This is a genomic window from Clostridium gelidum, assembly GCF_019977655.1.
GTDB classification, from domain to species: Bacteria; Bacillota; Clostridia; order Clostridiales; family Clostridiaceae; genus Clostridium; species Clostridium gelidum.
This window is the reverse complement of record NZ_AP024849.1, coordinates 3987891-4045561: the sequence shown is the minus strand read 5'-3', so window position 1 is coordinate 4045561 and position 57671 is coordinate 3987891. Positions and strand designations below refer to the sequence as shown.

Here is a 57671-nt window from a genome sequence, read left to right as displayed (position 1 = left end):
GTTGGTGGATATGTTCTTGATAATTATGATGGTGAAATAAATGTTGATGTTAACAATCCAGACCTTATAATAAATATTGAAATAAGAAATAATTATACATATATTTGGTCTAATAAAGATGTAACAAAAGGCTCAGCAGGTCTTCCTTATGGAATGAATGGTAGCGCAATGCTAATGCTATCTGGAGGAATAGATTCTCCCGTCGCAGGATATCTTATGGCTAAAAGAGGTGTTGAGGTGAACTGTGTTTATTACCATAGTCACCCATATACATCAGAAAGAGCTAAAGATAAGGTTAAGGATTTAGCTAAAATACTAGCACAATATACAGAAAAAATAAATTTATATATTGTTCCATTTACAGAGATACAAATGGAAATCATAGATAAATGTAGAGAAGATGAACTTACTATAATAATGAGAAGATTTATGATGAGGATAGCCTGCAAGCTTGCAGATATTTATGGAATTGATTCAGTATGTACAGGAGAAAGCATAGGCCAAGTTGCAAGTCAAACTATGGATGGTCTTATTGTGAGCGATGATTGTGCTGATAGACCAGCATTTAGACCGCTAATTGCTATGGATAAGACAGATATAATAGACATAGCAAGAAAAATAGGAACATTTGAAACGTCAATTCTTCCTTATGAAGATTGTTGTACAATATTTGTTCCAAAGCATCCAAAGACTAATCCAAAGCTTGATAAAATCAGAAAAGAAGAAGAAAAATTAAATATAGATGAATTAGTAGAAAAATCAATTAATAATATTGAAATTGTAAACTTTTAGTTACTTTATAAAAAACTTTTAATAGTGCATTTATATAAATCTCCAAGTTGTATTTTGAGTCGTAACTTAATTATAACGAGGATTTTGTATAAATTGATTGTTAACAGAAAAAATTGAAATATATAAAAAAGTATGTTATAAATATATATATGATATGTTTAATTAATATAAGCATGCAGTAAAATAGTAATTGCTATATAATTAAATAAAAATAGCTTTATTATTTTGAAAAAATTAATAGGAATGGGGTATAAATAATGATAATAGTAAATTGTGCATTAAGACAAGACGATATAATAGCAATAGTAGAAAATCTTGAGGTTGAAAACGAAAAAGTTTTTAAGTTTGTAAAAAAGCAAGGACTTCAAATACATTTTGATTGTAGCCTTAGTGATCAAAACAGTGTAGTTGCAATAGTAAAAAAAGAAATAAAAGCTACTGAACTTGGAAAAGCATTATTTTTCAGTGTTGCTGCAAAATAAGGTTTGTTAATATAATAAATTTCAAATTATAGCTTAAAAGATTGAAAAAATAGACTATTATTTTAAATAATTCATAGGATTATTAAAAAAATAGTCTATTTTCTATATATTAGCCTTTTAAATTAACCTACTATTTCAAAAGGTTTCTTTTCTGATTTTTCTGTTCCTTTTTCATGTGACTTAAATCTATATTCATCTATGCTAAATAAACTCAAAGATAAAATTAATATTATTACAGCAAACCATATTGATTTAACTCCAACTTGTGAAGTTAAGATTCCAGAAAAACAACATCCAATTATAAAAGAAAATATTACTATTGCATAGCGAGCAGTTATAATAGATGAATTACTATCCTTTTTTACAAAAGTTTTATAAGCTGCTTGTGATGCAGATCTCAAATTACCTGTACACATAGTTGTGCTATAAGGTGAATCAACCAGCTTTGCAAATGAAGCAATTTGAACCGAAGAAACAAATGAAATTGGAATGGTTACAAATGCATCAGGTACAGTAGATGGTATAAATCCTATAATAAAAAGAACTATGATTTCAATGAGTAAAATAATACGATCCGAATATGTAACAGAAATAGATGATGGAAATCTAAAGTCTTTTATTTTTTCAGTTACTAATATCCCAATTATAAAAGCTAAAATGGGCAAAAAAGCCATAAAAGCTTGTCTAAAGTTTCCCTTTGTAATGTCTACACCAAATAGCACAATATTTCCAGTTTGGGCATTAGCAAAAACACCACCTCTACATATAAAAGTATATCCATCCAAAAAGCCTCCAACTATCGCAAGGAGAACTCCAAGTCGAACAGATTCAGAAGTTTTAGTAGGTACTTGAATTTTTTTTTCTTTAGTTATGTGCATATCTTTAATAATCAATATTAAAAAATCTCCTTTCAATTTAATATTCACATATGACCTATGAAAAATTTTAAAGAAATAAACTATTTTATATTATAACATTAATTTTTACATATGATAAATATAGATATAAAAATGGACAACTAAAACGATATTTAAACCTGAAGATTTAAGTATTAATGTTCAATGATTAGCAATTTAAAAATGAATATTAAGAATGGAGAATTTAGTAGTTTTAAATTATTGACATGGTAAAAAAAATAAGATATTATTAATTAAAGGACGATTTAGCACGCTAAATTGATAAAACGATAAAACGATAGAACAATCAAGCAATAAATGATAGGTGGGGATTAAAATGAATAAAAAAAATATGCTTCCTGAAGGGACAAGAGATTTAATATTAGATGAATGTGTTATAAAGAGATCTTTAGAAAGAGATATAGACGAAATTTTTGAAAAATGGGGATACAAAGAGGTTATAACTCCAACGTTAGAGTTTTATGAAACATTTAACTATAATTCTCAAACTTTAAGAGAAGAAGATATGTATAAGTTCTTTGATAATAGAGGACGTATATTAGTCTTAAGACCAGATATGACAATTCCAATAGCTAGAGTGGTAGAAACAAAGCTTAAGGATGCAGAATTACCTATAAAGCTAAGATATACTTCTAATGTATTTAGAGTTCATGAAAGTCTTGGTGGAAAAAGAAATGAGTATACAGATTGCGGTGTTGAACTTATAGGGATTGAAGATAAAAAGTCTGACTTAGAAGTTTTAGTTCTAGCTTTAGAAGCTTTAAAGAAGCTTGGATTAAATGATTTTAAACTTGAAATAGGTAATATTGGGTTTTTTAATGGGGCATTTAAAAATTTAGAAATAGATCAAAAACATATAGAAGTTATTGCTCAATTTATAGAAGATAAAAATTTAAAGAACTTAGAAGATTATATAGATGCCTTAGATATTAAAGAAGAATATAAGAAATTCTTTAACAAATTACCTTGGATGTTTGGGGATAAGAATATTTTAGAAGAAGCTAAGAAATTAGCATTTAATAATGAGGTAAAAGAAAACTTAGAGTATTTAGAAGTTTTATATTCACAATTAGAAGCGCTTGGATATGGAGAAAATGTAACTTTTGATTTAGGAATGGTTCCAAGGCTTAACTATTATACAGGAATGATTTTCAGAGGGTATGGTGAGGGTGTAGGAAATACACTTTTAAGAGGCGGAAGATATGACAGATTAATTAAATCTTCTAATAATTATGTTCCTGCTATAGGATTTTCAATAGATATTAATTCTGTAATTGAAAATGGGAAGCTTAATAAAAACTTAAATGAAGATGAAAATATATATAAGATATATTATAGTGAAAAAAATAGAATTGAAGCTATAAAAAAGAGTGAAGAACTTAGAAAACAAGGATATATAGTTGATTTATTGCCAAAAGAAGATATTGAAGAAATGAAAATTGTTAAAGGAGGAGAACTGTAAAATGAGTATAAGTATAGCATTGACAAAAGGAAGATTAGAACAAGAAACAATTAAAATTTTAGATAAAGCGGGCTATGATCCTTCAGAATTAAAAGATAAAGGAAGAAAGCTTGTATTTAAAGATAAAACGCAAGATATAAAGTATTTTTTAGTAAAGGCTGCTGATTCAATAACTTATGTAGAACATGGAGTAGCTGATCTTGGAGTTGTTGGAAAAGATACAATTTTAGAAAGTGATAATAACTGCTATGAAGTGCTAGATTTAGGTTTTGGAAAGTGCGGTTTTATAGTGGCATCATTGCCTGAAACTGATATTTTTAAGAAGGTTGGTCACGTAAAGATAGGAACTAAATATCCAAAGGTAGCAAAAGATTACTTTAAAAAGAAAGGTATGGATGTTGAAGTTATAAAAATAGAAGGTTCAGTAGAGCTTGCGCCAATACTAGGGTTATGTGATGGTATTGTAGATATAATGGAAACTGGTACAACACTGAAAGAAAATGGCTTAGTTGTATTAGATAGGATTTGTGAAATAAGTGCAAGGTTAATCGTAAATAAAGCAAGTTTCAAAATGAAGCAAAATGAGATTTGGGAATTCATAGATAGAATTAAAGATGTGATAAATAATTGACAAAATTCGTGAAATGTTGATAATTATAATTAACATATTTTAAATAATTATTAAAAAATAATAAAGTAATTTAACAAATTATTTTTTCTGTAATTATTGATTTGTTATGAATTTAAAGGGGGCTATTTTAAATATGTTAAAATTCATGGAAATTACTGAAAGCAATAAGAAAAGCTTGATTAATGAACTTAAAGGAAGATCTACGGAAACAGAACAAGAAATATTGTTAAGTGTAAATAACATTTTAGCAAAAGTCAAAAAAGAAGGAGATAAGGCTTTATTTGAACTTACTAAGGAATTTGATAAAGTTGAACTTAAAACTTTGGAAGTTACTGCTAGTGAAATAGATGAATGTTTTAATAGCGTAGAAGAAGATTTTATTGAAGCACTAAAAGAAGCTAAGGTGAATATAGAGGATTATCATGAAAGACAAAAAGCAAATGGATTTTTAATGACCAAAGATAAAGGGGTTTATTTAGGTCAAAGAGTTCTTCCGCTAGAAAGAGTTGGCGTTTATGTTCCAGGGGGAACTGCTGCGTATCCTTCATCAGTACTAATGAATGTTATACCTGCAAAGGTTGCTGGCGTAGATGAAATTATAATGGTAACGCCACCAGATAAAGATGGGGGAATTAATCCATATATAGGAGTAGCTGCAAGAATTGCTGGAATAGACAAGATATACAAAGTTGGAGGAGCACAAGCTGTTGGGGCTTTAGCTTATGGAACAGAAACCATTGGAAAAGTTGATAAAATTGTAGGGCCGGGAAATATATTTGTTGCGACAGCTAAGAAATTAGTATTTGGAGACGTTGATATAGATATGATTGCAGGCCCTAGTGAAATATTGGTTATTGCAGATGAAAAATCTGATCCGAGTTTTGTTGCAGCAGATTTAATGTCACAAGCAGAACATGATAAATTAGCATCATCTGTATTAATTACAACATCTAAAGAATTATATGAAAAAGTTGAAGTTGAATTAGAAAGGCAAGTTAAAACTCTTGAAAGAGAAGAGATAATAAGAACTTCTCTTAGAGATTTTGGAAGTGCAATACTTTGCAAAACTATTGAAGAATGTATTGATATTTCTAATGCAATTGCACCTGAACATTTGGAAATTATGGTAGATGAGCCTATGCAATATTTAGGTATGGTTAGAAATGCTGGTTCTGTGTTCTTAGGTAGATATTGTCCAGAACCTATAGGAGATTATTTTGGTGGAACAAACCATGTATTACCTACAAGTGGTACAGCAAGATTTTTCTCACCTTTATCAGTTGATAGTTTTATAAAAAAATCATCTTTCATTTATTACTCAAAAGAAGCAATTATGGAAAATGGAGAAAAAATTATAACATTAGCTAATAAAGAAGGGTTAACAGCTCATGCGAATTCCGTGAAAGTGAGATTAAATAATGGCAATTTATAAGGAATATATTAATTCTTATGATGAATACACCATAAAATTAGATAGTAATGAAATATATCTAGAAATGGATGAAAATATACTAATGAATATGAAGTCTTGTTTAACTAGCATAGGGTTACATAGGTATCCAACTAATGAAATGAAGACTATTAAAGAATTGTATGCAAATTATGCAAGTACAGAAAGCAAAAATATTATTGTGGGAAATGGATCCGATGAAGTGATAGAACTTGCAATAAGCAAGGTGATTAAACAAGGTAAAAAAGCATTAAGCTTAGGACCTGATTTTATAATGTATGATTTTTATGTATCAAGATTCGGTGGAGAACTTAAAACATATGATATAGGTACATCTATGGAGTTTAATTTACAAGAATTCATAGAACTTGGAAAACAAGAAAATGTGGATTTAATTATTTTCTCAAATCCTAATAATCCTACTGGAATTGGAATGGAGTTAGAAAGTATAATTACTATATTAGAGGCATTTAAAGATAAAATAGTTCTTGTAGATGAAGCTTATTATGAGTTTTATGGAAAATCCATGATTCCATATATAAATAAGTATAAAAATTTAATTGTAACAAGAACTCTTTCAAAAGCATGGGGACTTGCATCCTTAAGAGTTGGATTTTTAATATCTCATGAAGATAATATATGTGAATTATTAAACTATAAGGTGCCTTATACCATAAGTTCTTTTTCACAAAATTTAGCTTCTATTGCTTTAAGATATCCACAAAAGGTTCTAAATAATGCAAAGCAAATAACTGAACAAAGAGAAAAGTTATATAATAATCTTAAAGAAATTGAAAAAAGTGCGGCAATGAATATACAATTCTATCCATCGAAGGGGAACTATATATATGGAAGAACTGCTCATAAAGAAGCTCTTATAAAGGGTCTTGAAAATAATAGGATTGTAATTAGAAATTTTAATGATGATACTTTTAGAATTACTGTTGGATCACCTATGCAAAATAGAAAAGTAGTCGATAGCATAAAGAATATTTTTTGTATATAATTTTTATATAAATATATGAAAATTATTAATGTTCAATTAGCAATATCAATTTAGGAGAAAATCTCTTTTAGATTTATTAAGGTAATAGACATAGTTAATAAATCTGAAATGAGATATTTTTACAAGAATTTTATTTAAATAAGTTAGAAAATATATATTTAAGGGGGCTAATATGTTAGATAGGTGCTCAAAAAAAGAAAGAATAACAAAAGAAACTAGTATTAAATTAGATATAAATTTAGATGGAAGTGGAAAGAGTGAAATAAATACAGGTGTTGGATTTTTTGATCACATGCTAACTTTATTTGCATTTCACGGTAAAATTGATTTAAAAGTGTTAGCTAAAGGAGATCTAGAGGTATGCGATCATCATACTATAGAAGATATTGGAATAACACTTGGAGAAGCCTTTAAAGAAGCATTAGGAGATAAAGTAGGCATAAATAGATATGGAACATTTTATGTGCCAATGGATGAAACGTTGGCTTTAGTGTCATTAGATATAAGTAATAGACCTTTTTTAGTTTTTGATTGTGATTTTAAAAGAGAAAAGGTTGGAGAAATGGCTACTGAAATGGTAGTTGAGTTTTTTAGAGCTTTTACTTTTAATGCTGGAATAACACTTCATTTAAAAGTTTTATATGGAGAAAATGATCATCACAAAATAGAAGCATTATTTAAGGCGTTTGGAAGAGCTATTAAAGAAGCTAAATTTAGAAGCGATGAAAATGGAGTGCCATCAACTAAAGGAAGACTGTAAAAATGAATGATGAAAAATGAATGATGAATAATTGAGAAAAAAATCCCAATGGATTTCTAAAATATTCAAGAAATACTTTAGCATCATTCATTATTCATTTTTAATTTTTCATCTGTTACAAAAAGGGGTGTTTAAATGATAGTTATAATAGATTATGGAATGGGAAATTTAAGTAGTGTTAAGAATGCTCTTGATTTTCTTGGACTTGAAAGTAAAATTTCATCTGATGAAGAAGATATAAGAAATTCTAAAGCATTAATATTGCCAGGGGTTGGAGCATTTCCTGATGCTATGGATACTATAGAAAGATTATCTTTAGATAAGATAATAAGAGAAGAAGTAGCTAAGAATAAGCCTCTTCTTGGAATATGTCTTGGGATGCAATTATTATTTGAAAATGGTTTTGAAGGATTTGAAAGAAAAGGTCTTGGATTATTAAAGGGTAGTATTGTTAAGATGAAAGCTGATAAAAAAAATAATATTAAGATTCCTCACATTGGGTGGAATAATTTAATATATAACAAAAATGATGAATTATTTAATTCTATAGAAGAGGGCAAATTTGTTTATTATGTACATTCATATTTTGTACAAAATTATAATGATGATGATTTAGTAGCTTATAGTGAGTATGGAGAAAATAAGATTCCAGGTGTTGTTAGATGTAAGAACGTTATGGGAGCTCAATTTCATCCTGAAAAGAGTGGAACTGTAGGTTTAGATATATTAAAAAAATTTGGGGAGTTGATTAAATGATAATTTTACCAGCAATTGATATAATCGATGGAAAACCAGTAAGGTTGTATCAAGGAGATTATAATAAAAAAGAAATAGTTGCAGAGGATGTACTTGAAACAGCAAAATCTTTTGAAGATATGGGTGCGGAATATGTACATTTAGTTGATTTAGATGGAGCAAAAAGTGGAAGTAACCAAAATCATGAATTAGTAATCAAAATTGCGAAATTCCTTAAAATTCCTGTGGAACTTGGTGGAGGAATTCGTTCTTTTGAAACTATTAAATATCTATTAGATAATGGTGTAGCAAGAGTAATCCTTGGAACTATAGCTATGGAAGATGAGGAATTATTAAAAAAAGCAATATATACATATGGTGAAAAAATTGCAGTTGGAATAGACTGTAAAGATGGTAAGGTATACGGAAGAGGCTGGCTTGCAGGAAGTGACTTAGATTATATAGATTTTGCTAAAAAGATGGAAAACGTAGGAGTTAAGAACATAATAGTAACTGATATAAGTAAAGATGGAACTTTAGAAGGACCAAATGTTGAGATGCTTAAAGCTCTAAAAGAAACTGTTAATATTGATATTACAGCTTCAGGTGGAATTCGTGATATAGAAAATATAAAAGATCTAATGAACATAGACTTATATGGAGCAATAACTGGTAAGGCAATATATGCTAAAACATTGTCATTAGAGGAAGCAATACAAGTTTCTAAGAAATAATAGGGGGTTAGGGTTATGCATACAAAGAGAATTATTCCTTGTCTTGATGTAAAGGAAGGAAGAGTTGTTAAGGGCATTAATTTTGAAGGATTAGTGGATGTTGGTGACCCTGTTGCACTTGCAGAACATTATAATAAGCAAGGGGCAGACGAATTAGTTTTTCTAGATATAACTGCAACTCATGAAAAAAGAGGTATAATGGAAAAGGTTGTTCAAAGTGTTGCAGAAAAGATTTTTATTCCCTTCACTGTAGGTGGAGGATTAAAAACTTTAGAAGATATAAAGTCAATACTTAGAGCTGGTGCAGATAAGGTAAGCTTAAACTCAGCTGCTGTTAGGGATAAAAACCTTATAAAAGAAGGTGCTTTTTACTTTGGAAATCAATGTATAGTATTAGCTGCCGATGCAAAGAGAAGAGCTGATAATACTGGGTGGAACGTAGTTATTAATGGCGGAAGAATTGATACTGGCATGGATTTGTTAAAGTGGGTTGAAGAAGCGACATCACTTGGAGCTGGAGAAATTCTTTTGACTTCTATGGATGCAGATGGAACTAAAAAGGGCTTTGATTTAGAATTAACTAAAGCTGTAAGTGATATAACTAACGTTCCTGTAATTGCATCAGGAGGATGTGGATGCTTAGAAGATTTTTATGATGTATTTGAAAATAATATAGCAGATGCAGCTCTTGCAGCTTCACTTTTCCATTATGGAGAATTGACTGTTGATGAAGTTAAAAAATATCTAAATGATAGAAATATTCCTGTACGTATTTAAATATTGGATTATAATGCCCAGAATTTAAGAATTTAAGAATTTAAGAATTTAAGAATTTAAGAATTTAAGAATTTAAGAATTTAAAGTAATAATGAGGTTTAGAGAAATTAACGACTTGGGAAGAGGGATTATATATGGAAAATTGTGAAAGAGTAGAGCAAGTTGATTTTGAAAAGTGTAACGGGTTAGTACCAACTATAGTTCAAGATTATGTAACTAAAGATGTGTTGATGCTTGCATATATGTCAAAAGAAAGTTTAAAGAAGACGTTAGAAGGAGATACCACTTGGTTTTATAGCAGAAGCAGAAATGAGCTTTGGAATAAAGGTGCAACGTCTGGTCATTTTCAATATGTTAAAGAAATAAAGATAGATTGTGATAATGATACAATTTTAATACTTGTAGAGCAAACAGGAGCAGCATGCCATACAGGGAAAAATAGCTGTTTTTATAGAGATTTATAATCAATTAACAATTAACAATTGTTGAATAAATTTCTCTGAAATTTGAGAAAATATTATTATTTAGAAATGTTGAAGACATTTCAACCACAACGCTTAATTGCTAACTCTTAACTGAATAAAATTGGAGGATTAAAAAATGGATGAAAATATAAGTGCTTTATATGATGTTATTTTAAAAAGAAAGACTGAAGGAGAAGAAGGATCTTATACAAGGTATCTATTTGAAAAAGGAACAGATAAAATATTAAAAAAAGTTGGAGAAGAATGTACAGAAGTTATAATAAGTTGTAAGGAAGATAATAAAGAAGAACAAATTAATGAAATTTGTGATCTTGCGTATCATGTACTTGTTTTAATGGCTCAAATGGAGATTTCAATTGAAGAAGTTTCGGAAGAGCTTGGAAAGAGAAAAAATAAAATTAATAACTTCAAAGGTGAAAGAAAACCAGTAACAAATGTTTAATAAATATATATAAATTATTTAAAAGAAATTTTAAAATTTAAGTGAATAGCTTTCTTGATGTGATATAATAACTAATCAAGAAGGCTATTTTGAATTGTAATACTAAATTTTCACATTATAATAATTTAAGTATATTCAAAAAGCTTATAATTAATAGAAAAAATAGGATTTATGTATAGGAGAAAAATAATGATCAAAATTTATAAAGAAGAATTATTAAAAAATACTATAGATTATGAAGAATATTCAGAAAATATTTGTAAGCTAACATTAGGAGAATTGAAAGATGAAGGATTACTTAAGTGTGGTGGATGTTGCTTGAAAGAAGAAAAGGATAAAAATAAATGCACTGGCTGTAAGGATAGAAATAGTTGCAAAAAATAATATTATTGTAGTCAAAATTTAAATTGATTATAAAAAAATGTAGATTTAAGGAAAAGAATAATATATAATAAATATGTTTGTTATAAAAATAAATTAAAAAGATTTGGAGGGGGCCATATTTGGGAAAGCCAAGTATTTTTAGTAGAGAATATGAAAAGAAAATGAAGAGAAGAAGAAGAAATATTTTAATAATTTCTTTGGCTATAGTATTGGTAATATCTGTACTAATAATTAAAGTTGTATGTAACCCCATAGATTACAGGAACATTAAGGGGAATATACAAGCTTGGATTGATAGTGATACTACTAATATTTCAGAACAAACTGAAAAAACAAAAGAAAAAATAACAAATCAAGAAGAAACTGTAGATGAGAAATCAATAAAAGAAGAACCAAAAAAACCTCTAGAAGAATCAATTGATATTACTTTATTTAGTGGAAGTATTGCAAAAGCAATTTATGTAGATGATAATAATGGTGGAAAAGTATTTAAAACTTTGAATACTACGGATAGTGGTGTAAGCTTCAATGTTAGTCCATCAGGCAAACAAATGATTGTAACAGATACTAATTCAGTAATTACTTTATATAATGTTGATGGAACTACTAAAATAATATCCAAGGAACAATATATTTCTAGTAGTGGAGGGGTTTTTACAAAAGAAGCTACAATGAAAGAAACACCACAATATTTATGGAATGTAACTCCAAGATTTATTAGTGAAGAAAAAATAATTTTTGTGAGCAATAGACCATACTTTGGAAATGCAGTTCTTAAACAATATTTATGGTGGACTGATATTCAAACTGGTGAAGATAAGGTGCTTTGGAACTTGGCTGGAGCAAGCATAACTGTTGGAGAAAAGGAAGAAAAAGGATTAAAAATCACGATTGATGGCAAGGTTTATTATATGGATGTAAACGGGAATTGTATTCAATAAATATAATATTAATAAATTATTTGATAAGATTTAGAGGTTTATGGTATAATAACCTAGTTAAATTAAAGATGAACACTATTTTAGGAGGAAAGAATAAATGAAGGCTAAAGTGGAAAAGATAGAAACGAATGTAATAAAATTAGAAATAAGGGTTGAAGCTGAAAAATTTGATGCAGCATTAACTAAGGCTTATAATAAAAACAAGATCAGATATGACATACCAGGATTTAGAAAAGGTAAAGTTCCAATGGCAATGGTTAAGAAATTCTATGGAGTGGAAGCATTCTACGATGATGCTGTTAACTTTGCAATTGATGAATCATATCCAGCAGCATTAAATGATGAAAATATCAGACCGGTAGATTATCCACAAATCGATATAGTAGAACTTGGGGAAGGTAAAGAATTAGTTTATACTGCAATAGTTACTACTTATCCAGAAATAGAACTTGGAGAATATAAAGGATTAGATGTAAAGAAAGCTGTATATGAAGTTGAAGACGGCGAAGTAGAAAAGCAAATTGCAGAAATGCAAGAAAAGAATGCTAGAGTAGAAGTTAAAAAAGAAGGAAATGTAGCTAAAGGAGATATAGCTATTATAGACTTTAAAGGATACATAGACGGAGCTCTTTTTGATGGCGGAGAAGGAAGCGATTATTCTTTAGAAATAGGTTCAGGAACTTTCATTGATAACTTTGAAGATCAATTAATTGGTTTAGCAGTAGGTGAAAAGAAAGAAGTTAACGTTTCTTTCCCAGAAGGTTATGGAAAAGAAGACTTAAATGGTAAACCAGCAATGTTTGAAGTTGAAATCAAGTCAATTAAAGTTAAAGAATTACCAGAATTAGATGATGAATTTGCTAAAGATGTTTCAGCAGTTGATTCATTTGAAGAATTGAAAGAAAATCTTAAAAATACATTAGTAAAGAATAATGATGAAAAATCTGAAAGAGAATTTGAAGAAGCTGTTATTACTGCAGTAATTGAAAATTCAAAAATGGATATTCCAGAAGTTATGGTAAGCAAAGAAATTGATGATATGATGAAAGACCTTGAAGGAAGATTAAAATATCAAGGATTAAGCTTAGATCAATATATGGAGTTTACAGGAAATACAACTGAAAAAATGAGAGAGTTCATGAAAGAAAATGCAGAAAGAAAAGTTAAAGCTGATTTAGTTCTTGAAGCAGTTTCTAAGGCAGAAGAAATTAAAGCTACTGAAGACGAGTTAAATGCAAGAGCTTTAGAACTTGGAAAAATATATGGACCTAAAGATCCAGAAAAAATGGCTAAAATTTTAGCTAAGTCTCAAAAAGCTATGATTGAAAAAGACATAATAATGGAAAATACTCTTAAATTTATAAAAGAAAATTGCAAATAATTTATTTTGAGATATAATATAAAATAAGCATATGAATTAATAAATTGCCAGAAAAAATTTTTCTGGCAATTTATTCAAATAATAATTAACAAACTAACTAAAAGAATATATAATTAAAGTTAGATAAAAATATAATAGCAAAAGGGAGGATTGACATGAGTTTAGTACCAATGGTTGTAGAACAAACAAGTAGGGGAGAACGTTCCTATGATATATTTTCAAGACTGTTAAAAGATAGAATAATTATGTTAAGTGGAGAAATAAATGATGATACTGCTAATTTAATAGTAGCGCAGTTAATATTTTTAGAAAGTGAAGATCCAGATAAGGATATTTATTTATATATAAATAGTCCAGGTGGATCAATAACTTCAGGAATGGCAATTTATGATACTATGCAATATATTAAATGTGACGTATCAACAATATGTATTGGTATGGCAGCTTCTATGGCATCATTTTTATTAATGGCTGGCACTAAAGGAAAGAGATCTGCTCTTCCAAATGCTGAAGTGATGATACATCAGCCATTAGGTGGATTTCAAGGTCAAGCAACTGATATTCAAATCCATGCTAAAAGAATATTAAAGATGAAAGAAAAATTTAATAGAATATATAGTGAAGTTACTGGTAATCCTATAGAAATGATAAATGCTGATGTTGAAAGAGATAATTTCATGAGTGCAGATGAAGCTAAAGCTTATGGTTTAGTAGATGAAGTAATAGCAACACACAAAATAGAAAAGAAAAAATAAAATAAAATTTTAATCTATACGTTTTAAGTGAGGTGAGTATATGGCTAAATATGATGAAAAGAAACAGTTGAAGTGTTCATTCTGTGGTAAAACTCAAGAACAAGTGAAAAGATTAATTGCAGGCCCAGGAGTATATATTTGTGATGAGTGTATTGATTTATGTTCTGAAATTATAGCAGATGAATTCCAAGAAACTGTTGACTTTGATCCAAAAAGTATCCCAAAACCAAGTGAAATTAAAGAATATTTAGATTCTTATGTTATTGGGCAAGAAAGAGCAAAAAAATCTTTATCAGTAGCAGTATATAATCATTATAAAAGAATTAATACAAATAAGGAAGATATAGACGTTGAATTGTCTAAAAGTAATATTTTACTACTCGGACCAACTGGTTCAGGTAAGACATTACTTGCTCAAACTTTAGCAAAATTCTTAAATGTACCTTTTGCAATAGCTGATGCAACAACATTAACAGAAGCAGGGTATGTTGGTGAAGATGTTGAAAATATTCTTCTTAAATTAATTCAAAATGCAGATTATGATGTAGAAAAAGCTGAAAGAGGAATAATTTATATAGATGAAATAGATAAGATTGCAAGAAAATCTGAAAATCCATCTATTACTCGTGATGTATCAGGAGAAGGTGTACAACAAGCTCTACTAAAAATATTAGAGGGAACTGTTGCATCGGTTCCACCACAAGGTGGAAGAAAACATCCACATCAAGAATTTATCCAAATAAATACATCTAATATATTATTTATTTGTGGTGGAGCCTTTGATGGAGTTGATAAAATAATTGAAAATAGAACAACAAAGAGTTCTATGGGATTTGGAGCACAAATTAAGTCTAAACATGAAAAAGATATTGGAAGCTTGCTTAAGGAAATTATGCCAGCCGATTTATTAAAATTTGGTTTAATTCCAGAATTCGTTGGAAGACTTCCAATACTTGTTACATTAGAATCTTTAGATCAAGATGCTTTAATTAAAATTTTAACTGAACCAAAAAATGCTCTTGTAAAACAATATAAGAAGTTATTTGAGCTAGATGATGTTAAGTTAGACTTTAATGAAAAATCTTTAGTTGCAATAGCAGAAGAAGCTATTACTAGACAAACAGGAGCTAGAGGATTAAGAGCTATCATAGAAGATATAATGAATGAAGTAATGTATGAGATACCTTCTGATAAGACAATAACTAAGGTTATAATAACTGAAGAAGCTATTAAAGAGAAGAAAGAACCTACAATTGAAAGATTGGAAGATGGAAAGATTAGACCTACTTTAGTAAAAGCTAGAGTGAAAAAGGATATAGAAACTGCTTAGATTATTAGCAGATGAAAGAAAATAACAAGTCAAACATATGACTTGTTATTTTTTTTTATTTTTTTATGAATTGAGAATAAATTTGTAATCATAAGCAAATAATAGTAATACTAAAAGTAGAAGGAGGAAGAGTATATTTACAATAATAAAAATAAAATTTTGAATAAGTACTTAATATATTATTACTTGTAAATATATTTCAATAATATGACGAATGTATTAGTGATTTTGCAAATACTAGTTTTAATTCTCATGGTTTATGTAATGTTTAATTCAATGAATAAACCACAAAAAAGCAAGAATATTGTAATTGATAGAGAAAATACAAAAGAATTAAATAAGTTGAATAAACTCAGGGAAATAAGTTTAACAGAACCTTTAGCAGAAAAGAGTAGACCAAAAGCTTTTGAAGAAATAATAGGTCAAGAAAAAGGTATAAAAGCATTAAAAGCTGCATTATGTGGTCCAAATCCACAGCACGTTATTATTTATGGACCACCAGGAGTAGGTAAAACAGCAGCCGCGAGGTTAGTATTAGAAGAAGCTAGAAAATCAAAATTATCACCTTTTGCAGAAAAATCAAAATTTGTTGAATTAGATGCAACTACTTTAAGATTTGATGAAAGAGGAATTGCTGATCCACTTATAGGATCTGTGCATGATCCAATATATCAAGGAGCAGGTTCACTTGGGATAGCAGGAATTCCTCAGCCTAAAGCAGGTGCGGTTACTAAAGCTCACGGAGGTCTCTTATTTCTAGATGAAATTGGTGAACTCCATCCAATTGAATTAAATAAACTTTTAAAAGTATTAGAAGATAGAAAAGTATTTTTGGATAGCTCATATTATAGCTCTGAAGATAGTAATATGCCTAAATACATAAAGGAAATATTTGACAATGGACTTCCGGCAGATTTTAGGCTAATAGGAGCTACAACGAAATCTCCACAAGATATAATACCAGCCATAAGATCAAGGTGTGTTGAAATATTTTTTAGAGCTTTATTGCCTGAAGAAATAAAGATTATTGCTATAAATTCTGTTAGAAAGGTTGGATTAAAAATTATACAAGATGGTGTTGAAGAAGTAAGTAAGTATTGTACTAATGGTAGAGAAGTAATAAATTTAATACAACTAGCTTCTGGTATTGCAATTAATGAAGATAGAAAAGAAATAACATTGGAAGATATTAAGTGGGTATTAGAGAATGGTCAATATAATAAGATAATATCCAATAAAATTCCATCTAAATCAAAAATCGGAGTTGTTAATGGATTAGCAGTATATGGTGCCAATATAGGAATGTTAATGCCTCTTGAAGTTAGCTGCAAAAAAGTTAATGAAAGAAGAGGAGAACTTAAAATAACAGGAATAGTTGAAGCTGAAGAAATAACTAATAATAATAAGAAAATTAAAATGAAAAGTACAGCTTTCTCATCAGTACAAAACGTATTAACTGCTTTGGATAATGTATTTGACTTATGTACTGATAAATATGATATACATGTAAATATACCAGGGGGGATGCCTGTTGATGGACCGTCAGCAGGAATAAGCATTGCAACAGCTATATATAGTGCAATAACTAAACAAAAAGTAAATAGGCTTGTTGCTATGACTGGAGAAATAAGTATACTCGGATCTGTAAAAGCTATAGGTGGGGTGAAAGCAAAGATATCGGCAGCTTTTAAAGGTGGCTCACAAATAGTTATTATTCCAGAAGAAAATTATGATGAGTCACTAAATGATATATGTGAAATAAATATAGTTCCAGTAACAAACATCAGAGAAGTGATTAAAGTTGCTATAGAAGATAATAATGTTATTAGTGAAAATGATAGAGAGATATTATCAGCTGAAGGTAATAACATTTTAAAAAATTAAAGGGATTGTTTAAAAATTAGTAAATTAGATTAGACTTTGAAATGATTAGAAAACATATATTAAATGAACAATGCATAATTTGAAAGTAATTGTCTATTTGGATTTTTATTTCACACCTTTTCTTTTTAATATTAATATATATATGTTACAATAGATAAACTAAAAAACTTAGTTTATCTATTGTAATTGATTAATAAAAACCTATTCTAATAAGTTTTAAAGTAAAAATGGTTTTAATTTGCTTAAATTGTAAAAACTATGTTATAATAACAAGTTTTTTATATGAAGAATCATTGAAAAAATTATTTATTATGTGTATACTAGATAGGGCACATTCAAATAAGATAATGTGATTATGATATGGGGGGAAATAGTAAAATGAAAAAGTCATATATAATTCCACTAATTCCTTTAAGAGGATTAACTGTTTTTCCTAATGTAGTGGTACATTTTGATGTGGGAAGAGAAAAATCTACAGCAGCAATTGAACAAGCTATGTTAGATGGACAAGAAATTTTTCTTGTAGGTCAAAAAAATTCTGTGGTAGAAGAACCAAATCAAGATGAACTTTATTCAATTGGAACTATATGCAAAATAAAGCAAATATTGAAAATGTCAGATAATACTATTAGAGTTCTCGTAGAAGGTCAAGAACGAGGAGAAATAGTTAAGTATATAGAGGATGAAGCAGACTATATAAAGGTTTCAGTACAAAAATTAGGTAATAAAGTAGTTAAGAATGAAGAAATAGATGCTTATATTAACTATTTAGATAAAGAATTTATAAAATTATTGAAGCTTAGTGAGGAAAATTATGAAGAAATTATTAAACTAATAAATTTCTCAGAAGAACCAAGTAAATTTGTAGATATGGTGGCTTCGTTTTCGATTACTGAAGAAAAGTTAAAGCAAGAGATATTAGAAACTGTTGACCTGAAAAAAAGAATAGAGAAAGTTTTAGAAAGAATTAAAATAGAAATCTCTATAGCTAAGATACAAAAAAAGATTGCAAATAAAGTAAAGAACACTGTTGCAAAGGAACAAAATGACTATTATTTAAGAGAACAGATAAAGGCAATTCAAGAGGAATTAGGCGAGGATGATGAAGAAAAGAAAGAAATAGCAAAATATGAAGATAGAATTGAGAAAGCAAAGCTTATTAAGGAAGTTAAAGATAAGGTTAGTTATGAATTATCAAGACTGAAAAATATGAGTGCTACATCGTCTGAAGGGAATGTTATTAAAGCCTATTTAGATTGGGTATTAGACATTTCTTGGAGCAAGCATACCAAGGAAAGCATTGATGTTAATAAAGCGAGGAAAATTTTAGATGATGAGCATTATGGGCTAGAAGATGTTAAGGACAGAATTATAGAGTATTTAGCTGTAAAGCAATTTAGTAAATCTCAAAAGGGTCCAATTTTATGTTTAGTTGGTCCTCCTGGTGTCGGAAAAACATCTATAGCAAAATCTATAGCTCATGCCATTAATAGAAACTATACGAGAATATCTCTTGGTGGAATGAAAGATGAAGCTGAAATTAGAGGACATAGGAAGACTTATGTTGGTGCTATTCCAGGAAGAATTGTTTATGCAATGAAGGAAGCAAAATCTATGAATCCACTTATGCTTTTTGATGAAATAGATAAAGTTAACTCGAATTATAAGGGTGATCCATCTGATGCGCTATTAGAAATATTGGATAGTGAACAAAATAAGGATTTCAGAGATAGTTACTTGGAAGTACCAATGAACCTATCAAAGGTTTTATTTATAGCAACTGCAAATACGCTAGAAACTATACCAAGACCACTTTTAGATAGAATGGAAATTATTGAGGTATCTGGCTATACTTATGAAGAAAAGTTTAATATAGCTAAAAATCATTTGGTAACTAAGCTATTTAAAGAATTAGATATGCCAACTGATAAGATTAAAATAGAGGATTCTGCTATTAGAGAAGTTATAGAAGGATATACAAGAGAATCTGGAGTGCGTGGATTAGAAAGAAAGTTAAGTTCACTTATAAGAAAAGCATTAGCCGAAATGTTAAAGCAAGGAGAAAAGGAATTTAATATAACTAATGATAAAATTGAAGCCTTATTAGGTAAGAGAATTTTTGACTTTGATAAAATTGATAAGGTAGACAAGGTTGGCGTAGTAACGGGAATGGCATGGACAGCCTATGGTGGAGATACTCTTCCTATAGAAGCTATGGTTATGGCAGGTACGGGCAAATTAGAGCTTACAGGTAAGCTTGGGCAAGTTATGCAAGAATCTGCAAAGACGGCTTATAGTTATGTTAGAGCTAATGCTGCTAAATTTGGAATTGATGAAGCTTTTTATAAAGAAAAAGATATTCACATACATGCACCAGAAGGTGCAGTATCCAAAGATGGTCCATCAGCAGGTGTTACAATGGTAACGGCACTTGTATCTGCACTATCAGGTAAAAAGGTTAAACATAATGTAGCTATGACAGGAGAAGTTACATTGACAGGAAGAGTACTTCCTATCGGAGGATTGAAGGAAAAATCTTTAGCTGCATTTAGAGCTGGAGTAGATACTATAATAATTCCAAAGGATAATGAGAAAGATATAGAAAAGATACCAAATTCAATTAGGAATAGTTTGAATATTATTTCTGCTAAAGAAGTAAATGAGGTATTAAAAAATGCGTTAATTGGAGAGGATACAAATGAGAATTAAACAATCAGAATTTATTACCTCAGCAGTAAAAAGAGAACAATATCCCTTAGATAATAGAGTGGAAGTTGCTTTTGTTGGAAGATCTAATGTAGGAAAAAGTTCAATAATAAATTCATTAACAAACAGAAAAAAATTAGCAAAAGTTAGTCAAACTCCAGGAAAAACAAGATTAGTTAACTTTTTTCTTATAAATAATGATTTTTATTTAGTTGATTTACCTGGATATGGATATGCAAAGGTATCAAAATCAGAAAAAGGCAGTTGGGGAAAAACCGTTGAGACATATTTAACAGATAGAGAACAATTGAAGAGAGTTGTTTTACTTGTAGATTCAAGACATAAACCAACAGGCGACGATATAATTATGAATGAATGGTTTAAGCATTTTGGATATAATGTTGTTATTGTTGCAACTAAAAGTGATAAGCTTACAAAAAATGAGCTGAAAAAGAGTGAAAATGTAATAAAAGAAACATTAAAATTAAGTACAGAGGACAAGTTATACTTTTTTTCATCTTTAAATAGAAATGGAAGCGATGAGCTTATTAATAATCTTTTCTTAGAATTTGCAACTGATTTAGATTAAATCATATAAAAATATAATTTAATATTAATAATTCCTTATGATTTATTTTACTTAAACGTCAATATATTAAAAGTAATATAAGGTACCCCCTCAAATTTTGAAATTTGTAGGGGGTACTTTTATATTCCTAAAATTATATTTGTAATCTAGTTATAATAAATGTGTCAAAAATTCTGAATGCGAATAATATATAATATAAAAAAGAAAAAAATATTTCCAAGGAGGAATAAATATGGAGATGAATGATATCCTAAATGGTTTAAATTCATGCGATGATGATTGTTCTGATTCAATGTCTGACAGTTGTAGTTGTGGACCAAGCTTCGGAGGATCAGGAAGTGGATGTTTTCCAGGAGGTTTTGGACAAGGAGCTACTGGTGGATGCGGATTTGGAAGCTGGATTTGGATCTTATTAATTTTGTTTTATTGTGGTTGTGGAAAAGGTAATTATGGAAGAGGCGGTAATGAGTGTTGCTGTCATGAAAAGAAAGATAATTGCTGTTGTAACAAAGGAAGCTATGGTGGTGGAATGCTAAGCAACTGTTCATCATACTTGTTCTTGTTAGTAATATTATTCCTTTGCAATAGTGGTGGAAAATCTGGTTTAGGTGGATTCGGAGGCGGATCACCAATTGGCTGTGGAACTTGTTGTTAGTATCCAGAATTTTTAGGAAGGAGAGATAAATATGTCTAAGAAGAATAAATGTTGTTGCGAAAAGAAACATGATGATTGCTGTTGTCACGATTCAATGTCTAGTAGTTCTGGACTATTCGGAGGCGGTGGCTGTACACCAATCCTATTTCTACTAATAGCATGTGGATCAGGATTGTTAAATTGTAATAAATCATATTTAATTATTTTACTATTCCTATTATGTGGCGGAAGTTTTTCTAAATTTTTAGGTTCTGGAAATCAAGAATCTAATTGTTGCTGTTAGGATAGTTGATAGAGGGCTTTATAAGCCCTCTAAAAAAATGCTTAAAAATATAAACATTTTTACATATACAAACATATATTGAAATGAGGCAAATTATAAGTGAGAGGATTAAAAAATGGCTAAGCATAAACATAGGCAACAAGATTCAAAAATAAATGATAGCAATACTAATAATGCTAATAATACTAATAATAGTAATAACAAAAGTATTCCTTTTGGCATAGATCCTATGCAATTAATGGGACTATTAGGTGGAAACTTTGATATGGGAAATATGGGTAATATGTTATCTTCATTGAATACAAATGGATTTAATTTGGGGAATATAGGTTCGTTAGCTAAAATGATGGGATTGAATTTAGATAATAATTTTTTAAAAGGAAATATGAATAACACAAATAATGATATTAATAAAAATATGAATTCAAATACTAGTCGCAGTATGAAAGCACATACTAACAATAATACTAGTTCTAAAAATAATACAAGTTCAAATGTTGAGAAAAATTATAAAAAGAGTACAAATGATATAAATGTTAGTGATAATGATGAAAATTTAAATTTTCTAATGGCATTAAAGAGTTATGTTCATCCTGATAGAATACAGTTCATAGATAAAATTATAGAAGCATATAAAAGTGGAGAATTTAAAGATATTTAAAAAAGTATGTATACAAAAGGAAAACATGTCAATAATATTAATGTAATAGAGAAAATATTCTTTTACAAACTTAATGAATTACAAGTTTTAATTCATTGAGTAACCCCTCATCCCCCTTTAGGCCGCATTATGCGGCCTTTAAAATTGTAACCAATACAGTTTTGCAGGTAAGCAGATTTTATATTATATATTGCATCATTGATTTGTCAATTTCTTTAATGTGCCTTATTTAATTTTTTGTATAACATTAATTTTATAAGAAGAAGCATCTTTTTCTAAATCGAGCAATAATATTAATTCAGTTTTATCATTTTCTTCACCTTTAAGTTTATTTTTTTCAAAAGATAATCGCCATCTTATAGAGGATGGTTCTCCAGAGTCAGTCCATTTATAATCATAAAAAAAAGCATTTTGAAAAGAATAAGAATAATTGTCTTTATCTAAATTCCAAAGTAAAGATAAATTCTCTTTATCAATTGAAGAGGTAAAAATATCGGGAATATCATCAAGTACATAAGGAATTTGAATTAGGTCTATAAAGTGTATTACAGAATCTAATGATGGAAGAGCTAAATTATCTTTACTAGTATCTAAAGGAGCATCATTAATGAGCATAAAACTATTCAATGAAGTAAAGCCTTCAGAAGATGAGATTGAATAACACTTAGGAGTTCTTGAATTTTTGCAATCTAGTATACCAAAAATGTTATTAGTACTTGAAAAAATCAAATCGAAATTCTTTTTATTCCAATGAAATACATAAGAAATACTTTTATTATTTTTTGAACCTTGAATTATTATTTCAGGGATATTATCTCTAGAGATATCATTAAGAAAAATTTTTGGTTCTAAGTGGTTATTAGGAGTAAAAAGGATTTTATCATCAATTTGATTAGAAAGATAGAAATTGTCATGTGAGCAATTTACAATGAAATCAATTTTATCTTGGGAATGTAATATTTGTAATATATCCTTTTTACTATCACCAGTTAAGTCAAATTGATTATTTTGAGAAATATTTATTGGTGAAATGGTTTCAATGGATTTGAATTTATTGGAGAAGAAATAAATGAGAGTTATAATTGAAAAGAGTAATCCTATACTAAAGGTTATATTTACTAAAGTTTTTTTCTTTAATATTAACATTTTCATTATGTATCACCTCACTAAATTATATGTTAATAGTTAGGTGCATATTAATCATATAGTAGTGATGAAATAAAAAAACTATAACTTTAAATAACCATGCACTAAAAAATACACTTATTTAAAGTTATAGTTTTAATATATTATTTATTGACAATCAGGACAATAGCCATAAAAATAAACTTTATTGGAGATAATTTTATAATCAGTATGTTCATCTGCTGAGGAATTGAGATTATCTAGAGATAAATCTTTAAAATCATCAACTTTGCCACAGCCTAAACATTGCACATGAGGATGCGATAAAGAGTTTCCATCATATCTAAAATTACCTTCACCAACGTTTATCTCTTGAATCAAACCTACATCTACTAAGGTTTTTAATGCTTTGTAAACTGTAGCTAAGCTCATAGTTGGATATTGAATGTGAATGTCTGTATAAATAATATCTGCTGATGGATGGGAAGTTGTATTAAGCAGATAATTATATACTGCAAGTCTTTGAGGGGTTAATTTTAGTTTTTTTTCTTTGAAAATTGGAGCTATTATATCCATTTTGAAATACCTCACTTATAATGATTTATCTACAAATTATAACATAAATATAAATAAGTAGTCAATGAAATTAATTAATGTTATTTGATGATAATTATTATCTTTGATATTAAAAATTTTTCTACTTTTAATAAAAATATATTGTATAGTAAACAAAAGTCTGTTAAAATATAAACAAAAGCTAGTATGTTAATTAATTAACATACTAGCTGAAGTATAGTAGTATCTAAGTAATTACAATTTAAATGAAGAAATATTAATTTTTATTACAGACTTCAAATTAGATAGTAGCCTATGATAAAAATACATAAAAACTAAGGGGGCGTATTTTTGTGGGGAAGTATAAAGTTGGAGATGAACTTATAATAGTAAATGATCCAAATGAAGACATTACTAAGTTAAAAGAACTAACAAAATTAAGTGTTGAGGATGGTTTTGCTCAGATATCTTTGGGAATAAAGATATTAGATGTAGAATATAATGAGCCAAATATAACATTAACTAATAAAAACATTAAAGGTGAAAAAAATAAAGTCTTTTCAGAATGTAAGGATATAGAAAACTTTGACAAAGAAAAGGTTTTGGAAAAAGCATTACTTAGAGCTTTTCAAAATGAACTCATAAATATTTCTGTGTTAAAAAACAATTGAAAATGTTAAGTTGTAATAAGGATATTGTATTTTAATACAATATATGTTAAACTAAAGTTAAGACATGAATGTTAAATTATTAACATATTATATAAATAACATTAATATGTTAGCAATTTCATGAAAAAGATAATAATTTTTATTACAGACTTTAAAGTACATAGTGTATAATAAAAACACAAATAGAAACAATAAGGAGGCATATTTTTGTGGGAAAATATAAAGTTGGAGATGAATTAATACTAGTAAATGATCCAAATAAAGACAATGCTAAACTAAAGGAACTTACACAATTAACAGTTGAAGGTGATTTTGCTCAAATATCTTGGGGAATAAAGATATTAGAAGTGGAATATGATAAGCCTAATGTAACACTAACTTATAAAAATGCTAATGGTCAAAAAAATAAAGTCTTTTCAGAATGTAAGGATATAGAAAATTTTGATAAAGAGAAAGTTTTAGAAAAAGCATTACTTAGAGCTTTTCAAAATGAATTAATAAATATTTCTGTTTTTAAAAACAATTATTAAAGATAATTAGGACATGTTAAGAAAGAGTAACTTTAATTTAAGGAACTCTTTTATTTTTTTGAAATTTCACAATAATTATTATAAAATCTTTACTTTCTGTAATATATGTAATATAATGGGTTAATAAATTGAGATGCTTATCTTAAGGTTAGTATTAGTAATGCTACTACTCATTTGAGTAGTAGCTAACGGCTACACAACCTTGCAGATAAATTCTTCTAAACTTTAGGTACTATGAGAACTCTATCTGAAGCTAAGAATCATTTTATGAATTATGAGAGATATGAAAAGGATGGCGGGTTTTATGAGTAGGTGTCCATTTTGGTCAACAGTAAGAGAAAAGGTTCAATGTTATGAGGAATGTCCTATGCTAATTGTGGAATCATCAGAAGGAAAAAATGGTGAACATTGTATTTTTCAACAGTGCACAGATGCAAGTAGTATAAATTTTAGTGATATTATAAAAGAAGATTATAGTTTCCTTAATTTATCTATGTACGAAGATGAGAAAGTTTCAAATAGTAACTACTAAAAACAGTTAATAGAGATTAGAATACATGGTATATTCTAATCTCTATTAATTTCTTTATGTATAAAGGAAACTCGACTCACAGACCTTAGCTGAGCACGTGATTCACACCAAATATAGTTAACTAAGTTCGAATAACCAAATGTAAAATGCTCAAAGAGAAAGTTCTGCTACCCAAATATAAAAGCTCTAAAGAGAAAGGGGCTGTTGCAAAACTAACGTAGTTAGTTTTGTGGCAGCTCATTTTTTTATAAAAAAATAAAAAATGTGAATTCAAAAGAATTCACATTTTTAGTATAATTAAATTATGTTAAAAACCAAATTATACAATAAAAATTATAATCAATTTAATGATAATTATCAACTTATATTACCATTAAATTTAGAAAACTTAATACCAGAAGATGATTCAGTCCGCTTGCTAAGCCATATATTGGAGGGATTAAATTATACAAAGTTGTATCAGGCGTACTCTTCCGTTGGAAGAAAACCGGCAGTGGAACCAAAAATCATGTTCAAAATAGTATCGTATGCTTATTCTCAAAATGTTTATTCTAGTAGAAAAATAGAGAAAGCATGCAAAAGAGATATAAATTTCAAGTGGCTACTTCAAGGTTATAAAGCACCTGATCATGCTACCATTAGTAGATTCCGTAAAGAATATCTTTCAAATGAAGTAATTGAAGATTTATTTTATCAACAAGTTAAATATCTAGCAGCTCAAAAGGAAATATTATTTGAAAATGTATTTATTGATGGTACTAAAATCGAAGCGAATGCCAATCGTTATACTTTTGTTTGGAAGAAATCCATTTATAAAAATGAGGAAAAAATGTTTGATAAGATTCTTACTCTTGCTGAAAATATCAATCTTGAAGAATCGAGAGACTTTATTGTTAAAAAAGAAACATTGATATATGATATTGATAAAATTCTCGAATGGCTTTTATATGAAAAAGACAAAAGAAACATAGAGTTTGTTCACGGTATTGGTAAAAGAAAAACTGCAATTCAGAAATGGATAGAGCAACTATTTGAATATAAAGAAAGACAAGAAAAATATAATTTCAGTAAAAACATATTATCAAAAAGAAATAGTTATTCTAAAACTGATACAGATGCAACTTTTATGCGTATGAAAGATGACCATATGAGAAATGGTCAATTGAAACCTGCATATAATGCACAAATCGCAGTTGAAAGTGAATACGTAACCGGGGTCGGAATATTTGATGATAGAAATGATATAGCAACATTAATACCTATGCTTAATAATATGCAAGAAAAAATTGGGTATAAATATCTTAATGTAATTGCAGATTCTGGTTACGAAAGTGAGGAGAACTATTTATTTTTAGAATCTAACAATCAAACTCCGTATATAAAACCACAAACTTATGAAAAGTGGAAAAAAAGAAGTTTTAAAAATGATATTAGTAAACGTGAAAACATGAAATATGATGCAGAATCAGATTTATATATTTGCCATAATGGTAGAAAGTTGATTCCGACCTCTATTATTAATAGAAAATCCGCCAGTGGATACAAATCAGAGGCTACTATCTATGAGTGTGAAAGTTGTGATAACTGTGCTCATAAATCGAAGTGCACGAAAGCAAAAGGAAATAGAAAGATGCAAGTTTCAAAAACTTTTGTGGAAAAGCGTGAAATATCTTATAGAAATATCACAACTGAATTTGGAACTAAATTAAGAATGAACAGATCTATTCAGGTCGAAGGAGCATTTGGAGTTCTAAAAAGTGATTATGAATTCAATAGATTTTTAACACGTGGAAAAAATAGTGTTAAAACTGAATTTATTTTGCTTTGTTTTGGCTACAACATTAACAAATTGCATTCAAAAATACAAAATGAAAGAACCCAAAATCATCTTCATGAATTAAAATCTACTGCCTAATTATGGAATAAAATAAGTAGGCTTATTTGAGTGCGCTTGAAATTCAGAAATCTCCCCAAAATTGATTTGATATTTCAATTTTGGGGAGATTTCTTTCTTTAAATCGAAAAGGAGCATCGCTCTTGATCGAAAATCAATCATTTTGCGACACTCCCTTTTTGGAGCATCACTTTTCGATTCTTAGTTATAATTAATCTTGTGCGTCATATGAATCTGTAAATTTATGAAGTAAAGATTGCTTTAAAGACCATAAATTTTGTGATAAATCAACATAATAAGTATGAGGATTTTCAAACCTAAGGACTTCAGACCATAGTTTATCAACTTCAATTTTTGAAAATTCTTTGATATCTAAAACACTAGGAGATTCATATATACATTCACCACTTTTAAAGATTTGTACTTGAAGGTCTTTAGTATAATAATTTTTAATTTTTTTTCTCTTCCATGTATGAACTGGATTGAATAAGACTAAAGGTTCAGCTTCATTAATATTTTCATCTCTTAAAGCAATCAAATCAGCTAATGCCTTATGGGAAGTTTTATCAAAAATTCTTATTATCTTTTTAAACCCAGGGTTAGTTATTTTTTCTTCATTTTCACTTATTTTAATTTTTGGAACAATTTCATTATTATTTTCTAATGCAACTAATTTATAAACACCGCCAAAAACTGGTTCAGATCTTGCAGTTATAAGTCTTTCACCAACACCAAAAGAATCGATACTAGCACCTTGCTCTAAAACATCTTTTATAATATGTTCGTCAAGGGAGTTTGAAATAACTATTTTACAATCCTCATATCCAGCTTTATCTAACATTTCTCTACATTTAGTTGTTAAATAAGTAATATCACCAGAATCTATTCTGATACCCTTAGGTCTTTTGCCTAGTGGCTTTAAAACTTCATCAAATACTCTTATTGCATTTGGAATACCTGATTTCACAACGTTATAAGTATCGATGAGAAGTACACAGTCATTTGGATAGATTTCTGCCCAAGATTTAAAGGCATCATATTCAGTATCATATAATTGAACCCAACTATGAGCCATAGTACCTATAGCAGGAATATTAAACATTCTATCTGACATAGTACAAGCAGTTGAGCTACAGCCACCAATGATAGCTGCTCTAGCACCATAAATGGCACCGTCATATCCTTGAGCACGTCTTGAACCAAATTCCATTACAGGGCGTCCTTCAGCAGCTCTACATATTCTACTAGCTTTTGTTGCAATTAATGTTTGATGATTTATAGTTAAAAGAATCATTGTCTCAATAAATTGTGCTTGAATTACTGGACCACGAACAGTTACAAGTGGTTCATTTGGAAATACTGGATTTCCTTCTGGAACTGCCCAAACATCACAAGTGAATTCAAAGTTCTTTAGATATTCAAGAAATTCTTCAGAAAAGGTATTTTTACTTCTTAAATAAGTAATATCATTATCAGTGAATTTTAGAGCTTGTAGATATTCTATTAATTGCTCAACACCAGCCATTATACAATATCCACCTTCATCAGGAATTCTTCTGAAGAACATGTCAAAATAAGCTATTTTGTTTTGAAGTCCTTTATCAAAATAACCATTACCCATAGTTAATTCGTAAAAATCAACTAGCATTGTTAAGTTTCTTTCATTTTTTACATTGAAACTAGATTTATTATTCATAATAATCTCCTTTGAATAAAATAGAAAAATAATTTCTCTTTAATAATTGTTATATAATTTCATTATAAATAAAAACATATAAAACTATTGTACATCTATAATTCTTTGATTACAATATAGTTGCGTATAACTTAATTTTAGACATATATGAATTTAAAATAAATACCCATAGTGAAAACATACTTATGCATAAATCCACCCAAATAAGGGGGCATGCATTTGTTCTAAAAATTATTAATAATCCTTGGAATGCAAAGATAGTTCTAAAAATAGTGATTATGGTTATAATTTAAGGTGGATATAGATAATTTAAAGATAAATAAGAAAGAAGTTACATTCAATAAATGTAAAAACTAGTATAATAAAAATGAAGATAAGTCAAAAGAAAGAAGGATTCAGATAGTGGGATACAATCTTGACAAATACCAGATGAGTGCAGTTAAGGCAGAAGAAAAAAATGCGTTGATAGTAGCAGCACCGGGTTCTGGAAAAACAACGGTTATAATAAATAAAGTTAATCACTTAGTAGAAAATAAAAAAGTTCCAAATGGGAATATAATAGTAATCACTTTTACCAAAGCAGCAGCTCTAAATATGAAAAAGAGATATCAAGATGCTTTTAATAAAAATACGTCTCCATTCTTTGGGACATTCCATGGATTATTTTATAAGATACTTTTGAGATGTGGGGAGAGCATAGATATAATAGAAGGTGGTATTGCTCATAAAATAGTTAGCAATGTTTTAAGTAAATATTTTGATGAAGTTAATGAAGATAAAATAAAAGAGGCAATAAATAATATTTCTTTATATAAAACTTCTAGAGCTTCTTTAAGCGAATTCAAACCAACCCTTACAAAAGAAATATTTGAGGAAGCCTTAGAAAAATATGAGGGGTATAAAAAAGAACATAATAAAAGAGATTTTGATGATTTAGCTATAGATGTATTGGAATTACTTAAAAAAGATGAAAACATGCTTTTGTCATATAGGAAATTATTTAAATATGTATTAGTAGATGAATTTCAAGATTGTGATGAAATGCAAATTGACTTTTTGAAATTATTAAATGATGGAGAAGATAATAGTCTTTTTGCTGTAGGCGATGAAGATCAATGTATTTATTCATTTAGAGGTTCAAAGCCAGAGTATATGGTTGATTTTGATAAGATATATAAGGGCGGTAAAAAATATTACTTATCAATTAATTATAGAAGCAAAATGAATATAGTTGATAAATCAAAGGATGTAATAAGCTTTAATAAAAAAAGAAACAATAAGGAAATAAACTGGAACAAAGAGAATGAGGGCATCATTAAATGGTTTAGTCCATATAATGAAAAAATGCAGGCTGAAAGCTTAACTGATATAATATCGGAAAACAAAAAACTAGGGGTATCTTATGAAGACAATGCAGTATTATATAGAACAAATATGGAGTCTATGACGATGATAGACGTTTTAACAAAAAGAAAGATTCCATTTACATTATTAGATAGGGAATATAATTTCTTTGAACATTTTATATGTAGAGATTTAATTGCATATTTGAAATTATCAATTAATCAATTTGATTTTAATAGTTTTTTGCAAATAATAAATAAACCTTTTAGATATATAAGTAAGAGTAACATTGCATATATAAAAAATTATGTACAAGAAGAAAATCCATTTACTATATTAATGAATAAACAAGATACACCACCTTTCCAAAAGAAAAAACTTGATGACTTAAGGAAAGATATTAATTACTTAAATAAGATTTCATTGTCATCTGCAATTGCATATATAGTTATGGATTTGGGGTATATAGATCATTTAAAAGGATATGCTCAAAAGTTTAACCAAAGTATAGAGGATTTTGAAGATATAATAGAAGAATTTAAATTATCAGCAGAAGGCTTTAAAACTATTTTTGAATTTTTGCAACATATAGAAGAAATAAAACAAACTATAGCAGAGAGCAAGAAAAAAACAAACAGAGAAGGCGTTATATTAAGTACTATACATGGAGTGAAAGGCATGGAGTTTAAAAATGTATATGTTATTAATTGCGTAGAAGAAACAATACCTCATGCATCTAGTATAAAAGAAAACATAGAAGAGGAAAGAAGATTATTTTATGTTGGTATAACGCGAGCAATAGACGAGCTCTATTTATTTTCTCCAAGGAATAGGAAAGGTCAGTTTAAGGATGTTTCTAGGTTTATTGTTGAAGGAAAGTTAAATGATATGCCAGTGGAGACTTTTGGTTATGAAGAGGGAGATAGGGTAGCGCATAAGACTTATGGTATTGGGGAGATTGAAGAACTGAAGGATGATAAGATAACAATAAGTTTTGATAATACTATTAGGAGTTTCTCTTTGAAGGTTTTGCTTGATAATAGTCTAATTGAGAAGATATAGTAGGACGTTTCAAGAGGATTTGTAAGGGTAATTTAATTAAATGAAAGTGTGTTCGTTCCATACCTGTAAATAGTTAATTTTTGATATAGAGGATGGAATGATTAGTATGGCAAAATTACGATTGAAAACACTGAAAATTAACAATAATTCAAGTGAAATAATAGAGGAATGTTATAGTGAATACATGGATTATTGTAAGTCTATAGGGCTAAGACAGGCGACTTTAGTTAGTAAGCAAAGATTTTATAAGTATGAATTATTAAAGCATGTATCAGCAGAAGATGAAATTAATATTATCACTCAAAAAAAGGTAGAGGGATGGATTAATTCTATGATTGATTATGGGTATAAGGGAAATACCTATCAAACATTTGTAATTAAATTAAAAGCATTTCTTACTTATTGCTTTACAAGAGAGTATTTAAAAGAATATGAAATTAAGATTCCAACCGTTGTTTTAGAGAAAAAAGAAATATATACTGAGGATGAACTTAAAAAGCTTTTAAAAAAACCAGATTTAGATACTTGTGTTGTGGGGGACTATAGGTCATTTGCAACAGTATCATTCTTAGTCGGTGCAGGATGCAGAAGTGAAACATTATTAAATATAAAAGTAAAAGATATTAATTTTGAAGAAGAAATGATATTATTTGCACATATGAAAACAAAAAGACAGGCGAATATACCGTTGTCAAAATCTCTAAAACTAATACTGAAAGATTATATTGAGACAATGAATTTGAAAGACGGTGATATATTATTTCCTAAATTAGATGGGACTAAAATGAGTTATGATACTTTACATCAAAATTTTGTGAACTATTTCAAACACTGTAAGGTAAAAATGAGAGGAATAAATACATTCAGAAACACATTTGCGACTATGTTTATCAGAAATGGTGGGGATATTTATAGACTGAAATTGCTCCTCAACCACAGTAATATAAAAACCACTGAAAGGTATGTAAACTTATTGCCGATAGATTTTAAAGATGATTTATTACAATATAATCCATTGGATGTTTTAAATAAGAATAAAAAAGATGAAAAAATGAAAATTAGAAAGAAATAGTAAAATTAATATATATTATAAAGGGCATATACAGAGCAGTATGTGTCCTTTTTTGTTCTATATAGTTTTTGTATCACAACATTATAAATCTTAGTGAAATATTTGATTTTATGTTAAAATAAGTTGAACTAAACTTAAAGATTAGGAGTTAATAGATGGGGATATTTAATTTAATAACAGGTAAACAAAAACTAATTGATGAATTAAAGGACGGGGAATTAGTTGTAAAAGATTTAGAAAAACAAATTAGAAGTCTACACAATAAAAATGAAGATAAGAATAATGAAATTGTGAAGCTAAAAAAAATTTTGGAGAAAAATGATACAACTATTAAGGGAATTGAAAAACTGCTATATGAAAAGGACGCGAAACTTAATGAGATATTATTAAAAATAAAACTAAAGGAAGATGAAGAAAGGCGTAAAGAAGAGGAAAAGATAAAAAAAATTGAAGAAAAATCAAATAAATTTATCTTACCTAGTGATTCTGACCGTGAAGAATATGATGAGAATGATAAATATGAAGATATAATAATCAAAAGGTTAGAAAGAAAAAAGGGAAATCCTTTTAATGATGAACAGCGTTCCGCAATTAAGCATAAAGGTAATCATCTGAGAATTATTGCAGGTGCAGGAAGTGGCAAGACAGAAACAATTTGTAGTAAAGCTGTTTATTTAACTAAAGTAGAGAAAGTTTCTCCGGAAAGAATATGTATGATAACTTTTACTAGAAAAGCTGCTAATGAAATGAGAGATAGGATAGACGATATTTCAGATAGAAGTTGTAATAAGATGGTTATAGGTACGTTTAATAGTATTTTTCAAACTATTACTAAGGAAATGCTAGAGTTAGAGCAGTTTGATTTTTTAAAACCATATCTTATTTTGGGAAAATATGATGAAGAAAATAGTAATTCTAGATATAATACTTGTTTGAAGAATTTGATGATAAAGTATACTCTTTATAGCTTTCAGAATTTAGAAGGAAGTATAAAGAGTAAGTTAGAATATTGGTCAAGTATGGGATATTCCAATGAAAAGATTCGAGAGATTATTAAAAATCATTATGAAATAGATAAAAGCAAAAAATATAATACTGAAACAGAAGTAAGTTTAAGTGAAAGATTTTATAAAATGCTTTGTGAATTCGATGAAAATAGACGTAGCGGTAAAATATGTTTACTTACTGACCAAATATTAAACATGTATAAGATAACTAATTATATAGGAGAAAAAGAAGATTTAATTAGTAGCTATTTAGAGCATAAATTTGATTATATATTTATTGACGAATTTCAAGACACTAATGGAATGCAAATAGATATTATTAAAAAATTTATTCCTACACATAAATTTTCTAATACAAAGCTAATTATTGTAGGTGATGCTAATCAGGCGATTTATATGTTTAGGGGTTCTGACTCAAGCTATATTCAAAATTTTGATTCTATATATGAAGGGAAGTTAGATACAATCAATTTGCTTAAAAATTATAGATCAGTTCAAGATATAGTTGTAAAGGCAAATAATTTAATCACACATAATTATAGAAATAATAAGCCTACATATTCATTTGAAATGGATTCTTTTAATAAAAGCGAAGAGGTAAGTGTAGTTGTTAATCCAGTAGGGAGTAAGCGGGATGAAGTAAAGACTACTATTAGTAGAATAGTAAATGACATTGGAAAGAATAAACCATTTAAACCTAAAGGGTTAAGTGATGAAGAAAAAGAACTAGTTGAGGACAATGCTAATTTAAAAAGTCTAGATGATTATCCGAATTTTACGCAGAGCGTAATTTTATTTCGTTCAACTCATCAAGTTGTAGACTTAGTAAAAGAGTTTGAAGAAAGAAAAATTCCATATATTATTGAGAAAGATGTAGATACTTCTTTAGCAAATACTTATCCTTTTAAAACATATTTTCAAAATATATATGAATTAATTAAATCAAAACAATTTGAAGAAGATTGGAATAAATTTATGTTCTCTGTAGCTGAAAAAACTTTTATAAAGTCTGAAGCCTTAAAAAATGAAGATATAAAAAGGCAATATTATGAAAATAAAAATGGTAAATTATATGATATTGATCAATTAGTAACATTTATTAGTAGTAATCAATTGAAATTTAAACTTTCAGAAAAAGAAGAACAATGTATAAACAGTTATATAGAAATTGTAAGTGAAATATGCAAAGGTAAATTAGTAAAGACTATTGAACTTATTTCAATATTGATGAAATTTAGTAAAGAAAAACCCAATGCTGAGAAGTGGACAAATATAGAAACAGATGCTTTAGCTTACTTTAGTTTTAATGAAATAGTTAATGAGTATGAGCAGGTAAATAAAGATAATTCTAAGAAAAAGGAAAATGAAAATAAAAAGAAGTTATATGATAATGGAAATTTTAATGGAGTTTATTTCTTAACCATCCACAAAAGCAAGGGACTAGCTTTTGAAAATGTATTTATAGTAGGTTGTAGTGAAAATTCATTTCCTTCTCAAAGAGCTATACCAGAGGAAAGTATAAATATGACTTTATGTCAAGAAAAAGCTGAACCTCCAACAACAATAGAAGAAGAGCGTCGATTGATGTATGTAGCACTTACTAGGGCAAAGAAAAAAGCGTTTATAACGTGTCCACTAGATAATGGGAATATGCCATCTATATTCGTCGAAGAAATAAAAAAGAAGTTGATTTAGTAGGGAAGAGAAGAAATAGTAGTTCAAACTCAATTGAGCTACTTGAGTTAAATTAGTTTATAAAATTTTTGTATGTATTAGATTAAAACTACCTTAATGTGTCTATACTCAAAATAGCGAGGTGAGAACATGGTAGGATTAATATTAGGAAAATTAGTTGTAGAAAGCATAATATTAATATACATATTAATAATGTTATTTCAATTAATAAAAATATGGGCAAATAGTTAAAAGTTACGATTATTGAAAGAAAATCTGAAGATGCAATTGGTGTGTAGCCAATTTGCCATCATATTGCCTTTTAATGGCTTGCATTGTGAATGCTGATATTTGCTTTATATTTATTTAGTTGTAACTGTGAGGCAGTTAAGAGGGCTATATACACACTAAGCGAAGTTAACTTAATAAATATAATAATATCGGTTGAGGCGTTTTATAAATATTATATCAAATAAACAAGAACGACTTACTTAGGAATGTAAGCTGTTCTTGTGTGTTGAAAATTGTAAAAAGAGTAAATGATAATATATTTAACTACTTTACAAATATTATATCAAATTAAATAATACTAACTTTTTCTAAAGCTTTATTAAAATCTTCAACTGTAATATTTAGTTTATTAAGATTGATTTTACAACTAATTCCTTTAAGGATATTTTCTAAATCAATATTTCTTCTCATACAATTATAACCTGCTTCAGTTGCTATAAATGTAATATCTGCTCCAGATAATCCTACCAGTTTATACGAAAAAGTTTCTCTATCAAAAGTTTTATCGATAGGCATTTCTCTAATTACTTTATTTAAAATATCTAAACATCCCTTTTGATCGGGTTTCTCAATTTCAATTTTTAAATCGAAACGTCCAGATCTAAGCAACGCTTCATCTAGAATATCAATCCTATTTGTAGAGCCAATTACACATATATCCCCGTAATCTTCTACTCCATCCATTAATGATAAAAGCTGTGTTAAGAATTTAGCGTCAAATCTTTCTCTCTCGTCACCAGTTCTTTTTCTACCTACAGAATCTATTTCATCAAAATAAATTACACTCGGCTGTCTTTCCTTAGCTTCTTCAAAAATTTTTCTTAAATTCGATTCAGATAGTCCATGCCACATACTCATTAACTCAGAAGCTTTAATTGAAATAAAATGAGCATTGGTTTCATTTGCAATTGCTTTTGCTATGAGTGTCTTACCGCAACCAGGCTCTCCGTATAATAAAATACCTTTATGTGGCTTTATACCTAAATGTTTAAAAATTTGAGGTGCTTTTAGAGGCAATTCAACGCTTTCTCTAATTTCTTGTAGAACATTATCTATCCCACCAATATCAACAAAAGTCACTTTAGGTATATTTCGTTTCCTCTCCTCTGTTGTTTTAGTCTTTGTGATTTCATCCATGAGTTTATCTATAGAACTTTCGGAGGAGGACTCTTTTTCAATAGAAAAAATTTCATTTTGTTTTAGTATTTTTTCATTTTTTATCTCTAATGAATTTTGGATTTCAGTAGTTTTAATCACTTCTTTATTGGATTTTTCATCTGCATTATTTTCGTGTAGACTAATAAATATTTTATGTAAAAATTCAGGAACAATTGCTTCATCATTGTATGTAAGTTTTGTACCCTTAAATTGCAAAGCTTTATTTGCAATAAATAGAAATTTATGATAATAAGTATTGAAGTTTTTATCATTCAATTCTAGTTGGTTATATTTTATCTCTTTATTGGTCTCTATAAAGGTTGGTATATCTTTACATAATAGGATTGTGGCGGAGTAATCGGTGTTTCTACATTTCGGAAAAATCAATTTCGTGGTAAATTTAGTTGGTTTATTTGACATATATTGTTACCTCCATACAAGATTCCACCAACATCTTAGCATAAAAATTATTTTGAAATAAGACTTGTTTTTATTGCAGTAATAACACAGTCTTTATATGAAAGGATCGGTAACTACATAAAAAATACAAAAAGTTGAAATTTGATATCAATTAAACAATAAATAATAAAAGGTATATCACGGTTTGGAACCTAGTCTTATTTTGCACTCAACAAATATAAATTATTTGTTACTAAATATATATAATAGTATAATTATGTTATATGGGGAATTAGGGGGAGAATTATGAAGTGTAATAAGTGTGGATATGAAAATAATGATAAAGCGAAATTTTCTAACATATCAAAAAAGAAAAAGATAATAATAGGTGTATTGTTGATGATTGTCTTAATTGGATGTATAGGTGGGTATTTGCATTATGATAATTATAAATATCAAACAGGATATAATTTAACAGAAGATAAAAAACTAAGTAATATAAATAAGCAACTAACTAAAAACAATTATGAAGGAGCTGAAACATTAGTCGATAATTATTTTGCTGATAATTTGGATCTTCGTGATTTTTATATTATAAGAATCAAATTATGCCAAGTCAATCAAATTACTTCATTAAATGATTTAACAGAAGAACAGAAAAGAATTAGTATTAATGAACAACTAGCTAAACATAATTATGATGAAGCTATATCATTATTAGATAGCTATTTTCCTAATAATAGTGGTTATCTTAATAAAGTTAAAATGTGTAGAGATAAAAACTTCAGTTCATTAGATGGTGCTGAACAATTAATAGAAAAAAATGACCGTGAGACAAAACGTGAGGAAAAAGAAGCAAAGGATAAACAAGATGCAGAGTATAAAGAAAAGGCAGATATAGCAAACGAAATACTACGTAAGAATGAAGAAGAGATACGCAAGACTAAAGGCGTTAGTATTGGGATGACTAAAAGTGAAGTACTAGCTTCAAGTTGGGGAAAACCAAAAGATATTAATAAAACTACTACAAAATATGGGACTAATGAACAGTGGGTTTATAGTGGAAATAGATATTTATATTTTGATAATGGAATACTTACATCAATACAAAATTAATTTTTTAATTAAAAGATTACCATAGGTAGTCCTTTTTTGATACCTCAAACCAACCCCAAAAGTATTACTCTAATACTCGACCAAGCAACTAAGGTATAAAAACAATACTATATATTAACTACTATTATTTCTTATATTAATTACTATAAGTCTATATTAACTACAATTATATAAAGGCAATAAAAAAAGTAGATACTTAATAATTTAGGTATCTACTTTTTTTCAGCTTCATATTGTGGTTTTAAATATTTTTCTATTAAAATAGCAATCTCATCACTTGGATATCGTCTATTCTTTTTTGCTTCTTGTTTTAAAATATCAAGCAAGTCATCTTCTAAAGATATATAAATTCTCTTCTTATCTTCTGATATTGCCATACTTAAAACACCTCCTAAGTATTTGTCTTAATGTAATTATAGCATGAGAAAATAACTAAAACAATAAATTACAAAAAAATATTGACAACAGTGTAACACCTATGTATAATGATAAATATAGCAGAGGTGTTACACCTGTGTGTAAGCGGGAGGAGGTAGTAAGAAATGAGCGTGTATAAAGATTTTATTAAATTTAGGAAATATATTAGAACTCAAAATCTTAAAATTAATGAGCAATATCTATTGGAACTCTTTTTTGAGTACCATAATACCAAATACGGATATTCATTTCTTACGTTTGAACAAATAATGCAGTCATTTAATACTACTTCTAAAAATCGCATAAGTAGCACCATTAAAAAGTTAGAGAAAAAGGAGTTGATAAAAGTAGATAGGTCACATACGAATAACCGCTATTATGTAGTTAATATCGAATTATTCATTAACCAAAGTAATTCAAAACCAAATGATAGCAATGGGAAACCTCCAATTACTGGACAAGTACATTTTACAGAATTAACGGAAGAAGAATCTAAGGTAATAGAATTAACTAGCATGACACAGAATCAAGCACAGAGGCTCTTAGCGCTATCGAAAAACAAAGTAGAGAAAGTTATAGAGTATGCAGAATATACTCTCGGTAAAGGCATTAAAAACGCATATGGGTATATAAAAAAACTTACAGAAGTTAATGCAGATATAAGCCAAAACACTAAACAAAACCATTCTAAAAAATCAATACCTTTCATTGAGAATTGCAGTAGCAGGAACTATACTGAGGCATTTTATAAAAATTTAGAGGAAAAATTATTAGGATGGGAGTGAAAATAAAATGAATACAGTCAATACAGATAATCTTAATGAAACTATGAAAGGTTATATAATTCGTGCTTGTAGAATAATTGAATGTGATGATAAAGAGGTAAAAAAATTATTTAATGGTCTTAGATGGTCTATTGATGAAATGACAATGGAAGATGCACGAAGAGAATATGAAAAGTATAGAAGTGGAAAAATACAATTTAAAGGAAAAAGGCAGTAACTCTAAGCTACCACCAATCCATTTTGCAAGATTAGTATAGCTTAAAGTTACCCTAAAACCAAGGGGGGAATAATAAATGAGTTTAAATTTATATGAACTAATAATTAAAGCAGCCGAGGAGAATAATATTAATGTAAATCTAGAAGAAATAGGTAGAATAAATGAATATATAAACAAGTTACTGTCTAGGGAAATAAATTCTGAATGGATCAAAGGTAATATAGAAATTTTATTATAATAAAAGAATTTTAGGAGGAATGTATCATGTGTTTATCATTATTAGAAAGAGTTAATCAAAATGAATTTTCAATTAATTTATTAAAGGACTTATCCTACATAACAGAAAAGAAAGAAAACTCAAGTCCAAAAGAAACTATTATAAATTTGTTTAATGCAACTAATATAGGAAATAAAACTTTAACAGAAGCTATTGGAAATGCTCATTGTGTATTTGACGAAAGAAAAAATACTGTTGATGTGTATAAGTATCCAGATGCAAAGCTTAAAAACTTTATTAATGTTTTAACTCAGCAAGAAGCTGAATATACAGATTTCTTATGTTTTGTAGACCAAAACCAAGATTATGATTTTGCAATAATTCCAGAGGATGAATATAACAGCTTCTATGCAGATGAAGAAAAGGAAGAAATGCAAATGAAAATAGTAGATTCTGACAGTTTCTATAAAGCCTTTGGAATGGATATATGGAGTTTTGAGGAACGCTTTATAAGTGCAACTTATACAGATGAAAGAGAAAATCAGATATTGATTACAATAATGATTAATGAAGAAGAAGAGAAGTTTATTATTGATTTAGTTTAAATAATAAAAAAGTTGAATACATATTCTTTTTGTGATAATATAAATATAACAAAATAAATATATTAGAGGTGGAAAGAATATGTATGAATTCTTAGGGAGAGGATTAACTTATGATGAGTTGAATGAATTTCAAAAACGTAAAGCAGATTGGATTGAAAAAATAGATAGGTACTCAGAGAACACAAGGAAAGTATATTGGGTAGTGTTAAATTCAAAAGTTACTCCACTTGAGATACAAGAGAATAAAGACTTATATAATTGGAATAAAGAAGAGATAATAAGTTTAATTAAAGATAATACAACGAATTCTAAGGCTACTAAAATGAATTTATATACAATTATAGTAATGTACATAAAATGGGCTTACCAAAACGGTGTTAAAAGTGGAGAAAACCCATGTGACACTATAGATACAAAAGCATTATTTACAATTGATGAAGCAGTGTTAAAAGAGTCTTACCAAACACTACAGGAATTCTATGATTTTATTTTAGGATTAAATTGCTCTGATGTAGATAGGGCAATGATAACGTTAATTAGATATGGAGTTTCTATTGATCAAGTTGGTACTATTAAATGGGAAGATATTGATAAAGAAAATAAAGTATTGAATGTTAATAGAGAAGAAAAGGAATCATTACAATTACCAATAGATAATTTATTTATAATGATGATTGATAAAGCAAAAATGTGTGATAGATATGCTCCAGGACAAAAGATGGTTGAATATGTTGATTATGGATATGTAATTAAAGCATCAGCAACTGTAGATTGGAAGGTTATACCAGCGATAAATATATATAATAAAGTGGGCGTAATATCTAGAAATAATAAAATTATGCGTATTAGTGTTTCAAAATTATATATAAATAGAAAACATGACTTATTATTTAATATATTAAATGATTATGGAAAAGTAACGAAACTTGATATTGAAAAAGTAATTGAAATTTTTGGTGAGGAAATTACTGCGATAAAATCATTTAAATTGAAACAAGAATTTGAATTAATAAGTAGTAGAGTAGTTGAATGGAAAAGAAAAAACAGAACAAAATAAATTAATTGACAATAGGTAAAAAAGGAATATAATAGAACTATAGGTGAAAATTAAATCAAGTAAAAAAATATTTCAGTGTTATTTAATTTAATTGTCAATAATAAATAATACAGGTAACAACAATATATCGCTTATCTGTATTATTTTTAAAAACATAATATGACAAAATAAATAATATTAAATAATTAAATTAAAACAAGCGAAGTATATTTTTATAAAGCAACTAATTTGAAAGGAGGCTTGATAAGATGCTGAAAATAAAAAAGTAGCTAAAGAATGTACAAGATGTTCCCCAACATCTAATTGCACAAATTTAACTACTCTGCAATGGTTTATATGTATTATATTTGTTTTGTGAATTTATAATACCATAGATTGTTGTGAAAATCAAAGCTTGGGACAAGCAGTAATATATATTCTAAGTTAACTGCATAAAAATTTTATCACTGTATATAGTAATAATATACAACCAATTTTGACATTACTATACAAAAGTTGTAGTTCCTATAGAAAGGAAAATTATTATATTAAGTTGTCTAGTGTCAAAGGTTAGAAATTCAAGAGAAAGGAGGAGGCATACATATGGACTACAAAGGATTATTAGAAAAATTAGATAGAGTTATTGCAACATGTGGTGTGAGAATTAGTTTTATTGAAGATTCTATAGGTATAGGAAGAAATACTATGAGCCACTATAGGATTGAAAGATTAAGAAATAAGAGCGGTAAAAATTATCCACTCTCAGACATAGAACATCATATTGAAAATGGAGATATAACATTATTAAAAAAGAATAAAGCTGAGTTCTTAATGGAAATTATTGACCAAATGAATGTAAAGAGATACTTTTTAGATAATTTTGATAGTGTAATTTTTACTGGTGGTGGAAGTGAATTTCTAGGTGAAATAATAAAAACTAAGTTGCCACAAAATTGTAGACTTCATGAAAATCCTATCAAAAGTAATATGCTGGGTGCAATGTTATTAGGTAAGCAAATATTGGGAGTAAAATAGAGGTGAATTTTAATGGAAGAAAATAAGAAAAGAAAAAAATGTGCTACAAGCAGTCGACATCCTTTTATTTTAAATTCATTAAATCCAAAAGAGAAGGTCATTCTTGACTTTCTTAATGCTCAATATAATGAAAGTGGAACTATTAAAGAGATTTTATATCAGTATATAGTGAATAACAATTTGCAAGTAAATACACAACATATAATCAATAGTTGCATAGTAAATGATAATCAAGTACCTATAAACAGCGTAGTAAATGACAATTCAATGACCAACAATAACATATCAACTGATAAGCAAGTAGTAAGTGAATGTGCTGTAAATGATAATAAGTTGGGTAATAATAGCACAACTAATAACAAGGCACAACCATTTAAAATAGAATTTGATGAATCAGATAATGAAATAGCTGATGTAGGCAATAAGGAAGAAATTAATCCAGAAGAAGCTGCATTGAAAAGTTTAACTAATATGTGGCAGTGATTAATAGGAGATAAGTATCTATTCTTATATACTAACAACTTAAACTTACAAAAGGTCTTGCTATTTTAGCAAGGTGCACAGGTGTAACCATGTTTCAGGTCATCATGGCACAAATGTAAGTACGATATCAACTGAGAACAATTTTGTTCTTGTATAAAAATAATTGGAGGAAGAATATATGATTAAACAAAGATTAATAATAGATTATGTTAAAAATGGAAAATTAATAAAAGAGGTAGCACTTGCAAATAACTTTGTATTTAGGGCTTATGAAATTTATGGAGGAAAGAAATTCAGAAAAGATGAACATTTAAAAAACATCATTAAAGTAATATTAACAGAAGGTCAGGAACTAGACCAACTGCAAAATGGAATTGAATATAATGGAGTGAAATATGTACAGCTTATAACAAGTCCTTCTATGCAAAAGAAGGAAGAATCAGCAGATAGTGAAGATGATGAACAAGAATATAAGACTGAATATCTATTTATTAATTCAGCAGAAAAAGAATTTGTTTCAATATTAGAAATGATATTAAGTGGAGATAAGATAAAAACATGGGAAGATGAAAAGAAAAAGATGTGCTTGGTTAAGGATATAGTTGCTAGAATGGGATTGGCTACAAGTGGTACAACTAAAATAGATTATGTGCCAAACATAGTTATAGTTGATGAAGGGAGCTATTCATATAAAAATAATTACACCATATTAGAAAATGGAGAATTTAAAGAAGTAGATAATTTTGAAAGGGAACATGTCTTAAATGATGGTGGCGGATTAATGAGCAACCACATGGCAGAGATAATAGCTAAAGAGATGAATCTTGATTATAGAATTGATTTTGCAGTGATTAGACAGTATAAAGCACTTGCAGTTAAAGGTTTGGTATTAAGGTTTGATTTCGCAGATTATATGAAAAATACCTACGAAAAAGATACTGATTATTTTAGAAAAAGAAATGGTGTATATGAAATAAAAGATATATTTTGTTGCTGGAGAGACATAGATAAAGCAGATTTGATTTTAAATAAATCTATGGTCAAATGGATTAAGAATTGGACTATAGAAGAAGGAGAAGATTGGCAGGCTATAATTGATAAAGAATATTCTAAAAAGCAGTACAAGGCTTATTTAAGTATATTAAACAGCCTATATGTAACTAAAGTAAATCATGATCCCAAGAAATTAAAAACACATACTAAAGTTAATTATCAGGTATTACAAAATTGTTGTTGCACTAGTGATGATTTAACTGAAATGGCTCAAGATACAATTAAATATTATAAGAAGTTAGCAAGTATAGATAAAGAAAATATTGATGAAATAAGAATATCTATGGGTGATATAGCAAGTGAAAGTGGAGAAACAACAATAACCAATAAATTGGATTTCTTATTAAAGAAAATGGGAGAGAAAGCATTAACTTTAAGAAGTGTAGAAAGAGCTATAGCTGAAACAGTTAATAAGAAAATCAAACAACTAGCAGGCGGAAAAATGTATCTTAAAGGAGGATATAAGTTAGGCGCATTAGACCCAACGTGTTATTGTAACTGGTTAATGACTAGAGAGAGAGGAAATAACGGACTATGTGAGCATGAATTTTATATAGCAGGAGAAATAGGCAATAGAGTTTTTTATAGAAATCCAATAGCTTTATATCAAGAAATAAAACAAATAACATTATCTGATAAATTGGATATCTGGTTAAAAGATTATACACCGGAGTTAGTATTCTTTAATGGATTTGATGATGCACTTTTTCAGGCTTCAACAGCAGATTGACATATTAGTCTGCCTATGCAGTAATGTGTAGTAAATAAACTAGGTGAACCTATAAATTAGGGTGTGTATAGAAATATATGCTAACGGTGAAAGTCTAAACGAATTAAAAATAATTTGCATGATAATACCGTGCCAAGCCTAAGTAATTAGGAAGGTGTAACGACTAAACTGAGTTATTAACTCTAAGAGGATTAAAGCGTGGTGAAAGTCCAAATCCGTAGTGCCTAGCCCTCATATGAGGTGAAGAGATAGTCTACTCCCTAAGTTGAAAAACTTAGTTAAAGTATAGCGAAAGCTAGGGTATGTAAGGTTAGATGGAGATGGTTTTGGTTTAATTGAAAATACAACATTATATGATTGCGTAATTAAAGAGGAGTATCCATTTATAAATAAAGATGATGGAGATAGTGTTGAACATGAGTTTACCAGAGAACAATTAGTTCAAGACATAATAGATTCTAGCGGAAATATGATTGGTTCGATTGCTGTATCTAATAGTAAATTATGTGCAGAGATAACACGCTTAGATAATATAATAATGGATCATAAAAATGCGTATACATATAATCAACTTAAGAACTTTTATTTTGAGCATAAAGGATATGAAATAAATGAAGATACAGAGAAGGAACAAAAGAAAGTTTGGAATAAAGAATTTAAAGATAAATTTAATGAAATGAAAACTGACAAAGAAAGAGATATCCTAGAATTAGAAAGATTTAATAACCCATCACAAAGAGATTTCTTAAAGCAATTATTCTATAAACACAAAGAAGATTTCTTTAATATTTTATATGCCTCTCAGTTAGCAATTGACATGCCTAAGAGTTTAACACCAATTCCAGAAGAAGTTATGGAGAAACTAGAGAAATACAAATATATAAAGAAACCTGTTTTTATGCATTATTTAGATAAATGTAGTTGTAAAGATAATGGTAATAAGAATATTGAAAATTGTAAAGATGTACTTAGATGGATAAAAAATGGAGAGGAAAAGAACGTTAGAAAAGAAAGTAATGTGATGGATAAGCTATGCAAATATATAGTTGAAGTGCTTTTAATAGATGATATTAAAACCATGAAAGGACAAGAAAATAGTTCTAAATTAATAAAATTAATGGATTATAACTGTGATGATGGAGAAGTAAATGAAGAATTGCAGTACATTTATGAATTATATAAAGAGAAAAGAAATGAGTTATTAGAAGCTAAGAAAAAAGATGATGGGAATGTATCAGATAATAATATGAAATTGAATTTATTAGATAAAAGTACATTAGATGCAATAGAGAGTATTGATATCAGTAATGAAGGTGCTGTTGCTACTTTAAAAGATATTAAAAGTGTTGCTGTTAGATTTATACTAACATTTTTATGGAATGTTTTAAAAACAAAGGTAGAAGAAAGAAACATGGCGGATTTAGTAACTTATAAAGAAGATGCAGAGGGTACAATTGATTGGATGTTTAAGAAATATTCAAAAATAGAAAATACTGATGTAATAGCTGAAGAAGATGAAATGAAGAAATTAAAAAAGAAGTTATTAAAGAAAACTGGACAAGGTGATGAAATAAGAATAGGTGGATATAAAGGTCTAGAAATTACAGATGAAATGTATGTAGATAATAAACATTTGTTTAGAACAGTTGACAATACAGACATAGGATATATTTTTGACTATGAGAAAAAGGATTTAGCTGATGGACAAGTATTAAAAGTTATTGATTATACGATTACTGGTAAAAACAATAATAGTGTAACAATGATTTATGAAAATATATAAACCAATTAATAAGGGTGATAGGGGTGCACTACCGCTTCCCCTACACCTGATGTTGTGGAAAGTGGAAAAACACTAACCAAATTAATTATGAAAGGATAGTGACAATATATGAACAAAGATTTCTATATAATGGAAAGTAAAAATTTAGCTATAACAGTAAGTTATCTATTGCAAGAACCTTTTTATATATTTGATAATAAATTTGACTCAACTAAGAAAGTTTATAGCTTTAAGGATAATGATAAATTTAGAAAAATACTAACACTGGTAAGAAATGTAAAAAATAACAATTAGGAAGGATAGATTTTTTTATGATAGATTTTGATATAGGAACAAAATTTAATGATGTAATAACTGAAGATGTAATTGAAAGTTGGGGAACAGATAATGTAATTCTAAATGGAGCAACAGGAAGTGGAAAAACATATTTGATTGAAAATAATTTACATACATATGCTGAGGATAATTTTAAGTCAATATTATTCTTATGCAATAGGACAGCATTATATCAGCAGGTATTATTAGAAGTTAAAGAAGAAGGATTGCATAACATAGAAGTAATGTTATATCAGACTTTACAAAGTAAGTTAAAAGAAAAACAAAATATATCACGTTATAATTTTATTGCATGTGATGAGTGGCATTACGTATTATCAGATGCAATGTTCAATAAATATACAGACCTTACATATGATTGGATAATAGATCAAAAAGATAGTTGCAAAATATTTATGAGTGGTACTGCTGAAAATATATTCAATAAATTAAAAGTTGATGAGATTGTCAAGGAAGAACATGAGTATATAATACCTTACAGTTATGATTATGTGAAAGAATGTAAGTTTTTCAAAGAAAAATGTGATGTATTTGATATTATAAATCATATTTTAACTACTACAGATGATAAAGTTATATATTTTGTCAACTCAACTGATTTTGCCATCGAAGTATATAAACAATTTAAAGATAATTGTATTTTTAGATGTAGTACGCATAGTAAAAATACACAAGCTAAAGAATTAAATGATGTTGATTGTATAAAAGGGCATAGCAGAGATTTAATTACATTTGATAAAAGGATACTTATTACAACTAAAGCTCTTGATAATGGAATAGATATTAGAGATAAAAATGTAAAACATATTATTTGTGACGTTTTCGATTTAGAATCTGCTCAACAATGTTTAGGTAGAAAAAGAAAAATAGATGATAATGACACTTGCACATTTTATATAAGAAATTATAGTAAGAAGGCTATTGGAAGCTTCAAAGGTGGACTTAATAAAAATTATAATCCGGTAGAATTATTTGTTGAACAAAGAAAAGAATTTGAAGAAAAATATGGACAGGATAGGGATTTTCATACACCGTACATTTATAATGAAGGTGATAAAAGAAAATATAATAAATTAGCTTATTGGAAAATGATATGTGATAGTTCTGACATTGCAACTATGGAGTTAATTACGTATAAAGAATTATTTTTACAAAGGTTAGGTGATACTATGACAAATGTTATTGACTTAGAAGAATTAGAAAAAATGAAACTAAAAAGTGAATTGGAATTATATTTAGAAGATATAAAGTGTGAAAAATTATTTAAGGATTCAAAAGATGATCAACAAAAGAAATTAATTGACATGATTGATATAAGAGATAAAAGAAACAGGCAACAATCATCGCCTAAACAATTAAATGCATATCTTCAAGTAAATTTTCAAATGTCATTAATGAAAGATAGAGATAGAAATAGAAATTTAGAAGATGGTTCAATTAATCCTAATAGAGATAAAACATATTGGATGGTTATAGATGGAATAGTTGAATAATACATATTGGGGAAAAATTATGGAAAGCAATTTTTATAAAGCTAGTTATATCAATACTTATAAGAGTAATTTAACTCTATAATAGGTTAATGCCATATTGTTACCCCAAATAATTAAGAATAACATATATTGATTGAATAAGTCAATATAAAAGTTGATAAAATTCATATTTTAAATGCAAATAAATATAGAAAATTATTATAGGTAAGTCAATAAGGCTTATCTTTTTTTGTTGTGTAAATAAAATCAAAATAAATTGATAACAAGCCGTTTTTCTTTTGCCCTAGTGGCTTTCTTTTGTCGGCTAGGCTATTAGGATAGTCGGTTGAGTTTACGAAACCCTATCGTTATAGGTTGGTAGAAACAAAAGAAAAGAACGTCAATATGAAAGGAGAAGAATAATAAATGAAATTAAGACCTTATCAGATAGAATGTTTAGATAAAGTTAGAGAAATGAATATAGGAGAAAAGAAAATATGTTACTTACCAACTGGCTCAGGAAAAACAGTGATAATGAGTGCAATTGCAAATGAAACTAAAGGAAGAGTTCTTATTGTTGTTATGAGTACAGAGTTACGTCTACAGACTATAGATAAACTGAAAATTATTTGTGGAGATAATGTTGATGTTGGAAGTGTACAAGCCGAAATAAATGAAACTAATGCAAAGATTATTATTGCAACAAGACAAAGCCTTACACATCCTAAGAGTCATAGAATGGAAGAGCTACTTAATAAAGGCAATTTTAATATTGTAATGATAGATGAGTGTCATATTGCAATAAGTCAGTATAAAAAGATAATAGAGGCAGTTGGTGACAATGTTAAAGTTATTGGAATGAGTGCAACTCCTTGGAACGATTCTCTAAAAGGAGTATTTGATGGATTTGTATATCAAAAAGAATTAATAGAAATGATTGAAGAAAAGTATTTATGTGAGCCTAAGTGTTTTGCAATACAAACTGATTGTGATTTAAGTAATGTAAAAACAGTAGGTGGAGAATTTGTTCAAAGAGATTTAGCGGAGGTAGTTGATAATGTTGCAAGAAATGAATTAATTGTAAAATCATATATAGAAAAAGCAAAAGATAGGAAACAAACTATAGTGTTTGCTACATCCATTGATCATGCAACTAATTTGAGTAATTGTTTCAAATTAAATGGAATATCTAGTGAATCTATTGATTCTACAGTTGATAAGGATGCAAGAAAACAAGTATTTGAAGACTTTATAAGTGGAAAATTTAAGGTTCTGGTAAATGTGAATATATGTAGTATTGGATTAGATATACCTAGTGTAGATTGTATAATTTTAGCAAGACCAACTAAGTCTAAAATGCTTTATGTACAACAGCTTGGACGTGGTTTAAGATTAAGTCCTGAGACTAATAAAAAAAATTGTTTGATATTGGATATAGTCGATAATGTAAAGAAGTTCAATTTAGTTAATTGCAAGTCTATATTTGATATGGAAAATGGTGAGACATTAGAAGAAGCTAAATTAAGAAAGCAATATGAAAAAGAGGAAAAGGAAAGATTACTTGAAGAACAAAAGGGAATTGAGGAAGAAGAGGAGCGATTAAGGCTTCAGGAAATAGAGTTATTTAATAGTAGAGTTGATAATATTCTAAGTAGTTCAACTTTTGATTGGTTCATGGGAAGCTTCAAATACAATAATCAATATGAAGATGTTGCTATATTAAGTGCTAATTCCAATATAGATCATTATGTTATTAAGATAGATGGAGAGTTCCAAGCTTTTGAATATACCAGACTAAAAGGATATGATTTTAATTTAGAATTAATAGAGAGTAATAAAGATTTATTAGAATTAATGCAGTTGGTGCAAGATAAATCAATCTACAATGGAAGCAGTTTTATAAATAAAAATTCAAAATGGAAATATGAGGAGGCGACAGAAAAACAAATATTAGCATGTAAACAATCTGTAAGAACAAAATGGGAAGCTCATAAATATTTCAGTAAAAAGAATATGTATTTTGCATTAAGAGATAGATTAGGTTAATTAAAATCTAGTCTATTTTTATGCTTAAAATTAAATAATTAGAGGAGGATTATATAAATTGAATGAAAAGATTTTAGAATTAGCTAATTTAGATGTAGATAAAGAATTTGAAAATATCAAAGAGCATGATAAAGCAGCCGTGGAAATAATTAAATCTTATTGTAAGAATAATGGTAATAAATTGGACTATTATATGCAATTAGATTTAATTGAAATGCTAGTAGATGTTAATAAAAGAAAAGCAAAATTAGCTAAATTATTAAATGAATTAAAAATTGGATTTAGTTATAGTCATTTACGAGATGAAAAAGATTATAAGTACATTATTGTTAGAGTGTAGGAGGTTAGGGTTTCGCTACCAGCTCACCCAACCTGATGTTGTGGAAAGGAGATGATAATAAATTGAATATAAATAATTATGGAAAAGTAGAAGAGTATGAAACATATGGATCATTAGATTCGATTGAAGATAATATTGAATTATTAAAAGCTGATACAGAAATAACTGAAGAGGATAAAAAGGAATTAATAGAAGATTATGAACCTTATAAAAATAAGAATATTAGAATTACATGGGCTATTAAAGAGGATTATGAAGATTCGTTTACAGGAGTAATACTGGTTGATGAAAATGATAATGTGATTGATAGAATATGTTATTAAAGATGAATACATGAATCAAGTCTACTTAGAAATAAGATAGGCTTTTTTGTTATACAGAAAAATACATAAGGAGTTGAGATTTATGGGGATAGAAGAGATTAAATACAATAATGAAACCAGTAATTATAATGTGAAATTCAATTTCAATAATAAAGAAATAAGCATCGAAATATGACTAGATGAAATTTTAAAAGAATTAGAAAATTTTGAGTAAGAAGGAGAAATGCAATATGATAAACAAAGAGCTAGAAAAAAAGTTAAAAAAGAATATGGAATTTAGCGAAAAATTATGTGAGGCTTTAAATAATTATGTTAAAAATGACTCTATAACTTATTCTGCAATTGCAAGTAATGAAGATATTGGAGTAAGACAAATATTAGATACTAGAGGATTACATTATAATGATATGTTTTTTAAAGATGAAATTATAAATAAATGTAGTTTAGCTCAGATAATAGAGTTTGTATGGATGAATTTGGGGAGAGGACAATATTGGTCAGTAGTTCCAACAGAAAAAGAGATTGATCTATATGATAAATTGAAAGCTAATGAATGGTTAAAAAAAGATATATGGATTAATGAAGGTTCTTTATACATAAATAATGAGGAATTTTACATAGAAGATATTGAATCTAGTAAAATAGATAAAGATACTATTGAATTACAATTTCAAGATGAAAATGATCAATTGTGCAAGACTACGATAAAACGAGGATTAGAAGTTATAACAGAAGAAGTTGAGAAAAATAGAATGATACCGTTTAATGTTATATTTAATGATGGTGGAGAGGAACAGTTTATAAGAAGTATTAATATAAATAAGATTGATATGACAGTTCCTATAGGACGAATATATTCACAAAATGGAGAGCTTCATTATAAAGATAAGCTTGGAGATGGCGCAATTTGTGATTTGAAGGATATTACAGAAATTTGTTATTTCATTAATAAAAATGAATATCAAGTTGGATTTAATGATGATAACAATCAGATCCAATTTGGATATTTTAATCAATATGGATTTGAAATGTAAAAATAAATAATACCAATTTATAAAGACTTAGATTGATTTCTAGGTCTTTTTCTTTGCCCTTAATTACTTAAAAAAGATATTAAGAGGACGTGATATAAAGAAAGGAAGATATAAATGACAGAACAAAAAAGAGAAGATAACAGGATTTACAACAAAAATTATTATGCGCAACATAAGGAATATTGGAGGGAAAGAGCAATGAAGCAAAAAGGTAATTACATATATAAATATATAAGTGTAACAGGCAGAATACAGTATTACATTGGCTCTACTAACAACTTAATTAATAGATTATTTTATCATGAAAATGGATTCAGTGAAATACTAGATTATATAGATGGAAGAGATTATATTATTGCTTTTACAGATTTAGGAGATAAGGTCACAAGAGATGAAAGGCTATTTATGGAAGGAAATCTAATTGATAAATATAATCCAATACTTAATAAAAGAGATGCTGGTATATATAATGAAATATCATTAGAAAGAAAAAATGAATTAATTGAATTGGCTGATAATATTCAATGGATAGAAATGTAGCTATGAACTTAGAACTCTTTTAATTAAGGGTTCTTTTTGTTGTTCAAAAAATAAGGGAGAGGATTATTACAGAGATGCAAGAAGCAATAACTAAAGGAGGTCAGAACATGATCGTATATGTATTTGATAAGCACACTTTAATAATTCACACAATAATAAACAATGTATCATTTGTTGATGATAATGCAGACAATGACGGAAGGATTACTGGAGAAGGTGAAGTTGCTATATTTGGACTAGGTTCTGATTATATAATACTTAAAAATTCTATTAATCAATCTGTAGGTGATGTAATAGATATTTCTAATTTAACTGATGAAAGAAATTATTTCTTACTTGGAAAAGAAGTTTGGTTTCATGAGAAATTAGAAAGACAAGATAATCAAATGAAAGAGCAACAAGACAAGATGGAAAGATTGCTTCAATTATTAGAGGTGAAAGAACAATAAAAATATTTTATGAAATGGAGAAATTAAAATGGAAAATATAGAGCAATTAAATAAAAGTAATGGGGAAGTTGTTACTGAAAAAGATTTTAATACAATAGATAGCAATTTTTTAATCATAGAAACAGAATTAGAATCTTTAAATAATAAAACTAATAATACATGGGGTACATTCAACTTATAGAAATGAGGAAGTTTAACATGGAAGATGTGTCAATAAATAAATTAAACAAACATAATGGCGATACTGTTACTGAAAAAGATTTCAATATAATAGATGATAATTTTGAAATAATAAAAAATACAATTGAATATATGAATATTAATACATCTATATCAACATATTTTGCAGAAGAATGGTAGAAAGGAGAAAATATAATGGATGAATATACACAAAATGAAGCGTATAAAGTAGGACGAGCAAGAAATCGTTCGATGTCTGTAAGAGTAGATTTATTGAATGAAAACTTTAATAAAGTATCTAGTTTAGAAGCAGATATTATATCGGGTTCAATAACTATACAAAATGCTGTAAATTCTGATTTAGCACGTAGAAAAGGCAATCTAGTTTTAGTTAGTAAAAAAGATTTGAATGAAGATTTCTATAAGATTTCTTTAAAAAATAGTGTTCAAATATTTATTATAATAAAAGATAATGTTAGAACACTTGGAGATCCAAATCAATCTACAAAAACATTATTAAATACAGCTTTAATTGAAATATCTAATAAAGGGAGAATCAGTGATACTACAATGAATTCATTAAAATCAATATATTCAACCGTTGTATTTGATTCAAATACTGCAAAAAGCAAAATACAAGGATTACTTAACAATTTAAATGCTACTAATAAAATTGAACAGGCTAAATATGAGTATAACATGGGAATATATGTACTTAATTCGCCCAACACAAAAATTAGTATTACTGAACGAACAATAACGCTAGATTTATGTGATTTAATGGAAAATTATAGTAAATTTAGTAATGGCTTAATTGGTAAATTATCAATTCCTATAAATAGTCCTATGACTGATGTTATCCAAAATATAGCGAGAAATCCAAATTTAATGGGATTAACTAAAACCGTAATAGAATCAAGTGATTATGTTATTCCAACAGCTTTAACATTTGAACAAGATACAGATATTATAGATGTTTTAAAAAAAATTATCAGTTTACATCCTATTTATGATTGTTATTTTGATATGAATGGATATTTTATTTTTGAACAAATAAAGCAAAGGCTAACTGATATGGCGATTGATTACATAGATAATAGTTGTACATTAATCGTATCAATTGATTATAAAAAAAACTTTGAGAATGTAAGGAACGATATTGTTGTTTTAGGTTCAATTTCTACGGATAAAACAGATACTACTAAATCAGTTCAAGCGAAGTATGAATTGAGAAATGAAACAGGAAATCAATTATCTATAGATAAGCTAGGATTACATAGAAAAGTTATTGCAAATGATAACAATAAAACAGATTTAATGTGTCAAAATGAAGCTATATATAATATGGAAAAGTATTCTAATTTAGCCGAAAATTTAACACTTCAAGTTGTACCGATGCTATATCTAGTTCCTAATCGAGTTATAGAAGTAAACTTAGACTTTGAAGATATAACTATAACAGGACGTTGGATCATAGATTCTATTTCAGTGGATTTAACGTCTAGTGGATTGCAAACTATAACTTGCCATCGGTTGTACAATCAACATATGACAAATAATTTAGATGGCAGTACATTTACAGATATACGTTCTGGAATCGTAGCTGATGGTGGTGTGTTTGGTAGTACTATCTCAGGTAATACATATAATGGAGGAGATTTTTAGTAGACCTACAAAATGTAGGTCTTTTTTGTTATGCGAAAATAAATATAGAGATAAAAAGGAGAGAAAAAATGTTAGTAAAAGATATTTTAAAAGAGGTTTTAAAACAAAGATATAATGAAGATAGAGCAATACCAGTTAATATAAATGCATCAAATTGTGGTGTAAAAAATGATGAAATATTAGTAATGTTTGATACAATGAATTTTTCAATCGTAGAAAGGTTTAAAGTAGATATTGCAATAGAAGATGTTTTCAAGGTTATGGATGAAGCTACTCATAAAAAAGATTATGAATATGCCTATTATGAGTTAAAAAAATTTTGGAATGAACATACACTTGATAAATTAGCATTTAAACAAGTATTTGGAGATTCATTATTTTTATTAAAAGATGATGAAATATTAGTAAGTATAAAAGATTATGTATTTTCAGTTTCATTTAATGACGATAAAATATCTTATAAAGTAAATAAGCTATGCAAAGTTAATTTAAAAGATAAAAATACCCTTGAATTTGAAAATCTTAATGAAAATAAGTGGAACAAACCATTTCATGATGAAATAGAACAAGGTGTAATAAAATTACAAGAAAATAGAAAACAAGCAAAAAAAGAAGTTATTAAAAAGGGAAAAGAATTATTGAGTTCTATGATAGATAAAGTTTTTGAAATGCAAACCAACTTAAAAAAAATTATTGATGTAGAAAAAGAAGACGTTAAAATAAACTATATTAAAGGAGAGATTAGATAATGTTAAAGAATAAAGAATATATGTATGAAGCTGATGATTATAAAATTATAAATCCAAGTGAGGGATTACAACAAGAAATATTAAATGAATTAAATAAATATATGGATGATAAAGGCAACTTAGATATAGAAAATCAAGAGTTGCTTTTTTATTTGCTAAATTTATTAATAGAATCTAAAAATGAGGATTATCAATTCATTCAATATTCTAAAGATGATTTAAAAGAATTAGAAGAAAATCCACCACAGGAGTATAAAACTATATTATATTTTCTAGGAAATGTTATTTCAGATGTGATTATTAATACATATAGAGCAAAGATAATAGAAGTTAAAGAAACACATATTAAATTATTACAACAAGAAACAGTAAAAAGAGTTGATGAATTTAATGCTGATTTACAAATGTCAGCTAGAAATGATAAAAGAATAAAAGACGAAAAAAGAGTAGCAGAAATGAGAAAAGACATAGAACCATTAAAAGAAATTAAAGTAAATCCAATAAAGAAATTATTGCATAAAATGAAAAAATAATTTAAAAATCATGGAGAGTGTATAAAGATTTACACTCTCTTTTTTGTTGCATAAAAACAGAAAGGACGGTGTAAATTAAATGGCAGGGTATAAGAATAGTATAAGTATTGGTATCAAAATTGATGATATTAATAAAGTTAAAAATGACCTACAAAAACAATTAGATGGAATAAAAGGAATAAATGCTAAGATTGATACTGCTCAATTGGATGTATCTAAAATACAAAGTAGCATACAAACTCAATTAAACAGTATGAATTTTACTATTAAAATGGGTAAGGTAGATGTAAGTGGAATTGATACGGTAATCAATAAAACAAAACAAGCTACTCAAGAAGCACAACAATTTAAAAATGTAATGGGTAAATCATTAAATATAGGTGATGGTGCAAAAGCATTTGATGACCTTCAAAAAAGAGCTAATGAAATTAGAAATACAGTAGATTCTTTAGCTAAAATAGATTTTAATACAACTAAAAATGGTGGAGTTAAAGATGCCACAATTACATATACAGATAACATGGGTAAACTTGTAACTGAAACAATGAAATGGAAACAAGTTATGAGTGAAGCTGATGGAGTAGTTAAGAATGTATTTACTACAACTAATGTTAAAGTAAGTGAAAATATTCAACAACTAGGGAAATTAGAAGCAAAAGTTGAATCTATTAAATCCAAAATGCAAGGAAAATTATCTACAGCTAATGCTATGGGAATTGACCCAACATTAATAAATGAATTAAAAACTCAACTTAATAGTATTAATGTTAATACTCCTATAAGTAAGATAAATGAATTAAAAACTCAAATTAATGCATTAGGTGGAAATAGTTCAGCTAATATAAATAAATTACAAAGTGCTATTAATTCATTAACTACTAGAATTAGCAATATTAAATCTAGTAAAATGGATATTATTAATTCTAATGATATTACTGAATTAAGAACTGCTGAAAGTGAAGTTAATAGATTAAAACAATTATTATCGGAAGTTAAGGCAGGAAAAATAATTGATGGTAAGGTTATAAGTTCTGAGGTTATGACTGCTAGAAATAGTGTTAGTCAATTATCTACTGCTATTAATGGAGTAAAGGCAAATGTTTCATCATTAGGAAGTGTTTTTAAAAGTGTATTTTCTTATGCTATAGGTGGAAGTGTAGTATTTGCAGGATTAAGCCAATTAAGACAAGGACTTAGTGACATTAAGAACGTTGATGATAGTTTAAGGGATTTAAAACGTGTTAGTGGAGACGTTTCAGATTCTGTATTAAGTAA

Annotated in this window: 60 protein-coding genes (2 of these 60 cut by a window edge); 54 read left to right on the top strand and 6 right to left on the bottom strand. The window is 27.8% G+C overall.

Features of this window, described 5'->3' with window-relative positions; translation table 11 throughout:
- Together thiI and psyc5s11_RS18580 are read left to right on the top strand one after the other, a co-directional pair.
- Positions 1-792, top strand: the 3' portion of a protein-coding gene (thiI, locus tag psyc5s11_RS18585; RefSeq protein ID WP_224033974.1) for a tRNA uracil 4-sulfurtransferase ThiI. It extends 366 nt beyond the left edge of the window; only the last 792 of its 1158 coding nucleotides appear in the window; its start codon lies off the left edge, out of view; it ends in the stop codon at positions 790-792.
- Positions 793-1049: 257 nt separating this feature from the next.
- Positions 1050-1274, top strand: a complete 225-nt coding sequence (locus psyc5s11_RS18580; protein WP_224033973.1) for a hypothetical protein — start codon at positions 1050-1052, stop codon at positions 1272-1274.
- Between the two features lie 122 nt (positions 1275-1396).
- On the opposite strand, the gene psyc5s11_RS18575 is transcribed toward psyc5s11_RS18580, so the two are convergent.
- Positions 1397-2167: a YoaK family protein gene (locus tag psyc5s11_RS18575; protein ID WP_375541964.1), complete on the bottom strand. Its 771-nt coding sequence runs from the start codon at positions 2165-2167 to the stop codon at positions 1397-1399.
- Positions 2168-2507: 340 nt separating this feature from the next.
- Here psyc5s11_RS18575 and hisZ point away from each other — a divergent pair, with 340 nt between their 5' ends.
- The 21 genes from hisZ (at position 2508) to psyc5s11_RS18470 (ending at position 22242) form a co-directional block, all read left to right on the top strand.
- Positions 2508-3653, top strand: a complete 1146-nt coding sequence (hisZ, locus tag psyc5s11_RS18570; protein ID WP_224033972.1) for an ATP phosphoribosyltransferase regulatory subunit — start codon at positions 2508-2510, stop codon at positions 3651-3653.
- Between the two features lies 1 nt (position 3654).
- Positions 3655-4284, top strand: a complete 630-nt coding sequence (hisG, locus tag psyc5s11_RS18565; protein WP_224033971.1) for an ATP phosphoribosyltransferase — start codon at positions 3655-3657, stop codon at positions 4282-4284.
- 133 nt (positions 4285-4417) lie between these two features.
- Positions 4418-5716, top strand: coding sequence for a histidinol dehydrogenase (gene hisD / locus psyc5s11_RS18560; protein ID WP_224033970.1), 1299 nt, complete (start codon positions 4418-4420; stop codon positions 5714-5716).
- Positions 5703-6740, top strand: a complete 1038-nt coding sequence (locus psyc5s11_RS18555) for a pyridoxal phosphate-dependent aminotransferase (protein WP_224033969.1) — start codon at positions 5703-5705, stop codon at positions 6738-6740. The genes hisD and psyc5s11_RS18555 overlap by 14 nt, the downstream gene beginning before the upstream one ends.
- A 172-nt stretch (positions 6741-6912) precedes the next feature.
- Positions 6913-7500 (top strand): imidazoleglycerol-phosphate dehydratase HisB, encoded by a 588-nt coding sequence (gene hisB, locus psyc5s11_RS18550; RefSeq protein WP_224033968.1) that lies wholly within the window; start codon positions 6913-6915, stop codon positions 7498-7500.
- A 135-nt stretch (positions 7501-7635) separates the two neighbouring features.
- Entirely contained in the window at positions 7636-8256 is a 621-nt protein-coding gene (gene hisH, locus psyc5s11_RS18545; protein ID WP_224033967.1) for an imidazole glycerol phosphate synthase subunit HisH, read from the top strand.
- Complete coding sequence (gene hisA, locus psyc5s11_RS18540) at positions 8253-8969, top strand: 1-(5-phosphoribosyl)-5-[(5-phosphoribosylamino)methylideneamino]imidazole-4-carboxamide isomerase (protein ID WP_224033966.1); 717 nt, start codon at positions 8253-8255, stop codon at positions 8967-8969. The genes hisH and hisA overlap by 4 nt, the downstream gene beginning before the upstream one ends.
- Before the next feature lie 15 nt (positions 8970-8984).
- Positions 8985-9746, top strand: coding sequence for an imidazole glycerol phosphate synthase subunit HisF (gene hisF / locus psyc5s11_RS18535; RefSeq protein WP_224033965.1), 762 nt, complete (start codon positions 8985-8987; stop codon positions 9744-9746).
- Between the two features lie 134 nt (positions 9747-9880).
- Positions 9881-10210: a phosphoribosyl-AMP cyclohydrolase gene (hisI, locus tag psyc5s11_RS18530; protein WP_224033964.1), complete on the top strand. Its 330-nt coding sequence runs from the start codon at positions 9881-9883 to the stop codon at positions 10208-10210.
- Between the two features lie 136 nt (positions 10211-10346).
- Positions 10347-10673, top strand: coding sequence for a phosphoribosyl-ATP diphosphatase (hisE, locus tag psyc5s11_RS18525; RefSeq protein WP_224033963.1), 327 nt, complete (start codon positions 10347-10349; stop codon positions 10671-10673).
- Positions 10674-10862: 189 nt separating this feature from the next.
- Positions 10863-11057, top strand: coding sequence for a hypothetical protein (locus psyc5s11_RS18520; protein ID WP_224033962.1), 195 nt, complete (start codon positions 10863-10865; stop codon positions 11055-11057).
- Positions 11058-11176: 119 nt separating this feature from the next.
- Entirely contained in the window at positions 11177-11998 is an 822-nt protein-coding gene (locus psyc5s11_RS18515) for a hypothetical protein (protein ID WP_224033961.1), read from the top strand.
- Positions 11999-12095: 97 nt separating this feature from the next.
- On the top strand, positions 12096-13379 hold the full coding sequence (gene tig, locus psyc5s11_RS18510; protein WP_224033960.1) for a trigger factor: 1284 nt from the start codon (positions 12096-12098) through the stop codon (positions 13377-13379).
- Between the two features lie 155 nt (positions 13380-13534).
- Positions 13535-14134 carry an ATP-dependent Clp endopeptidase proteolytic subunit ClpP gene (clpP, locus tag psyc5s11_RS18505; protein ID WP_224033959.1) on the top strand — a complete coding sequence of 200 codons (600 nt, stop codon included), beginning with the start codon at positions 13535-13537 and terminating at the stop codon, positions 14132-14134.
- Between the two features lie 40 nt (positions 14135-14174).
- The gene (gene clpX / locus psyc5s11_RS18500; RefSeq protein ID WP_224033958.1) at positions 14175-15464 is read left to right on the top strand and encodes an ATP-dependent Clp protease ATP-binding subunit ClpX; all 1290 of its coding nucleotides are present in this window, start codon (positions 14175-14177) and stop codon (positions 15462-15464) included.
- Positions 15465-15671: 207 nt separating this feature from the next.
- Complete coding sequence (gene lonB / locus psyc5s11_RS18495) at positions 15672-17348, top strand: ATP-dependent protease LonB (protein ID WP_224033957.1); 1677 nt, start codon at positions 15672-15674, stop codon at positions 17346-17348.
- A gap of 378 nt (positions 17349-17726) precedes the next feature.
- Positions 17727-20057 carry an endopeptidase La gene (gene lon / locus psyc5s11_RS18490; protein WP_224033956.1) on the top strand — a complete coding sequence of 777 codons (2331 nt, stop codon included), beginning with the start codon at positions 17727-17729 and terminating at the stop codon, positions 20055-20057.
- Positions 20047-20643 (top strand): ribosome biogenesis GTP-binding protein YihA/YsxC, encoded by a 597-nt coding sequence (gene yihA / locus psyc5s11_RS18485; RefSeq protein WP_224033955.1) that lies wholly within the window; start codon positions 20047-20049, stop codon positions 20641-20643. The genes lon and yihA overlap by 11 nt, the downstream gene beginning before the upstream one ends.
- 232 nt (positions 20644-20875) lie before the next feature.
- Positions 20876-21298, top strand: coding sequence for a hypothetical protein (locus psyc5s11_RS18480; RefSeq protein WP_224033954.1), 423 nt, complete (start codon positions 20876-20878; stop codon positions 21296-21298).
- A 31-nt stretch (positions 21299-21329) separates the two neighbouring features.
- Positions 21330-21581 carry a hypothetical protein gene (locus psyc5s11_RS18475; protein ID WP_224033953.1) on the top strand — a complete coding sequence of 84 codons (252 nt, stop codon included), beginning with the start codon at positions 21330-21332 and terminating at the stop codon, positions 21579-21581.
- Positions 21582-21696: 115 nt separating this feature from the next.
- Positions 21697-22242, top strand: coding sequence for a hypothetical protein (locus psyc5s11_RS18470; RefSeq protein ID WP_224033952.1), 546 nt, complete (start codon positions 21697-21699; stop codon positions 22240-22242).
- Positions 22243-22467: 225 nt separating this feature from the next.
- Here the strand turns inward: psyc5s11_RS18470 and psyc5s11_RS18465 are convergent, their stop codons facing one another.
- Both psyc5s11_RS18465 and psyc5s11_RS18460 read right to left on the bottom strand, forming a co-directional pair.
- On the bottom strand, positions 22468-23394 hold the full coding sequence (locus psyc5s11_RS18465) for a hypothetical protein (protein WP_224033951.1): 927 nt from the start codon (positions 23392-23394) through the stop codon (positions 22468-22470).
- 141 nt (positions 23395-23535) lie between these two features.
- Positions 23536-23943: a Fur family transcriptional regulator gene (locus tag psyc5s11_RS18460; RefSeq protein ID WP_224033950.1), complete on the bottom strand. Its 408-nt coding sequence runs from the start codon at positions 23941-23943 to the stop codon at positions 23536-23538.
- 332 nt (positions 23944-24275) lie between these two features.
- Here psyc5s11_RS18460 and psyc5s11_RS18455 point away from each other — a divergent pair, with 332 nt between their 5' ends.
- The 4 genes from psyc5s11_RS18455 (at position 24276) to psyc5s11_RS18440 (ending at position 27570) form a co-directional block, all read left to right on the top strand.
- Positions 24276-24593 (top strand): hypothetical protein, encoded by a 318-nt coding sequence (locus tag psyc5s11_RS18455; protein WP_224033949.1) that lies wholly within the window; start codon positions 24276-24278, stop codon positions 24591-24593.
- A gap of 209 nt (positions 24594-24802) precedes the next feature.
- Positions 24803-25123 (top strand): hypothetical protein, encoded by a 321-nt coding sequence (locus psyc5s11_RS18450; RefSeq protein WP_224033948.1) that lies wholly within the window; start codon positions 24803-24805, stop codon positions 25121-25123.
- A 304-nt stretch (positions 25124-25427) separates the two neighbouring features.
- Positions 25428-25655 carry a hypothetical protein gene (locus tag psyc5s11_RS18445; protein WP_224033947.1) on the top strand — a complete coding sequence of 76 codons (228 nt, stop codon included), beginning with the start codon at positions 25428-25430 and terminating at the stop codon, positions 25653-25655.
- Positions 25656-25959: 304 nt separating this feature from the next.
- Positions 25960-27570, top strand: a complete 1611-nt coding sequence (locus psyc5s11_RS18440; RefSeq protein ID WP_224033946.1) for an IS1182 family transposase — start codon at positions 25960-25962, stop codon at positions 27568-27570.
- 190 nt (positions 27571-27760) lie between these two features.
- On the opposite strand, the gene psyc5s11_RS18435 is transcribed toward psyc5s11_RS18440, so the two are convergent.
- Positions 27761-29245: a nicotinate phosphoribosyltransferase gene (locus tag psyc5s11_RS18435; protein ID WP_224033945.1), complete on the bottom strand. Its 1485-nt coding sequence runs from the start codon at positions 29243-29245 to the stop codon at positions 27761-27763.
- A gap of 402 nt (positions 29246-29647) precedes the next feature.
- On the opposite strand from psyc5s11_RS18435, the gene psyc5s11_RS18430 reads away from it, so the two are divergent.
- The 3 genes from psyc5s11_RS18430 to psyc5s11_RS18420 all read left to right on the top strand — a co-directional run bounded on the left by psyc5s11_RS18430 (position 29648) and on the right by psyc5s11_RS18420 (position 35425).
- On the top strand, positions 29648-31651 hold the full coding sequence (locus tag psyc5s11_RS18430) for an ATP-dependent helicase (protein ID WP_224033944.1): 2004 nt from the start codon (positions 29648-29650) through the stop codon (positions 31649-31651).
- Between the two features lie 106 nt (positions 31652-31757).
- Positions 31758-32723 (top strand): tyrosine-type recombinase/integrase, encoded by a 966-nt coding sequence (locus psyc5s11_RS18425; protein ID WP_224033943.1) that lies wholly within the window; start codon positions 31758-31760, stop codon positions 32721-32723.
- 155 nt (positions 32724-32878) lie between these two features.
- Complete coding sequence (locus tag psyc5s11_RS18420) at positions 32879-35425, top strand: ATP-dependent helicase (RefSeq protein ID WP_224033942.1); 2547 nt, start codon at positions 32879-32881, stop codon at positions 35423-35425.
- A 558-nt stretch (positions 35426-35983) separates the two neighbouring features.
- On the opposite strand, the gene psyc5s11_RS18415 is transcribed toward psyc5s11_RS18420, so the two are convergent.
- Positions 35984-37273 (bottom strand): ATP-binding protein, encoded by a 1290-nt coding sequence (locus psyc5s11_RS18415; protein ID WP_224033941.1) that lies wholly within the window; start codon positions 37271-37273, stop codon positions 35984-35986.
- Between the two features lie 285 nt (positions 37274-37558).
- Here psyc5s11_RS18415 and psyc5s11_RS18410 point away from each other — a divergent pair, with 285 nt between their 5' ends.
- Positions 37559-38368 carry a DUF2845 domain-containing protein gene (locus psyc5s11_RS18410; RefSeq protein ID WP_224033940.1) on the top strand — a complete coding sequence of 270 codons (810 nt, stop codon included), beginning with the start codon at positions 37559-37561 and terminating at the stop codon, positions 38366-38368.
- A 212-nt stretch (positions 38369-38580) separates the two neighbouring features.
- On the opposite strand, the gene psyc5s11_RS18405 is transcribed toward psyc5s11_RS18410, so the two are convergent.
- Positions 38581-38745, bottom strand: a complete 165-nt coding sequence (locus psyc5s11_RS18405; protein ID WP_224033939.1) for a hypothetical protein — start codon at positions 38743-38745, stop codon at positions 38581-38583.
- A gap of 165 nt (positions 38746-38910) precedes the next feature.
- On the opposite strand from psyc5s11_RS18405, the gene psyc5s11_RS18400 reads away from it, so the two are divergent.
- The 23 genes from psyc5s11_RS18400 to psyc5s11_RS18290 form a co-directional block, all read left to right on the top strand.
- The gene (locus psyc5s11_RS18400) at positions 38911-39570 is read left to right on the top strand and encodes a helix-turn-helix domain-containing protein (protein WP_224033938.1); all 660 of its coding nucleotides are present in this window, start codon (positions 38911-38913) and stop codon (positions 39568-39570) included.
- A gap of 7 nt (positions 39571-39577) precedes the next feature.
- Entirely contained in the window at positions 39578-39787 is a 210-nt protein-coding gene (locus psyc5s11_RS18395; RefSeq protein ID WP_224033937.1) for a hypothetical protein, read from the top strand.
- Between the two features lie 76 nt (positions 39788-39863).
- Positions 39864-40025 carry a hypothetical protein gene (locus psyc5s11_RS18390; protein ID WP_224033936.1) on the top strand — a complete coding sequence of 54 codons (162 nt, stop codon included), beginning with the start codon at positions 39864-39866 and terminating at the stop codon, positions 40023-40025.
- A 26-nt stretch (positions 40026-40051) separates the two neighbouring features.
- Positions 40052-40609 (top strand): hypothetical protein, encoded by a 558-nt coding sequence (locus psyc5s11_RS18385; protein ID WP_224033935.1) that lies wholly within the window; start codon positions 40052-40054, stop codon positions 40607-40609.
- 79 nt (positions 40610-40688) lie between these two features.
- Complete coding sequence (locus psyc5s11_RS18380) at positions 40689-41666, top strand: phage lytic cycle repressor MrpR family protein (protein WP_224033934.1); 978 nt, start codon at positions 40689-40691, stop codon at positions 41664-41666.
- 582 nt (positions 41667-42248) lie between these two features.
- Positions 42249-42680: an acetate and sugar kinases/Hsc70/actin family protein gene (locus psyc5s11_RS18375; RefSeq protein ID WP_224033933.1), complete on the top strand. Its 432-nt coding sequence runs from the start codon at positions 42249-42251 to the stop codon at positions 42678-42680.
- A gap of 12 nt (positions 42681-42692) precedes the next feature.
- The gene (locus tag psyc5s11_RS18370; protein WP_224033932.1) at positions 42693-43163 is read left to right on the top strand and encodes a hypothetical protein; all 471 of its coding nucleotides are present in this window, start codon (positions 42693-42695) and stop codon (positions 43161-43163) included.
- A gap of 178 nt (positions 43164-43341) precedes the next feature.
- Complete coding sequence (locus psyc5s11_RS18365; RefSeq protein ID WP_224033931.1) at positions 43342-44946, top strand: RNA dependent RNA polymerase; 1605 nt, start codon at positions 43342-43344, stop codon at positions 44944-44946.
- A 469-nt stretch (positions 44947-45415) separates the two neighbouring features.
- Positions 45416-46729 carry a hypothetical protein gene (locus psyc5s11_RS18360; protein WP_224033930.1) on the top strand — a complete coding sequence of 438 codons (1314 nt, stop codon included), beginning with the start codon at positions 45416-45418 and terminating at the stop codon, positions 46727-46729.
- A gap of 129 nt (positions 46730-46858) precedes the next feature.
- A complete protein-coding gene (locus psyc5s11_RS18355; protein WP_224033929.1) occupies positions 46859-47023 on the top strand; it encodes a hypothetical protein in 165 nt (54 codons plus the stop codon).
- Positions 47024-47040: 17 nt separating this feature from the next.
- Positions 47041-48558, top strand: coding sequence for a DEAD/DEAH box helicase family protein (locus psyc5s11_RS18350; RefSeq protein ID WP_224033928.1), 1518 nt, complete (start codon positions 47041-47043; stop codon positions 48556-48558).
- Positions 48559-48963: 405 nt separating this feature from the next.
- Positions 48964-50583 (top strand): DEAD/DEAH box helicase, encoded by a 1620-nt coding sequence (locus psyc5s11_RS18345; protein ID WP_224033927.1) that lies wholly within the window; start codon positions 48964-48966, stop codon positions 50581-50583.
- A 58-nt stretch (positions 50584-50641) separates the two neighbouring features.
- A complete protein-coding gene (locus tag psyc5s11_RS18340) occupies positions 50642-50923 on the top strand; it encodes a hypothetical protein (RefSeq protein WP_224033926.1) in 282 nt (93 codons plus the stop codon).
- Positions 50924-50985: 62 nt separating this feature from the next.
- Positions 50986-51246: a hypothetical protein gene (locus tag psyc5s11_RS18335; protein ID WP_224033925.1), complete on the top strand. Its 261-nt coding sequence runs from the start codon at positions 50986-50988 to the stop codon at positions 51244-51246.
- Between the two features lie 230 nt (positions 51247-51476).
- On the top strand, positions 51477-52280 hold the full coding sequence (locus psyc5s11_RS18330; RefSeq protein ID WP_224033924.1) for a hypothetical protein: 804 nt from the start codon (positions 51477-51479) through the stop codon (positions 52278-52280).
- Positions 52281-52394: 114 nt separating this feature from the next.
- Positions 52395-52820: a hypothetical protein gene (locus psyc5s11_RS18325; protein WP_224033923.1), complete on the top strand. Its 426-nt coding sequence runs from the start codon at positions 52395-52397 to the stop codon at positions 52818-52820.
- Positions 52821-52927: 107 nt separating this feature from the next.
- Positions 52928-53269 carry a hypothetical protein gene (locus psyc5s11_RS18320; RefSeq protein ID WP_224033922.1) on the top strand — a complete coding sequence of 114 codons (342 nt, stop codon included), beginning with the start codon at positions 52928-52930 and terminating at the stop codon, positions 53267-53269.
- Positions 53270-53297: 28 nt separating this feature from the next.
- The gene (locus psyc5s11_RS18315; protein WP_224033921.1) at positions 53298-53450 is read left to right on the top strand and encodes a hypothetical protein; all 153 of its coding nucleotides are present in this window, start codon (positions 53298-53300) and stop codon (positions 53448-53450) included.
- Positions 53451-53467: 17 nt separating this feature from the next.
- Positions 53468-53629: a hypothetical protein gene (locus tag psyc5s11_RS18310; protein ID WP_224033920.1), complete on the top strand. Its 162-nt coding sequence runs from the start codon at positions 53468-53470 to the stop codon at positions 53627-53629.
- Between the two features lie 15 nt (positions 53630-53644).
- Positions 53645-55114 carry a hypothetical protein gene (locus psyc5s11_RS18305; RefSeq protein ID WP_224033919.1) on the top strand — a complete coding sequence of 490 codons (1470 nt, stop codon included), beginning with the start codon at positions 53645-53647 and terminating at the stop codon, positions 55112-55114.
- 68 nt (positions 55115-55182) lie between these two features.
- On the top strand, positions 55183-55863 hold the full coding sequence (locus psyc5s11_RS18300) for a hypothetical protein (RefSeq protein ID WP_224033918.1): 681 nt from the start codon (positions 55183-55185) through the stop codon (positions 55861-55863).
- Positions 55863-56396 carry a hypothetical protein gene (locus tag psyc5s11_RS18295; protein ID WP_224033917.1) on the top strand — a complete coding sequence of 178 codons (534 nt, stop codon included), beginning with the start codon at positions 55863-55865 and terminating at the stop codon, positions 56394-56396. Before psyc5s11_RS18300 ends, psyc5s11_RS18295 begins: the two co-directional genes overlap by 1 nt.
- A gap of 79 nt (positions 56397-56475) precedes the next feature.
- On the top strand, positions 56476-57671 hold the 5' portion of the coding sequence (locus psyc5s11_RS18290) for a phage tail tape measure protein (protein ID WP_224033916.1). It continues 5245 nt past the right edge of the window; 1196 of the gene's 6441 nt are visible here — the first part of the coding sequence; its start codon is at positions 56476-56478; its stop codon lies beyond the right edge, outside the window.

Excerpts from the sequence above, each read along its gene's own strand:
- psyc5s11_RS18580 (WP_224033973.1), top strand. The coding sequence starts at position 1,050 with ATGATAATAGTAAATTGTGCATTAAGACAAGACGATATAATAGCAATA.
- hisZ (WP_224033972.1), top strand. The coding sequence starts at position 2,508 with ATGAATAAAAAAAATATGCTTCCTGAAGGGACAAGAGATTTAATATTA.
- hisG (WP_224033971.1), top strand. The coding sequence starts at position 3,655 with ATGAGTATAAGTATAGCATTGACAAAAGGAAGATTAGAACAAGAAACA.
- hisD (WP_224033970.1), top strand. The coding sequence starts at position 4,418 with ATGTTAAAATTCATGGAAATTACTGAAAGCAATAAGAAAAGCTTGATT.
- psyc5s11_RS18555 (WP_224033969.1), top strand. The coding sequence starts at position 5,703 with ATGGCAATTTATAAGGAATATATTAATTCTTATGATGAATACACCATA.
- hisB (WP_224033968.1), top strand. The coding sequence starts at position 6,913 with ATGTTAGATAGGTGCTCAAAAAAAGAAAGAATAACAAAAGAAACTAGT.
- hisH (WP_224033967.1), top strand. The coding sequence starts at position 7,636 with ATGATAGTTATAATAGATTATGGAATGGGAAATTTAAGTAGTGTTAAG.
- hisA (WP_224033966.1), top strand. The coding sequence starts at position 8,253 with ATGATAATTTTACCAGCAATTGATATAATCGATGGAAAACCAGTAAGG.
- hisF (WP_224033965.1), top strand. The coding sequence starts at position 8,985 with ATGCATACAAAGAGAATTATTCCTTGTCTTGATGTAAAGGAAGGAAGA.
- hisI (WP_224033964.1), top strand. The coding sequence starts at position 9,881 with ATGGAAAATTGTGAAAGAGTAGAGCAAGTTGATTTTGAAAAGTGTAAC.
- hisE (WP_224033963.1), top strand. The coding sequence starts at position 10,347 with ATGGATGAAAATATAAGTGCTTTATATGATGTTATTTTAAAAAGAAAG.
- psyc5s11_RS18520 (WP_224033962.1), top strand. The coding sequence starts at position 10,863 with ATGATCAAAATTTATAAAGAAGAATTATTAAAAAATACTATAGATTAT.
- tig (WP_224033960.1), top strand. The coding sequence starts at position 12,096 with ATGAAGGCTAAAGTGGAAAAGATAGAAACGAATGTAATAAAATTAGAA.
- clpP (WP_224033959.1), top strand. The coding sequence starts at position 13,535 with ATGAGTTTAGTACCAATGGTTGTAGAACAAACAAGTAGGGGAGAACGT.
- clpX (WP_224033958.1), top strand. The coding sequence starts at position 14,175 with ATGGCTAAATATGATGAAAAGAAACAGTTGAAGTGTTCATTCTGTGGT.
- lonB (WP_224033957.1), top strand. The coding sequence starts at position 15,672 with ATGACGAATGTATTAGTGATTTTGCAAATACTAGTTTTAATTCTCATG.
- lon (WP_224033956.1), top strand. The coding sequence starts at position 17,727 with ATGAAAAAGTCATATATAATTCCACTAATTCCTTTAAGAGGATTAACT.
- yihA (WP_224033955.1), top strand. The coding sequence starts at position 20,047 with ATGAGAATTAAACAATCAGAATTTATTACCTCAGCAGTAAAAAGAGAA.
- psyc5s11_RS18480 (WP_224033954.1), top strand. The coding sequence starts at position 20,876 with ATGGAGATGAATGATATCCTAAATGGTTTAAATTCATGCGATGATGAT.
- psyc5s11_RS18475 (WP_224033953.1), top strand. The coding sequence starts at position 21,330 with ATGTCTAAGAAGAATAAATGTTGTTGCGAAAAGAAACATGATGATTGC.
- psyc5s11_RS18470 (WP_224033952.1), top strand. The coding sequence starts at position 21,697 with ATGGCTAAGCATAAACATAGGCAACAAGATTCAAAAATAAATGATAGC.
- psyc5s11_RS18465 (WP_224033951.1), bottom strand. The coding sequence starts at position 23,394 with ATGAAAATGTTAATATTAAAGAAAAAAACTTTAGTAAATATAACCTTT.
- psyc5s11_RS18460 (WP_224033950.1), bottom strand. The coding sequence starts at position 23,943 with ATGGATATAATAGCTCCAATTTTCAAAGAAAAAAAACTAAAATTAACC.
- psyc5s11_RS18445 (WP_224033947.1), top strand. The coding sequence starts at position 25,428 with ATGAGTAGGTGTCCATTTTGGTCAACAGTAAGAGAAAAGGTTCAATGT.
- psyc5s11_RS18440 (WP_224033946.1), top strand. The coding sequence starts at position 25,960 with ATGTTAAAAACCAAATTATACAATAAAAATTATAATCAATTTAATGAT.
- psyc5s11_RS18435 (WP_224033945.1), bottom strand. The coding sequence starts at position 29,245 with ATGAATAATAAATCTAGTTTCAATGTAAAAAATGAAAGAAACTTAACA.
- psyc5s11_RS18425 (WP_224033943.1), top strand. The coding sequence starts at position 31,758 with ATGGCAAAATTACGATTGAAAACACTGAAAATTAACAATAATTCAAGT.
- psyc5s11_RS18420 (WP_224033942.1), top strand. The coding sequence starts at position 32,879 with ATGGGGATATTTAATTTAATAACAGGTAAACAAAAACTAATTGATGAA.
- psyc5s11_RS18415 (WP_224033941.1), bottom strand. The coding sequence starts at position 37,273 with ATGTCAAATAAACCAACTAAATTTACCACGAAATTGATTTTTCCGAAA.
- psyc5s11_RS18410 (WP_224033940.1), top strand. The coding sequence starts at position 37,559 with ATGAAGTGTAATAAGTGTGGATATGAAAATAATGATAAAGCGAAATTT.
- psyc5s11_RS18405 (WP_224033939.1), bottom strand. The coding sequence starts at position 38,745 with ATGGCAATATCAGAAGATAAGAAGAGAATTTATATATCTTTAGAAGAT.
- psyc5s11_RS18400 (WP_224033938.1), top strand. The coding sequence starts at position 38,911 with ATGAGCGTGTATAAAGATTTTATTAAATTTAGGAAATATATTAGAACT.
- psyc5s11_RS18395 (WP_224033937.1), top strand. The coding sequence starts at position 39,578 with ATGAATACAGTCAATACAGATAATCTTAATGAAACTATGAAAGGTTAT.
- psyc5s11_RS18390 (WP_224033936.1), top strand. The coding sequence starts at position 39,864 with ATGAGTTTAAATTTATATGAACTAATAATTAAAGCAGCCGAGGAGAAT.
- psyc5s11_RS18385 (WP_224033935.1), top strand. The coding sequence starts at position 40,052 with ATGTGTTTATCATTATTAGAAAGAGTTAATCAAAATGAATTTTCAATT.
- psyc5s11_RS18380 (WP_224033934.1), top strand. The coding sequence starts at position 40,689 with ATGTATGAATTCTTAGGGAGAGGATTAACTTATGATGAGTTGAATGAA.
- psyc5s11_RS18375 (WP_224033933.1), top strand. The coding sequence starts at position 42,249 with ATGGACTACAAAGGATTATTAGAAAAATTAGATAGAGTTATTGCAACA.
- psyc5s11_RS18370 (WP_224033932.1), top strand. The coding sequence starts at position 42,693 with ATGGAAGAAAATAAGAAAAGAAAAAAATGTGCTACAAGCAGTCGACAT.
- psyc5s11_RS18365 (WP_224033931.1), top strand. The coding sequence starts at position 43,342 with ATGATTAAACAAAGATTAATAATAGATTATGTTAAAAATGGAAAATTA.
- psyc5s11_RS18360 (WP_224033930.1), top strand. The coding sequence starts at position 45,416 with ATGATTGGTTCGATTGCTGTATCTAATAGTAAATTATGTGCAGAGATA.
- psyc5s11_RS18355 (WP_224033929.1), top strand. The coding sequence starts at position 46,859 with ATGGAAAGTAAAAATTTAGCTATAACAGTAAGTTATCTATTGCAAGAA.
- psyc5s11_RS18350 (WP_224033928.1), top strand. The coding sequence starts at position 47,041 with ATGATAGATTTTGATATAGGAACAAAATTTAATGATGTAATAACTGAA.
- psyc5s11_RS18345 (WP_224033927.1), top strand. The coding sequence starts at position 48,964 with ATGAAATTAAGACCTTATCAGATAGAATGTTTAGATAAAGTTAGAGAA.
- psyc5s11_RS18330 (WP_224033924.1), top strand. The coding sequence starts at position 51,477 with ATGATAAACAAAGAGCTAGAAAAAAAGTTAAAAAAGAATATGGAATTT.
- psyc5s11_RS18325 (WP_224033923.1), top strand. The coding sequence starts at position 52,395 with ATGACAGAACAAAAAAGAGAAGATAACAGGATTTACAACAAAAATTAT.
- psyc5s11_RS18320 (WP_224033922.1), top strand. The coding sequence starts at position 52,928 with ATGATCGTATATGTATTTGATAAGCACACTTTAATAATTCACACAATA.
- psyc5s11_RS18315 (WP_224033921.1), top strand. The coding sequence starts at position 53,298 with ATGGAAAATATAGAGCAATTAAATAAAAGTAATGGGGAAGTTGTTACT.
- psyc5s11_RS18310 (WP_224033920.1), top strand. The coding sequence starts at position 53,468 with ATGGAAGATGTGTCAATAAATAAATTAAACAAACATAATGGCGATACT.
- psyc5s11_RS18305 (WP_224033919.1), top strand. The coding sequence starts at position 53,645 with ATGGATGAATATACACAAAATGAAGCGTATAAAGTAGGACGAGCAAGA.
- psyc5s11_RS18300 (WP_224033918.1), top strand. The coding sequence starts at position 55,183 with ATGTTAGTAAAAGATATTTTAAAAGAGGTTTTAAAACAAAGATATAAT.
- psyc5s11_RS18295 (WP_224033917.1), top strand. The coding sequence starts at position 55,863 with ATGTTAAAGAATAAAGAATATATGTATGAAGCTGATGATTATAAAATT.